This is a genomic window from Psychrobacter sp. PSi21 (genome assembly GCF_054960615.1).
Map to the genome: position 1 here is coordinate 1 of NZ_JBHNYR010000012.1, position 57,671 is coordinate 57,671.

Consider the following 57,671-nt stretch of genomic DNA (forward strand, 5'->3'; position numbering starts at 1 on the left):
ATGTACTATCGTTCATTGTAAAATGAATTGAAGACACGCCCTAGACATCACCTACTTTTACGACAGTTTTACCGAAGTTGTTGCCATTTAGCATGTCAAAGAAGGCTTGCGGCGCGCTGGCCAGACCGTCTGCTTGGTGTTCGATGGTTTTAACCGCGCCTGACTCGACCCAGTTGCTCATGGTGTCTAAAAATTCTGGGAAGCGATCGCCATACTCTTCAAAGATGATAAAGCCTTTTACCGTGAGGCGCTGTTTTAAGATGGTGCCCATCAGTAAGCTCAAGCGGTCTTTGCCATCTGGCAGCTCGGTACTGTTGTACTGTGATACCAAGCCGCAAACGGGAATGCGTGCATGCGCGTTAAGTAAAGGCAGTACCGCGTCAAAGACTTTGCCGCCGACGTTTTCATAATAGATATCGATACCATCGGTGCAAGCGTCTTTGAGCTGCTCGGCAAAATCGTCCGCATGGTGATCGAGGCAGACATCAAAGCCAAGCTCATCGACTGCGTAAGCGCATTTTTGCGCGCCGCCTGCCACGCCAACCACACGTAGGCCTTTTTGCTTACCCACTTGTCCGACCGTAGCACCAACAGGGCCAGTAGCCGCTGCGACTACTAAGGTCTCGCCTGCTTGCGGCTTACCGATATCGGTCAAGCCCATATAACCAGTGAAACCAGGCATACCCAATACCCCAAGACCATAGGATGGGTTGGACATGTTTTTATCCAGTTTTAGTACCCCTTCGCCATCACTGACGCTATAGTCTTGCCATCCTGATTGTGAAACCACAAGATCACCAGCGGCAAAATCAGCTACATTGGAGTCGACCACCTGCGCTACCGTACCGCCCATCATCACATCACCAACTTCTAAGGGGTCAGCGTAGCTTTTGGCGTCACTCATACGTCCGCGCATGTATGGATCGAGCGACAGATAAACCGTGCGCAGTAGCATTTGGTTGTCACCAATGGTGGGAATCTCGCTGGTGGTCAGCTCAAAGTTGTCCGCGCTTGGTGCGCCGTGCGGGCGGCTGGCCAGTTTGATTTGGCGATTGTATTGTTCATTTTGTTCTTGTTCAAAACTTAATGTATCAAAGCTCATGGTCGTGCTCCTTATTATTATTGGCTCGTACTATTATTGATTCGTATGATGAGTCGGGCGTAGCAGTCAAACGCCGAGATATAAACCGCAGCGCTGACACCAAGCGCCTTATACCGCGCGTTGTAAAATACGACGCGAGACGGTTAAATCATTACTACCATGCTCGCCCAGCGCGACCATTTCATGCGCTTCTAACTGCTTGACGATAGGGTCGATGGCGCTTTCATTAAGATCGGCATCTTGCAAGCTGATAGGCAAGCCAAGCTCGCGGAAGAAGTTTTCGGTATACACAATGGCGGTTTCGATGACGGTGTCATCATCCATATCCGTGTCAGTGATGTTCCAAACGTTGCGAGCATACTGTAGCAGCTTGTCTTTTTTACTGTCTTTAAGCTCACGCATGACCGATGGCAAGAGGATGGTCAAGGTGCGGGCATGGTCGATGCTGTGCAGTGAGGTCAGCTCGTGACCAATCATGTGCGTGGTCCAGTCTTGCGGTACGCCAGTCCCGATCAGGCCATTTAGCGCCATGGTCGCTGTCCACATGATGTTTTTGCGGGTTTCTAAGTTGTCTGGGTCTTGCTTGACCACCAAACCTTCATCAATAAGGATTTTCAAAAGGCTTTCAGCAAACGCATCTTGTACTTTGGCATTGACAGGGTAAGTCAGGTATTGCTCAACCACGTGTACAAAGGCATCGGCAACGCCATTCATCACCTGACGCTCAGGTAAGGTCAATGTTTTGGCAGGATCAAGAATAGAAAACTTAGGAAACGCCAGTTGGCTACGGAACGGCAGTTTTGCTTGACGCTCACTGTAGTTGATGACGCCGCCTGAGTTCATCTCAGAGCCTGTTGCAGGAATGGTAAGCACCGCACCCAAGTCAAGGGCGCTGTCGATGTTACTGCAATAGCTGGTCAAGGCATCCCACGCTTGCTGGCGTGATACGGTGCCGTCATCTTCGGTCAATGACGATACCAGCGCTACAAATTTGCTGCCATCAATGACAGAGCCGCCGCCCACAGCCAATAAAAAATCAATATCGTGTTCATTGACCATATCGGCCGCTTTGAGCAGGGTAGTAAACTCTGGGTTTGGCTCAATACCGCCAAACTCAAAGACCGTACGTGAGCCGTTTTCTGCCAGTGCGTCTTTGACTTCATCAAGCGTGCCAGTACGCTGTGCTGAGCCGCCGCCATAAGTGATCAGGACGCGAGCGTCTGTAGGTACTAACTCAGACAGCTGCTTGATCTGGCCTTCACCAAAAACGATACGGACAGGGTTGTAATATTGGAAGTTATTCATAACATCCTAATTTTTTTAAACAAAAAATATAGCGGGTACAGGATCATGTCAAATGATGATCAGGTAGCTGGTCGCCGCTGTGATAGTGCGCATTGTACATCAATTAGACCAGTCGTCTAGTGATTTTTACAAAACTGTCGTATAAGCACTAACAATGGGAGATGGTCTGTGAAAGGTTAAACAATCATAAACAGTGTGAGCTGCTTACTGACAAGGATAGGTATAGACAGGGCAGCACGCTGCGTAGATGGCTGTCAGCCTTGCAGAAAGGCTGGTTGCTGCCAATGCGGCATATCTACGTGTTTATTGATACACGAGTAGATGCGCGCTGTGATCAACGTCCCAGCTGCGTGGTGGTCATTTGCCAAACTTCTGCCAATGGCGTGTTGGTCTGGCTAAACTTTGCCACCAAGCTGGCCCCCAGCCATGCAAAATACCAGCGCTTGGCGATACTCTCAGCGGCAATATTGTCTTGCGACGGGATAGAGTTGTCCGCCCAGCCTGCTTTGATCTGCTTTGCCAGCCAGCCGATGATTTGCTGATAGCCTGCGTCCAAGGCTTTGCGCATCGGCTCAGAAATATCAGCGACCTCCGCACTCAATTTGACAACCAAGCATTTATCATAGTCGCAGCCGTTTTGCTGGGTGTCATACCAGCTTTGAAAGTAATTATAAATCTTTTGCTGCGCGCTGATATCTAGTATTTCTAGTGCTTGCAGGCGTGCTTTATATTGCTCAAAGTATCGACTGAGAATGGCTTCTCCAAAGGCTTCTTTTGACGCAAAGTAATGATAAAAAGACCCTTTAGGCACCCCTGCGGTATCTAATATCTGTTTGATACCCACCGCAGTAAAGCCCTTTTGCGAGATCAGCTGTGAGGCAACGGCTAAAAGATGCGCCTTGGTATCTAACGGTATTTTGGCTTGAGGTGCAGGCATGGAAGTCATGTTCTCCTAAAATAAATGTGATGGGCAGTTGACGCAATGTAGACCAAGTCTGCTGTTGAAAAAGCAGCGTCAAGGCCGCCCCTATGGACTTGTACTGCGCCAAATATAGAACGCCATTCTACAAGCGTTACGTTTTTTCAACAATGTTTATTGATAAAGCGTTCTGATTCAATCACTAGCTACGTTACCATTAGACCAGTCGTCTATCAAGGCATGGCTAGTGATGCCATAGCGAGCAACACAAACCAAGTACAGTTGCACCAGACTGATCACAACTATCAATAACAAAGTAGATAATATAAGGATAATGATGACAACACAGCAGAATAACAGCGCATATACCAATATGGCCTATCGTGATTTTGACCTGCAATATATCGCAGGCAAGTGGCAGCAAGGTCAAGATGATAGCGTCAATACCGATACCAATCCTTATGATGGAGAGACGCTCGTCAAGATTCAACAAGCCACGGATAAACAGCTTGACGAGGCCTACCAAGCGGCCACCGCAGCGCAGCAAGACTGGGCACAACAAACGCCAGCCGCGCGTGCTGCCGTGTTGTACAAAGCCGTTACCATCTTAGATCAGCGCCAAGATGAAATCGTCGATTGGTTGATTAAAGAGTCGGGTAGTACGCGTATCAAAGCGATGGCTGAGTTTAGCAATGCCCGTGCCATCACCCTTGAGTCTGCGAGCTTTCCAAACCGAGTCCATGGTGAGATCCGCCCCTCAAACACGGCTGGAAAAGAAAACTACATCTATCGTGAGCCGCTGGGTGTCATCGCCGTTATCAGCCCATGGAACTTCCCGCTACATCTGACCCAACGCTCAATTGCTCCTGCATTGGCGCTTGGTAACGCCGTTGTACTCAAGCCTGCCAGCGATACTCCTGTGACAGGCGGACTACTGCTCGCCAAAGTATTTGAAGAAGCAGGGCTACCACAAGGACTGCTAAACGTCGTGGTCGGCTCAGGTAGCGAGATTGGCGATGCCATCGTTACGCATGATATTCCAAGTCTGGTCTCGTTTACAGGGTCAACGTCCGTCGGTCAACATATCGGTGAGCTGGCAAATGGTGGCGACTACATCAAGCAAGTGGCACTAGAGCTGGGTGGTAACAGTCCTTTCGTAGTGCTCAAAGATGCCGACATTGAGCAAGCGGTGAAAGCCGCCGTCTTTGGCAAGTTTTTACATCAAGGTCAGATCTGTATTGCTATTAACCGTATCATCGTCGAAGATGAGGTTTATGATGCGTTTGTAGAGCGTTTTCTAGCGCATGTCAAAATGCTGAACGTCGGTGATCCTAGCAAGAAAGACACTGCCGTTGGCCCCATCATCAACGAAAAACAAGTCAAATCTCTAAAAGATAAAATCCAAACAGCTCAAGAAGAAGGGGCTAACATGATTTTGAGTGGTGATATTAATGACCAAGTGGTGCCACCGCATATCTTTACAGAGGTCACGCGTGAGATGGATTTATCGCGTAACGAAGTCTTTGGGCCATTGGTGGGTATCATTCGCGCCGCTGATGAAGCAGAGGTACTGTCTATCGCAAACGATTCTATGTATGGTCTGTCCAGTGCTGTCTTTACCAGTGATATGGCCACAGGCTTACGCTTTGCCCGCGGTATCAAAGCAGGCATGACGCACATCAATGATATCTCGGTCAATGATGAAAGCAATGTCCCATTTGGCGGTGAGAAAAACTCAGGTATTGGCCGTTTTAATGGTGAATGGGTACTAGAAGAGTTCACCAGAACCCATTGGATCTCTGTGCAGAACGTGCCGCGCCAGTATCCATTTTAGAACATATCCTAATCAGTGCCAGTTGTTATTATCATAAAAAAACCGCCCTCATGTGGCGGTTTTTTTTGGGCTGATACTGGGGCGACTGCGCTTTGGTTGTGATCAGTCTTTGTGTTTAAAGCCGAGTAAAGCTTCGATCTCCTCGACGGTCATGTGTCTGACCAATGCTTGCTCCTCTACTGATAAGCGGTTGGTATGCTCTTTGATCATGACGTAGATACCACGTGCCACTTCAGAGGTGGTAGCGTAATACATTTGCGGGGATTCTTGGGTCAGTTGTACCAAAAATTTATTAACCAGTTTGCGTTTGGCGGCGGGGTCGTTTTCTGTGCTCATAGTGATCTCCTGATAATCAATCAGTATAGCGATAAATAATGTCGGCTTGGGCAGTATCTGAGGGCAAATCCTAAGCCTTTATCAAAACCAATACAATGGGCACTCAAGGCCGACTGACAAGTTGTCTTTTTTATTTACTGGTAAGCTTTATGTAATGATTGTTAAGTCCTTGTTATAAGTCATGCCTGTTTCTGGGGTTTGCTCAAGAATTGTGTTACATATGACCGCACTTACCATTAAGGGCGCGTATCGTCAGTGACAAAACGATACCCATACGATAAATCATAACAGAGTAAGCGCCTGCTTATGGTCACTGCTGGTGGCATTGTGCTGTCAGCATGTGCTTTTTTGTTTTTAACTTTTGGACTTGAGGACACTACCGCTTATGAGTAACGGTTCACGCTCTACCATTTTATTGCCGGTCTTTATACCCGCCGCAGTGATTATGCTGCTTTTGGTCATCGGTACGTCGATCAACCCTGATGCCGCAGGAGCTTTGTTCAGTGATGTGCTGAGCTTTACCACGGAGACGTTCGGCTGGTTTTATATGCTGGCAGTGGCGCTATTTTTGCTGTTTATTATTGTGCTGGCATTTTCGTCTTATGGCAATATCAAGCTGGGTCCTGATCATGGAGATGCAGAATACGGCTTTCTAGAATGGTTTGCCATGCTGTTCTCTGCAGGTTACGGCATTGCCTTATTGTTTTATGGAGTTGCCGAGCCCGTCATGCATTTTTCCAGTCCGCCCATGTCAGATCCGCAGACGATCGCGGCGGCAAAAGAGGCGATGCAGATTGCTTATTTTCACTGGGGTTTTCATATCTGGGCAATTTATGGCGTGGTGGGCTTATCTTTAGCCTATTTTGCGTTTCGTCATGGTTTGCCACTCTCGATACGCTCGACACTATATCCGATCATCGGTGATAAGATTCATGGTCCGATCGGACATACGGTCGATGTGTTTGCGATATTGGGTACGATGTTTGGTATTGCCACCAGTCTTGGCTTGTCGGTATCACAGATTAATGCCGGTCTAAATTATCTGTTGCCTGATATGATTCCGATGAACACGATGGTACAGGTCATTGCTATTGCACTGGTGACTGCTGCTGCCTTGGTATCAGTATTAGCAGGGATGGATAAAGGTGTAAAACGCTTGTCTATCTTAAATATGGTATTGGCCACCGCGCTGATGGTGTTTGTCTTTATTGTGGGCCCGACCATTTTTATCTTAAATGCCTTTATGGAAAATACAGGCAGTTATTTGGGTAATATTGTTGAGCGTACCTTTAGCTTGCAGGCGTATGAAAGTAGCGATTGGATCGGTAGCTGGACGCTGTTTATCTTTGCGTGGACGATTGCGTGGGCGCCGTTTGTCGGTCTGTTTATTGCCAAAATCAGCCGTGGTCGTACCATCCGTGAGTTTGTATTGGGTGTGATGCTGGTACCAACATTCTTTACTTTCTTTTGGTTTTCGGTATTTGGGGACACCGCACTACATATGATCATGGTTGATGGTTATAACTCACTCATCAATGATGTACAGAACAATCAAGCGATCGCCTTGTTTAAGCTGCTAGAGAGACTGCCGTTTACTGAATTTGTGTCTTCATTGACTATCTTATTGATCATCACGTTTTTTGTGACCTCATCGGATTCTGGCTCGTTGGTGATCGATTCACTTGCTGCTGGCGGTCGTAGTGACACGCCATGGTGGCAGCGCAGTTTTTGGGTAGTGACCGAAGGCGCGGTTGCCGCCGTACTGTTGATCGCAGGTGGCCTAACGGCACTGCAAACCGCCGCTATCGTGAGTGCGCTACCGTTCGCAGTGATTATTCTCATCTCGATGTTTGGTATGTGGCGCGCGCTACGTATTGAGGGGCATCGTGACCAGAGCCTCGATAACAACAATCGCTTGCCGCCGCATCTACTTAAGTCTTCGGCATGGCGTGATCGTATTGATTACATCACCAACCAGCCGACGCGTGATAAGGTGCTCAGCTATATCAAAGAGGTGGTCATGCCGTCTATGGAAGAAGTTTCAGAAAAGTTTTCAGAGACGGGCTGGCTGCCTAAAGTCACTTATGATGATCTCAATAATCGCGCCGTTCTTGAGCTCGGTCGCGGTGAGGATGTTGAATTTTGGTACGAGGTGCGCTTATCCGAGCATGATGCGCCCGATTATTATACTGAAGCGGACGTGGATAAACTGCCACAGGAGCACCATTATCGCGCTGAAGTATACTTGCGCCGCGGTGGTCAAACGTATGACTTATATGGCTATCAATCTGAAGCGGTGATCAATGATATTATCGATCAGTTTGAAAAATATCTACATTTCTTAAATGTCTCGCCAGATAGCCTACCGTGGCGTATGGCGGAGCATGATGAAGACTTGACGCTAGAGCAGGGCAGTGTGTTGGATAAATGAGATATTTACCACACATATAAGACAGACAATGTGAGCAAGTGATTTACGTTAATCGCTTGCAATAAATGCAGTATTGCTTAGAATAACGGCTTGTTTTCCTTGCCATTCAAGCCGTTTTTTTATGTCTATTGATACCACAACGCCCGTACATACGCTGTTGAAACCACTGGATATTGGTGGGTTACAACTTGAAAACCGTTTGATGGTCGCACCCATGGCAGGTGTGACGGACAACCCCTTTCGTAGGTTGTGCAAATCCTTTGGCGCAGGTCATGCCGTCAGTGAAATGATCATCGCTGATACAGCGCTCTATGCACGCAAAAAATCCCTATACCGTGCCAATTTTGATAATGAGATTGCGCCTATCTCTGCCCAAATCGCAGGCGCTGAACCTGATAAATTGGCACAGGCGGCGCGTTATCAGATTGATAATGGCGCGCAGATCATCGACATCAATATGGGTTGTCCTGCCAAAAAGGTCTGTCGCAAGCTGGCAGGTTCAGCACTGCTGCAAGATGAGGACTTGGTGGCACGGCTGCTTGATGCGGCCGTCAATGCGGTTGATGCGCCTGTGACCTTAAAAACGCGATTGGGCTTTGAGAATGGTCGCGAGAATATTTTGAGAGTGGCTAAGCGTGCTGAACAAGCGGGCATTGCTGCCATTGCCATTCATGGGCGTACCCGTGAGGATATGTATACAGGCGAGGCGCGCTACGAGCTCATACGCGAGGTCAAAGACAGCATCAGCATACCTGTGATTGCCAATGGTGATATCGACAGTCCGCAAAAAGCGCAGCATGTTTATGAGATGACAGGCTGCGATGCGGTGATGATTGGACGCGCCGCTCAGGGGCAGCCATGGATATTTCGCGATATCGAGCACTTTTTGCGCACAGGCGAGCTGCTGGATGCGCCAAGCGTCGCTGAGATCAAAGAGATTGTCCTCACGCACTTGCAAGAGCTGTACGGTTTTTATGGTGAATACTCAGGATGCCGTATCGCGCGCAAACACATCGCGTGGTATACGACGGGCATTCCCAACTCGAATGCGTTTCGTCAAGCCATGTACGGTGAGGAGAGCACCGCAGGTCAGTTTGCTGCTGTTGAAACCTTTTTAAACGAACATACTGAGTAACAGCTATCACGTTATAGCTATAGCAGACAATGTTTACTCAACGTGCTTTTGAGGTGAGGTAGGTGGCTGTTTAGCCGCCGCTACTGTTTTTTCCTTATTTTTACTTTGCCATGGAAAGCGGCCTTCCAGCTCCACTTGTAGTGATAGGCTTAAAAAGGTACGGATTAAGACAATCAGTCCGAGCACCAACACGCCACGCAGCGTCGGCTCCGTCACCACGGTAGCCATGATATCAGCGGCAATCAGCACCTCAAGCCCTAACAAAATGGACTTGCCAACGGCTTGTCTGATACTCACATAAGTCTGCTCGGTAAAATGGCCAATGGATGATATGGTTTTATAAAAGGCATACACCAAGCCCAGTACCATAATCATGACGCCAACAAACTCAATGATTTTGGCAATAGAATCAATATAGTGGGTTAAAGTGGCTATCAAAAAAATATCCTCGCTAGTGCGCTGCGGCGCTGATCTTTATGTTCTAGGGCCGCCATTATCGTTGTGTGGTGATGCAAAAAGCCGTTTAAAACATGGTATTGACCCACCAAGTTTATGTATCAGACCTAAGTGCCAAATACCCGCCATAATATCCAAAAAATACCTGCCATAACGATGGCGATAATCAATAGCCGTTTTGCCCAAAAGGGCAGTAGCGGTTTTTTGTAGCCTAGACCATCAAGCTGCTGATTCAGTCCTGTCTTTAAACCATTAAAGTCTTGTACCGCAGGAGTAGTCTTGACACGACTTTTGATTAGGTCGCTGGTATCGCTGTCGGCCTCATGTTCTCGATCAAAGCTTAAGGCTTTGTTAGAAATACCCTGCTTGTTGGCAATGGTGTTAAGCTGCTGTTGCTGTTTGACCTTGAGCTGATTTTCATAAGCATCGATACGGGTTTTGGCCTCTTCCATACTGATGTTTTCATCGTGGGCAAGCGTTTTGATCGCCATCACCAGATTGTTTTTTTCGACCATCATGATGACCGCCTTGGGCAGTTTGGCGCTTTTGTGTTTGGAGCTGGGGTCAGGGTTAAACATGATGATCCTTATGATGAGCAAGAAGCCGTGTCTGGTCGATTTTTTATTATAGCAATTTTATGGGTGTCAAAAGCGCTGCACCATGAATCGTGACAATGTTGATAAGCTTATTAACAAACGACCAAAAAAATACCGCCATCACAATCATGATGGCGGTAGGTTAGCTTGGCAATAGCGTTGCCAGCTTATTGGTCGTTCCAGCGCTGAATGGCTTCATGGATGACTTTTTTGGCTTCTTCTACGTCGCCCCATGACTCAACCACAGTCGTACCTGGTTTTTTCAGGTCTTTGTAATGGTTGAAGTGGTACTCAAGCTGATTGATGATTTGTTTTGGTAGGTCATCAAGGCTGTTGAACGCGTTACCGTTGTTGCGGTCATCCGCAGGTACGACGACGATTTTGTCGTCAACTTCGCCATCATCAACAAACTTCATCACACCGATCACTTTGGCTTTTAAGAAAACGCCAGTGGTCAATGGTTGCTCAGTGATGATCAACAAATCAAGCTCATCGCCGTCTTCGTCAAGTGTTTGTGGGATGAAGCCGTAGTTGCAAGGCTTAGCAAAAATCTGTGGGTCAATACGGTCAAGCTCAAATACTGCCAACTCGCGGTTCCATTCGATTTTGTGGCTGCTGCCAGTTGGGATCTCAACGACTGCGTTGATGATGCCGCCGTCTACGTCGCCTGCGTCTAAAATCTTATTAAAATCGGCCATACAATGCTCCTGTTTGCTTTTGTTATTGAGGGGTGTGTCTAAAAGTAAGTGAGGTGCTGCCGCGTCACTACCAGTGTGCGCAGTGCTTTTGGTCAGCGCCAGTTTATATCGCCTGCGAGTATAGCAAGTTTGTGGCGATTTTTCTCGTTCTGCTTAATTCCAAGCAGGTAAGATATTATGCAAAATACGACTCAATCATAAAAAAAGGGCATAAGGGCGGTAGTGACGCTCTGATGATCTTATTTTTTGGCGGCGATGCGGCGCAGTGCAATGCTGCCAGCATGGCGCTGGGCGATATTGTCAATCAGTCGTGCGCTCACCTCAGCTTGTGGCATTTGACCCAGTGCTGCAAAGTCAGCCAAGCGTAGCATTTGCATGCCTGCATAGCCGCAAGGGTTAATGGCATTAAAGGCGGCTAAGTCGCAATCGACATTGAGCGCGATACCGTGATAGCTAAAGCCGTGTTTGATTTTAAAGCCCAATGAAGCGATTTTGCCTATCATGATGGCTGACTCTGCAGGCTCGGTTGACCCATCAGTATCAGTATCTGCATCAGCAGCTGTGCTGTCAGCATACAGATAGACACCTGGCGCGTCACGGCGGGCATGGGCACGAATGGAGGTTTGTTGCTTGCTTGCAGGATACGCGCTGATTAGCTCATTGGCGACATCCTCTATGGCTTGTTCGGCATGTGATACCAAGTCGCGTACACCCCAGCCCAAGCTGTGCAAATCAAACAGCCAATAGATCACCAGTTGCCCATGACCATGCCACGTGACTTGTCCGCCGCGATCGGTTTTGATAATGGGGGTGTCGGTATGCTGCAAGATATGTTCTTCTTTTCCTGCCTGCCCCAAGGTGTAGACATCGTTATGATCGACGATCCATAGCTCATCAGGGGTACGTGTATGGTGCTCTTTTTTGAGTGCAATACGCTCAAGGGTACGCTGCAGCATTGCCTCGTGCGTGGTGTTGTAATCAGCGGCCACAAAAGTTTTGCTGATCAGCATGTCGCTATTGGTCAATGCGGTATGAGTCGTTGCAGTATTATCTGGCATCTTGTCGTTGTGGTTATGGGCGTGGTCATGGGTGTTGTTATGAGAATGGGTATTTGGCATGGTGATTCGGCTTTTTATAATCAAAGAAGCAAAAAACAGTAACAAACGCCTGAGGTTAGGCATGATGATGCGCGGCGAAACAGGCTGGCGTGGCGATTGATACAGGCTATATACGGCTGCGGCTCAGTGTAGCAGTTTTTTCTGGACGTACCCAGCAGTTAATCAGGGTCAATTCTTTATACACTTGATACGTGCGGACTGCAAACGGCCGCATCATTGTCACGGTACTGCGCATTTTGCGTCACTGAAAGCTACTTTTCATTTAGCAGGCAATCAGCTACATTAAATAATAACTATAAAAGGAATATCCCATGACCGATGACCGTCACAGTCGCCTTACTGAGCCGCATACTGGTGCGGCGCTGCCAGCAGTCAGCACCATACAGACAGACGAACAGCTACAAGCACAATTTTTACGGTTACAAGTCCTCAGTCGCAGCCAGCCTATATTGGATTGGGGCACCCGCGCCGCGCAGCTGGACAATTTAGAGGCCATGCTTAGTGACAATCAAGCCAGCTTTGCAAAAGCCATCAATGCTGACTTTGGTCATCGCAGTGAATCTGAGACTCAGTTTGCCGAGTTGTTCCCCAGTTTTGCGGGCATCAGTCATGCCAAAAAACATGGCAAGGTGTGGATGAAGACCCGCCGCGCCAATATCTCGGCGCTGTACTTGCCTGCCCACAATGAGATTCAGCCGCAGCCGCTAGGTGTGGTTGGTATCATGGTGCCATGGAATTACCCCTTGTATTTGGCGATTGGGCCGATGATTGATGCCTTGACAGCAGGCAATCGTATCATGATCAAAATGAGTGAGGCTGCGCCGCAATTTGCCCAAAGCTTTGCCAAAGCAGTGGCGCATTATTTTTCTGCCGATATGGTCTGTGTGGTGCTGGGTGAGGTTGATATTGCTGAGGCCTTTAGCCGCTTGCCGTTTGATCATCTGTTATATACAGGATCAACAGCGGTCGGCAAAAAGATCATGGCCGCGGCCGCACCCAATTTGACACCGGTTACGCTTGAGCTTGGTGGTAAGTCGCCGGTTATCGTCACTGATAATGTCAATTTAGAAAACGTGGTCAATCGCATCATGATGGGCAAAACGCTAAACGCAGGACAAACCTGTATTGCCCCTGATTATGTGCTGATCCATAGGCAGTATCACCAAGCCTTTATCACCCTTGCTAAGCAGTGGCTACAAAAGCACTATCCGAACATTCATGACAATCCCGACTATTCCTATATCATCAACGATGCCCAGTATCAGCGTGTCCAAGGCTATCTGGCACAGCTGCCTACCGAGCGTATCCATCATATAAGCGCAGCGACTGCTGACGCCAATACACGCTTCATGCCGCCCCTTATTGTTACTGAACCTGAACTCGATAGCGAGGTGATGCAGCACGAGATTTTTGCCCCGATTTTGCCATTGGTACATATTGACAAACTCACTGATGCCATTGAGTTTGTCAATGCGCGACCACGACCACTGGCGCTGTATGTGTTTAGTCAAGATGATCGTTTGGTTGATAGGGTGCGTCACCATACGGTATCAGGCGGTGTTTGTGTCAATGAAGTCATCGTCCATGTGGCACAGCATGATTTGCCCTTTGGCGGCGTGGGTCATTCAGGTATGGGGGCTTACCACGGTAAAGCAGGGTTTGAGCGCTTGAGCCATATGAAGCCTGTGTTCGTCCAGTCAAAAATCAATGGCATGAATCTGCTGTTGCCGCCTTATGGAGAGCTGTTTAGAAAGGCGATGGCATTCCTGTTGAAATAACCGTTATGTCACTACGGCAGTGCTCAAAGAAACGGTGTGTCTCTACATACACAATCAATAACATAAAACCAATCGTTTATGTCCCTGATTAAAGAATAATTCATTGTGCTTATTTGATTATCATCGTAAGATAAGTCTATGATTTTACAAAAAATATAGCAAACAAAAGACGATAATATGCCCATTTATTATTCCATTCTACATCACACACATGAGCAACCGATGATGACAACTCATTTGCCCTATATGTAATACTGATATCTGGTCGCAAAGCTTTTTAAAAAGGAAATAACATGCCAGTAAAACGCCCCAATCCTCATTCAAATCGCTCATTGTCCTCACATTGGATCAAAAATGTCAGCGCTTTTGGCGTGACCAGCGTGTTAAGTGCAGGCCTGTTGCTGGCTTGTGGACAGATGAGTAATGCAGAAGGCAATAAAGCAACCTCCGATAACAACGCTCATAGCGCACAAAGCGACAGCCAAAACAGCGGCGTGACCCGCTCACGTGACATGCTGCCCTCAGACATGTTGGCACAAATGGAAGCCATGCCGCAGCTGACCGACGGTCTAGGAGATAAGGGCGCAGCGGTGATTGATAGCAACAAGCCAACGCTAGTAAAATTTTGGGCCAGCTGGTGTCCGCTGTGTCTGGGTACTTTGGAGGAAACCGAAGACTGGCGCATGGATCCAAAGTTTGCGGGGCTCAATGTGGTGACCGTTGCCAGTCCTGGGCACTTAAATGAAAAAGCTGATGGCGAATTTGCCTCATGGTATCAGGGCGTACAGGCTGATTATCCCAATCTGCCTGTGCTCACTGACCCATCAGGGAAACTGATTGACAAGCTTGGCGTACAAGTGTATCCCAGCTGGGCCATATTGGATAAAAAAGGCAACTTGGTACACTTGGTCAAAGGTAACTTAACCCGTCAGCAAGCGTATGCCCTAGCTGAGAACGCAGACAATGACTTTGCCGATCTTAAAAAAGGCCGCGCCAAACCTGCCAATGCCGAGACACTGGCCAATAACGACAAAATTGAAACCACCAAGCAAAAAGATGGCGTGTATTACAATGCACAAGGTAAGCCAATCAATACCCGCACCATTTATCTGGCAGGCGGCTGTTTTTGGGGTATTGAAGCCTATATGGAGCGTGTAGACGGCGTGGTCGATGCGGTGTCAGGCTATGCCAATGGTGATACAGCCAATCCAAGCTACGAGCAGGTGATTCGCGGTTCAGGTCATGCTGAGACGGTTAAGGTCACTTATGATGCTGATAAGACCGATCTTGACACCATTTTGAAGTATTACTTCCGCGTTATTGACCCAACCAGCCTAAACAAGCAAGGCAATGATCGCGGCGTGCAGTATCGTACTGGTATTTATTATACCGATCCTGCTGATGAGGCAGTGATCGAAGCTGCCATCGCTCAGCAGCAAAGCAAATATGAGCAAAACATCGTGGTCGAGGATCAGCCGCTGGACAACTTCTATTTGGCTGAGATGTATCATCAAGATTATTTGGCCAAAAACCCCAATGGCTATTGTCACGTGGATTTAAGCCTTGCCGATGACCAACCTACAGGCACCAGCACCAAGCTTGCGCCAGCCGATACCGTAGCTGCAACGCTAGCGCCCAAACGCTATGCCAATTTTGATAAAAACGCACTCAAAAACACCTTAACCAAGGCACAATATGACATCACGCAAAACGAGGGAACCGAGCGCGCCTTTAGTCATGAGTACGATCATCTGTTTGCCCCCGGCATCTATGTCGATGTGGTCAGCGGTGAGCCTTTGTTTTTATCGACTGACAAATATGACTCAGGCTGCGGTTGGCCCAGCTTTACCAAGCCCATTGATCCGCAAGTGATTACCGAACACAAGGATACAGCCTTTAACATGGTGCGCACTGAAGTACGCTCACGCGTGGCGGATTCGCACCTAGGCCATGTGTTCCCTGATGGTCCTAAAGATCGCGGTGGCCTGCGTTATTGTATCAATGGCGGCGCGCTACAATTTATTCCTGTGTCAGTGATGCCGCAGTCCGGCTATGCGCCATTGGTCAAGCTGGTGAAATAGCAGTTTTGCTGAACAATGGCTAACCCATAATAATCAAAGACGCTAGGGGATGACCTTGGCGTCTTTTTTGTGCTTTTGGGTATGATGAAGTGGGCTGATACGATCAACCGTTTTACACACGAGCGTTTCAAACAACGGGCGGCAATCGCAGGAGTTTTGCGGTATATCTGTGGCCAGCTCTGCAAAAGCGGACAAACTTCGTTATACTTGACGGCCTATCTATGATATAGCGCTATGATGTCGCGTTTGCGATATTGACTTTTTATTTTTGCATTTAAGGCTGTGACATGACGGTTACCCATGCACCTATCATCACCTCGTTACTTGATAACGATTTGTACAAATTCACCATGCTACAAGCCATGTTGCATCAGTTCCCGCAAACCCATGGCGTGTACCGCTTTCGTTGCCGCAATAATAAAGAGACCGCTTATCCACTGGCGGATATCAAAGAGGCGCTAGAGCAGCAGCTTGACCATTTATGTGAGCTGCGGTTCACGCAAGATGAGTTGGATTATTTGCGCCGTTTGCGCTTTATCCGTTCTGATTTTGTCGATTATCTAGAGCTGTTTAAGCTCAAACGCCGCTTTATCACGGTCAGTAGTGACAGCAAGAACCGTTTGTGTATCGATATCGAAGGGCCGATGATTCAGGCGATGTTTTTTGAGGTGTTTGTACTGGCCATCGTCAATGAGCTGTATTTTAACGCCTTATCTGACCCCAGCGTCCTTGTTGAAGGGCAACAACGCTTAGATGACAAAGTGGCGCTGATGCACGAATATGCCCAGCAGCAAACGGAAGGAAAACCGCCATTTATCGTGGCTGATTTTGGCACGCGTCGCCGCTTTAGCAAAAGCTGGCAGGCCCATGTGGTTGAGACACTCCGCCGCGCTGAGCCGACGATGTTTAGTGGTACATCCAACGTTTATTTGGCCAAGACCTTGAATATTACCCCGATAGGCACGATGGCACACGAATTTATGCAGGCCTTTCAGGCGCTCGATGTTCGGCTGCGTGATTCACAAAAAGCGGCGTTAGAAGCATGGGTACATGAATATCGCGGCGACTTGGGAATCGCGCTAACTGACGTGGTCGGGATGGATGCGTTCTTGCGCGATTTTGATTTGTATTTTGCCAAGCTATTTGATGGTTTGCGCCACGACAGCGGCGACCCGTACGTATGGGGCGACAAAGCTGTGGCACATTATGAGATGCTAAAAATTGATCCAAAAACCAAGATTTTAACTTTTAGTGATGGGCTAGATTTAGAAAAGGCGTGGGAGCTGCACCGCTATTTTAAAGATCGTATTAGAACCAGCTTCGGTATCGGCACCAACTTGACCAATGATATGGGCATCACACCGATTAATATTGTATTAAAATTGGTCGAGTGTAATGGACAGCCAGTGGCTAAGCTATCTGATAGCCCTGGCAAAACCATGATTAACAATGACACGTATTTGGCCTATCTGCGCCAAGTGTTTGAGATTGATAAACCTGAATAAAGCGCATCTGAGTTTAGAGACACGCCCTAGGCCAGTTGGTTAAGACTCGCTGGTGTTTGTTTTTGGCTCATCAGCAAAAGCAGCATCTAATGCTTGTTGCACCGCATTGATACGGGTTTCGCAGACACGGTAAGCGGCGATAGATTCTTCAACCGTGGTCATCAGGTTATCAATGTCAGGCTCATCTTGCTGCTGTAGTTCAGTGGCATTGGTTTTTAAAATATCATAGGCCGCCTTAAAGGTTTTCGGGGCGGCTTTTTTGCGTCTTTTGGGTGTGGTGCTCATGGGGTGTCCTTATGATTCAAGTCATTAATAGGGTTGTCAATAAAATTGTTGAGATCAACGTAATCAATATAAAAATAGAATAAGTCGCGCTGGTTTCTAACTGCTTTCAGCCATCGGTATTTTTTGCACGATAATTTTGCGATACATACCGCCAAAGAGCAGTGGCTTGTCCTCGATGACCACTGTATGGTCTTGATGTTGTTGTATGGCCTCAAAGCTGACGCCAATGTCTGTGCCCAGCAGCCCAATCACGGGTCTGGCGGCGCGTTTTAATACTGACAGCTTGCCGTTTTTGGGTAAAAATTTATCAAAAATGATGATGCGACCATCTGGTTTTAGGACGCGGAGCATTTGCGCAAAACAGGCATCAGCATCAGGAACGACTGACAGAATTAAGCTGGCAACCACAACATCAAAGCGGTTGTCCTCAAAGCTCAACTGCTGCGCGTCCATGGGTAAAAACTGAATATCAGTATGCGCAAATTTTTGCCGTGCTTGATTCAGCATGGCCTCTGAGTAGTCAATAGCGGTGATATTGACCGTCTCATGGTCGATATGTGCCAAGTCGGCACCCGTTCCGACACCGACAAATAAGATGTCTTGCCCTGCCTGCCAGTACTGTTGGCCGTTATTATCGAATAGGGTTTTGCGCGCGGTCAAAAAAGGCCCTGAGTCAAACACCTTGTCATATACAGGCGACCACGCTTTATAGATCAATGCATTCCACGAATTGTTCATGGCCTCTCCATTTTTGCTTGTGATATGTCTGTTAGTAAGACGGTGCTGTATCTAGTGACTCAGTGTCTGTCACACGCGCTTGAATCTGCCCATCTTTTAGCGTGATGGTGATGGTATCTTGATCCGCTGCGTCATGAATGCTACTGATATAGCGCGCATCATTTTGTATCAGCGCATAACCTTGCCGTAGCACACGGGTTGGCTGATGTAATAAAACAATATCGCGCAGATGCGAGGTGTGCTGCTGGGCGCGCCAAATCTGCTGCTGTGCATTTTGCAGGAGTGACTCTTGGTGGTTTTTACTACGAGTCGCGGCGTTTGTGAGCTGCTGAAACGCTAAGGTTTGTGTCTGCGTGTATCGCTCAGTGGTTACTCTGGCGGCTTGTTTTACTTGGCGCTGAGCGCTTTGCTGGATACTGCGCCATGCATAATCACTGTCTTTTTGCAGCGCGGTCAGTAGGCCGATCGTTTGCGATTGTATGTGGCTCAGCTGGCGTGTGCTTTGTTGTTCAGCCGTAGTGAGTTGGCGCTGAGCGGCTTGCTTAATCTGCGCCTGATAGTGTAGCGTCTGCGTGACGAGCTGCGCCAAATGATTCTGTATAGCGGCGATCACCTTTGAGGGCGTATCAAAACTGGTATGCGCCACTTCATCTAGGATGACGCGGTCACGCTCATGACCGATACCGACCCAAACAGGCACAGCCTGCTCAGCCACCAAAGCGGCAAGCTCGTAATCATTGAGATAAGCCAAATCACCGACCGCGCCGCCGCCACGAATAATCACCAACAAGTCAGGCAAGTGCTGATAAGTATCATAAAACTGCTGATGGGCGCCGACGATGGCTTGGCGTATCTCCGCAGGCGCATGGTTGCCCTGAAAGGTGGCATGATGATAATGAAACTGACAAGCACCTGCACGGGCTAGGCGATCTGCGTCGGCTTGAAAGTCGCCAAGACCAGCCGCTTTTTCGGGTGCGATGACCAGCACGTGCTCGATATCAAAGGGCGTCGGTACTTGCTGGTTTAAATGCAATAGCCCTTCGCCTGTTAAGCGGTCGACCATCTGGGCGTATTGCCGTGCTAAGTCTCCTAGCGTATAGCTGGGGTCGATGTCTTCAATGGTGAGTGAAAAGCCATACTGCGCATGAAACCCTGCCGATACTTTCAGCAGGACGGTCAGGTCACGCTCAAGCGCCATCCCCATTGCGCGTTCAAACTTAGCCAATACCCGTGCCGCTTTAAAGCGCCACAGGTTACCGCGGCAGCTGGCGATGACTTTGCCATCGTCGTCTTTTTCTGCCAATTCAAAATAATAGTGACCACCTTTACTAGACAGATTACGGATTTCGGCCTTGACCCAGACACGGTGGTCAAAGGTTTGCTTGATGACCATCTCAACCGCTGACAAATAGTCACTCAGACGCAAAACAGTGTTTTCTAGCGCGTCGTCATCTGCTGCCAGCTCTGCCTCCAACGTAGACAAGTCTTTGGTAGGGGCGGTGGTTTTTGTAGCGTTTAAGGGTGCCAAATTGGGTTTGCGCATGAGAATCGGCCATGTCAAAAAAGCGTAAAAATAAAATATCAGAATAAAATGATTATAGCAGCGCGTAGCCTAAAAGCATGCTATCAAAAAGTAAAGCCAATCGCACTGTGAATAAGATCATGTCACAACGCTATTGGCTTATTGTTATGCAGTGGCAGGTCATGAATCATCATGCAAAAGAAAGTGTACTGCATCATCGTACTGGTGAGTAACCGTATGGCTTTTGAGTGACTCGCTTACTGACAGCGAAAGCTAATGCTGTATTCAAAGTCGTCATCGCGTGACAAGTTGGGCGACCCTGTACCAAAAATAGAGCTAACCACGGCACCGACTTGTCCGACCACACGTCCTGCACGCTCATCTAAGATGCCATTATATGTGAGCTCATCATTGACCACGATCACTTGACGCGAGCGGCAGGTGTTTTTGGCGCTATCAAGGGCATTTTGCTGTGCTTTGACTTTGGTTGAGCCTAACCCTGTGGTTTCATAGATAGCATTGGCACGCTGGATGACAGGGGAAGATGGCGTACTTTGGCAAGCACTTAAGGTCAGTGCGGCGGCAAGGGCAGCGCTCATAGTGGCAGCTTTGGTCATCGTGTGCATAGTCGGTTCCTGTTTGTTGTTCATCGTGTTGATCGTGTTGGGCTTGGTCAATAGTGGCTGAATGAGGGTTATTAAAGACGGCAATAAAGACAGCAGCGGTAACAAACGATTTTGCTCAGTGCTTGCCATCGCGCTAATAAATGTCTAATCAGCGAGTGATATCCGTAAAGCCACATAAGTCTAGTGTTATTGGATTGTCAATCTAACCTACTTATCATCAGAGCGTCTAGGGCGTTATTGTGTGCGGTGTTACGCTCATGTTTCCTGATTTAGACGCCTAAAAAATCAACAATGCCTCATAAAAGAGACGTCAGACACAGCAAATGACTTGAAATATCACCCATATCTAGGATAATTGACCCATCCTTTTTAAATCAGAACCCTTATTATGCCACTTATTCCTGCTCCTGCTGGCGTGCTCGAAGTCGACGCGCTATGGCAAAAAGACGACCCCAATCATCCAGATGTCGACACTGTCGCGCTGCTTTGTCATCCCAATCCTTTATTTGAAGGGACGATGAATAACAAAGTGGTCACCACCATGTACCGCTTTGCCCGCGACAGTGGCATGCATGTGGTGCGTTTTAACTTTCGCGGGGTTGGACAGTCCACAGGAGAGCACGACTATGCGGACGGCGAAGTGATTGATGCCATGACCGTGTTACAATGGATCGCCAGCCAAACCAGTGCCCGCAAAGTATGGCTGGGCGGATTTTCGTTCGGCGGCTACGTGACTGCACGCGCCGCTGAGCAATTGCTGATCTCGCCGCATATCTGGGGTCTTAGTGATTTTGAGATTGATAAGGTCGCCCTCATTGCACCATCGATTGAAAAAAACAATGCTGACGACATTGACTTGCCGATTGATGACACCTTTGAGATTTATGGCAATGCCGATGAAGTCATCGACCCTGCCAGTATGCAGGCCTTTGCTGACAGATTGGGTATTGCGGTGAGTGTTGTCGATGGTGCAGGGCACTTTTTTCACGGCCGTCTGTCTGAGCTTAAGCGCTTACTTGAGCAGCATTCGCTAGGTACAGCTGACTGAGCATGCGTGATCAGTGCGACCAATTTGCACATAAAACCCAAGCCACATGCGTCAATAGACTGACGTCATGTCCACTTTTTATCCAATGATGAGTCATATTATGCCATTATCCCCATTGCAGCGTTACGAAAAAGCCATCAGTACCGATGACTTTACCCGTGACGAGCAGCAGTACCAGGCCATGAGCTACCTTGATGATTTGTATCATCAAATAAACGCAGGCGTCGAACAAAAAAAGGGCTTTTTTAGCTTCTTAAAAGCCAAGCCTGTCGCGCCCAAAGGTTTGTATATGTGGGGAGGCGTTGGTCGTGGCAAGACGTGGATGATGGACATGTTTTATGAGTCTTTGACCAATCCGCGTAAGATGCGCCAGCATTTTCATCATTTTATGAAGCAGGTGCACCACGAGCTAAACAGCATTCAAGGCGAAACCAACCCGCTAGAAAAAGTCGCTGACATCTTTCACAGTAAGGCAGTGGTGATCTGTTTTGATGAGTTTTTTGTCTCAAACGTCTCTGACGCGATGATTCTGGGTGATCTGTTCACCATGCTCTTCGATCGTGGTATCACCTTGGTCGCCACGTCCAATATTCAGCCTTCAGGCTTATATAAAGACGGCTTGCACCGCGACCGTTTTTTGCCTGCGATTGCTGAAGTGGAGCGTCACACCACGGTCATGAATATCGACTCTGGTATTGATTATCGCTTGCGGGTATTGCAGCAAGCCGAGCTGTACAAATCACCACTGACCAAAGCCAATCATCACTGGCTTGCCAACCGCTTTGCCAGCCTGTCCAACAATCTTAAAATCAGTAAGGATCCCATCACGATAAATGGTCGCGAAATTGACATCAACGCTTGCACGGGTACGATGTTATATTGTGACTTTCGCAGCCTTTGTATGCAGCCGCGCTCTGCTGCAGACTTTATTGAGCTGGCCAACCGCTATAGCACGGTATTGGTCGACTCTGTACCTGCGCTGACTGATGAATACCGAGATCCGACGCGCCGTTTTATTTACTTGGTTGATGAGTTTTATGATCGCCGCGTCAAACTGCTGGTACGTGCCGAGCAGTCGATATTAGAGTTGTATCAAGGCGAAAAATTGGCCTTTGAGATTGAGCGAACCCGCTCACGGCTGCTTGAGATGCAGTCAGAAGATTATCTAAAAATACCGCATCGCTTGGATGGCACGGAATAGCCATTCATCGTGATCGGCAGTCAACATCATTCACACTAATAATAAAATAATAAGGAATATCCATGGACACCGCAGACAACAATAATGACCGTCATGACGATAACAGTAATGACTTACCTTCTGTACCTGCCGCGGCTGCGTCAGAAAATACCCAAGTCACCGATGAGCAAATTATTAACTGGATAAAATCCAGACGCAGTATTGGTAACTTGAATATCCCAGCACCGTCGCAAGCGCAAATACGTGCTGCGATCGACTGCGCCGTAACGGCACCTGACCATAAAAAATTGCAGCCATGGCGCTTTATCATCACCGAAGGCAACGCCCGTCACGAGCTGGGCCGTGCTTTTGTGACTGCCGCAGAAGAGCAAGCTCAGCGTGAGGGCGAGGTGCTGTCTGACAAAGCGCGCCAAAAAACCAAAAACATGCCCCTGCGCGCGCCTGTCATCATCACGGTGGTCACGCAGATGCAAGAACACAAAAAAGTGCCGCCATTTGAGCAAATGCTCAGCGCAGGCGCTGCGGTACAAAACCTTATTTTGGCACTCAAAGCCCAAGGATTTAGCACCGTATGGCGTACGGGACTGCTGTGTAATGAGCCTGCAGTGAAGCGCTATTTTGGTGTGGGTGAGGATGATTATGTCACGGCTTTTGTTTATACGGGCAGCAGCCCTTGTGACACCCCAACGCGTAAGCCTATCGATATCGAACCGCTGCTGCGCTTTGAGTCTTAATCACCACACCACCCCATGCGCCATATAATGCTATACCTTTTTATAGCAAACGTATAAGCTGATCAATGACATAAGCTGCACAACACGGATAACTGGATATGACAAGCCCTGATAAAAAAACCGCTGCGACCCCTGCAAAGGACAATGCCAAAGAACCATCTAAGACAGCTACTGGCAAGGCCACAACTAAAAAAAGCGCGGCTGACAAACAAAGTGGACTACTGAGCAGTATTTTGGAGCGTGCCACCAAGTCAGGCATTGGTCGCAGAAAGTTGGATCCGCAGGCAGTAGAAAGCGATGTGACCAAAAACATGACTCAAAAAATGCAAAAAGACCCTGCTAAACTACGCTTGGCCTTTTTGGGCGGTGGCAGCTTTGGTACCGCGATGGCCAACCTTGCCGCACGTAACGGTTGTGATACCACTTTATGGGTACGCAACAAGCGCACAGTCAGATCCATGACCAAGCTGCATATGAACAAAAAATACCTTCCGGGTCATAAGCTCGATGAGCGGTTGAAATACAGCCATGACCTTGAGGCAACGGTGAAAGACAAAGACATTATTTTTGTCGCCGTGCCCAGCTTGGCCTTTCGTGAGACATTAAAGAATATCGCGCCCTTTATCACGGGTCAGTCGATTGTCTCGCTCACTAAGGGGATGGAAAAAGACACTTTTGCCTTGATGAGCGATATCATCAGACAAGAGCTGCCAGAGGTTAATTTTGGTGTCATGTCAGGGCCAAACCTTGCCATCGAAATCATGAAAAACATGCCGTCAGCCACAGTGATCGCCAGTGACTCAGAGCCCCTGCGTCACGCCGTACAGGCCGCGCTGCACAGTGCTTTTTTTCGCGTGTTTGCCAGTGATGATATTCGCGGCGTCGAGCTTGGCGGCGCGCTCAAAAATATTTATGCCATTGCCATGGGGATGGCTGCCGCCTACGATGTGGGCGAAAACACCAAAGCCATGCTCTTAACCCGCGCGCTTGCTGAGATGAGCCGCTTTGGGGTAGAGACGGGTGCCAATCCGCTGACCTTTTTGGGGCTATCAGGTGTCGGTGATTTGTATGCCACCTGTAGCTCAGAGTTAAGCCGCAACTACCGCATTGGTGCGATGCTTGGCCGTGGTATGACGATTGATGCGGCCATCAAAAAATTGGGTCAGACGGCTGAAGGCGTCAACACCATTCAGCAGGTACACGAAAAGGCCAGCAAAGAAGGCATTTATATGCCCATCACCCATGCCCTATATGCGGTCATCTATGAAGACAAGGCGGCGCTTGGTGTGGCACTACACTTGATGGAGGCAGGGTTCCGCAGTGATGTTGAGTTCGTGATGCCGCATGATCACAGCAACGCCGAGCTGACTGCGCAGATGCAGGCAACCAGCTATGATGAAGCGGCAGAAAAAGCAGAAGATTCGACAAAAAAAGTTGCCAAGTCTGCTACACCTGACGCCACATTCGATGATAACAATAATGCTCAAGACCAAAACTTAGAATAAGACACGTCATCATATGACACGGTCAACTTGGTACCTGTGCATACAGAAGACAAACCATAAAGGACGGTTATGAAACTGATATTAATGCGCCACGGACAAGCAGAAGACGAGACGCGCCCTGACAGTGCGCGCCAGCTGACAGACTATGGCAAGCAGCAAGCCGCGCAAACAGCCGAATATCTTGCTGCTCACTATATCCCCGATCATTTTGTAGTCAGCCCCTACGATCGAGCGCAGCAGACCCTCGCGGTATTGCGTGCCGCGCTACCTGAAGGGGAGGTTAGCGTACAAGACAACATCACGCCAGGAGATGATGCACGTACCGCTGTCACCGCCCTGGCGGATATTGAGAGTAACTGCTTGGTGGTGGTGTGTCATATGTCTATCGTGGCGCATATTGCCAGCTTCTTGACAGGTGACTATCCTGAGTCCTTTGCACTTGCCGAAGCGCGCGTGTTTGAGCTGGATTTTATGCTCTCAGCGATGGCAACCGAGGTTGATCGTTTTGTACCCATGCAGCCGCATTGAGACTTATATTTCTCCTTGCCTTGATGGGATAACTGACCCAGTTAGAGATAAGCATGATAGTATGCAGGCAAACCACAGACATGGTATAGACATAGGTATTGGTGGTTGTGATCATCAGTACCCTTTTCATATTTGGCCATAGACAATCGGCATAAGTCATAAGGACGCGTTTGGTGTTATACGTTTGGTTACGCTCACAGCACAGCCCATTAGCTGTGTGGCACACGGATACAAAGCAGTGGCAAGCGGTCGATAGCTGGCAGCAGCTACAGGATATTTATGGCATTCATGGAAAAAAGAGCGTGTGCTTATATTTCCCAAGTAGCCATTTGCTGCAAGTCACCAGTGGCTTAAGTGCTACTCAGCTCAAGCAGCTGGGCAGCAGCGGTAAGCAATATTTATTTGAAGAGCTGTCTATCGCGCCTGCTGATCAGCTGTTGGTGCGCCAAGTTGGACAGGGCAATACGCATCACCTATATGCTTTGGCTCAAGCGGATATTGACGCGTGGCAACAAAGCGCACAGCTGGCAGGACTGAGCGTGCAAGCCTTTTTGCCTGATTTTTTACTGTTGCCCAGCCCAATTGAAAATGAGGGTGCCGATCAGCAAGTGACCTTATATCAAGATGACCAGACCATGCTGATCAGACAATCTGAGCAGCAAGGTCTGGCTGTCAGTTACTTGCCACTGATACTTGAGCGCCTGCCACAACTGACTGAAATCGGCAAGTTACCGGCTATCGACCTGTCTATAGACAACATGATGGACATAGCCGCTGCCGCTCCACTTGCTGCGCTGGCAGATAATGCGACTACTAATGGTATGAATGATGACATGACGGCTATGCTGGCGGCGCGTCAGATAACCTTGACCATGATGTCTGCAACGCCAACCCCCGTTCATACACCTGAGCGGCACGCCCTCAATTTTTTTACCAAAACCACGGACTCGCAGTTGTCGCCTTATTTGCGTGTGGCGATGATGGTTGCGCTTTCAGCATTAGTACTACAGATGGCCACTGACGCGCTGCAAGTCTATCGCTACGAGCAAGCCGCTACTGCCACCCAAAGCGCCATTGCCGCCCAATATGAGTCATGGTTTCCAAATGAGCCGCTAAGCTTGCGCACCAAACTGCAAGTACAGCTACAGCCAAAATTGCGGGTGGACAGTCAAAATGCCAGCCCGCATATGGCGGCTTTGGCAAAGATATCTCCTTTGATCAAACAATCTACGCTCAAAGCGCAAGCACTCACTATCGAGCCATCGGCACTTAGATTTACTTTGATTGCGCCTGATCGTGGCAGTTTGGATCAATTTGCCAGTACGCTTAGCGCCCAAGGCCTTAGCGCCAGCCTAGAGCGAGTCAACAGTGATGATGCAGGTCAGTTTAGCGGGCAGATCAGCGTCAATGTGGCTACTGATAGCGCTACCCAAGCAGCGCCAGCAGCGTCTTAATCTGATGGTTATCAAGGATAAATGATGAAGATATTACAGCGCCGCAGCAAAATGATCAGTCCTGATGCGGTCGATAGCTTATCGGCCAAGGTCAGCGTCTCGCAGCAGCAACTATGGTCGCGTTGGCAATCCCTCCCATCCAGAGATCAGCTGGCACTGGTGATATTGATGGTATTTTTGTTGGTATTGGTGGGTGGTTATGGAGGCTATAGCGTGCACCAAGCGGCTAAAGCCAGCGAGGCCGACTATCAAGAGCAAGTGGCCGATTATTTTTGGTTGCGCGCGCAGGCAGGTAATATGGACAGTAATGCGCTCAGTGCTGCCCAAGATGGCAATGCACCGCCGCCTGCTACCCGCGTCAATAACACACTGAGCAGTGCAGGGGTTACCAATGCGCAAGTGATTGCAACGGGTAATGCGGTACAGTTGAGCTTTACTCATAATAGTCAGGCAATCGCCAGCGCTGCTTTGGGCAAACTTGAGGCGCAAGGTTGGCAGTTCACGCAATTATCCATGCAGCAAGAGGCACTCACCAAAGCCATGCAAGTACGAGCCACCGTCAGCAGGTGATGAGGGAGTTGTTTATCACCCCATCATCGTCATTTATACGCAATGCCGTAACACGATAGACAAGTTGGCGACTAACCTTGGTGTCTTGATACCAAACAGGCCATAAAAGCATACGCTTGAAAAACCTCTTTAGCGTTACCATAAAAAAGTAAACAAAGTAAGACACAAGATTCACCATACATCATGGTATGAATGAGCACAAACGTATAGGAGTAACACGAGCGCATGACAGACAGACAGCTACAAACCCGAGATCGCGGTTTAATGACTTATAATCATGTCACTTATCTGCTCTATGTGGTCAGTTATTTTACTGCAGGCTTACTGTGGATCGTACCGATTATTATGAACTACGCCAAGCGCGGTGATGCTCATAATACATGGCTCGCCACTCATTTTGATTGGCAGATTAAGACCTTTTGGTATGGTATCGTACTGTTCGCAATTGGCGGTATACTGTTGGCGTTTGCTTTTGGCGGTTTGGGTATCAGTATATTTGCAGACAGTGGTAACTTAGCCATCGGTTCGGTATTGCTGGCTGGTTTGGGTATGATGATTATGGTGTTTACCTTTATATGGCATTTGTACCGTATCATCCGCGGTTGGATTGCCCTTGCTGATCAGCGACCAGTGCCGTAATGAGCAAATCAAAGTTAGCGCTGATCGGTCGCCATCTGATCCTGTGTATGAAACTTTGGTCTTCTTTCTGTTAAGCTGATATAATCGCAGCGCTTTAATTTATTCACGCTTTTTTCTCATCAGGGTTTATCGTCATTATGTCCTACGCCTTACTTCGACCTTTTTTATTTAAGATGGACCCTGAGCACGCTCATGATATGACGCTGTCCTTATTGGACAAGGCGAATAAGGCTCATGCTTTGGGCTTGGTATACGGTCAGTCGATGCAGCCAACCGACTGCATGGGGCTACAATTTGCTAACCCTGTAGGCTTAGCAGCGGGTTTGGACAAAAATGGTGAATATATTGACGCGCTTGCCGAGCTTGGTTTTGGTTTTATCGAAGTGGGCACAGTGACCCCTAAGCCGCAAGTGGGCAATGACAAACCGCGATTGTTTCGACTCAAGCAAGCTGATGCTATCATCAATCGCATGGGGTTTAACAACCACGGCGTAGATTATCTGATCGACAATGTTCAGCGCTGCAAATACAAAGGCAATATCGGTATCAATATTGGCAAAAATGCAGCCACGCCTGTCGAAAACGCTGCAGACGACTATGTCTATTGCCTAGAGCGCGTGTATCCGCATGCTTCTTATATCACAGTAAACATCTCCTCACCCAACACCAAAAACCTGCGTGATCTGCAAAGCGGCGATGCCTTAACCCAGCTTTTGGCTGCGATTAAAAACCGTCATAGTCAGCTTGCGACTGAATATGGATTTTACGTACCCTTGGTGCTTAAAGTCGCCCCCGATTTAGAGCCAGTACAAGTCGATTACATCGCTAAGCAACTGCTTGATTTTGAAATTGATGGCCTTATTGCGACCAATACCACCTTAAGCCGCGTTGGTGTTGAAGACTTAGAAGACGGCCAGCAAACAGGTGGTCTGTCAGGTCGTCCAGTCAGTCACATCAGTACCCAAATTTTGCAGCAGTTCTCAGACCAGTTAGAGGACAAAGTCACTTTGATCGGAGTGGGTGGTATTGATAGTGGCGCTAAAGCGGTGAAAAAAATCAAAGCAGGGGCAGACATGGTGCAGTTGTATACAGGGCTGATTTATCGCGGGCCTGGACTGGTGCAGTCTTGTATTCAAGCCATTGGCGGTTATTATGATGCTTTAGACGGTCAGCTTGAATGATCCTATTCACTGATAAGTGTGCCTTTTTGCAATCGATAGCGGAGCGCCAAGTATGAGTGGTCTGGATATGGTTATCGCTGCTGTGGTCTTGATTGGTTTGTGGCGCGGCTTTCAAGTTGGCTTGATCAAAACCGCGGTCGGCCTGATGGGCTGGTTTATTGCCTTGATTGCTGCCACTCAGTTGGCTGGAGATATTGCTCCGCAATTGGCGGGTATCGTTCAAAACTCGGTGCTGCAGATGGCGCTGGCGTTTTTGCTGGTCGTGGTCGTGGTGCTGGCTCTTATGCATATCGTCGCCGCAGTGTTTGCAGGCGTGCTCAAAACCTTAAAGCTGGGCGCAGTAGATAAGCTGGCTGGCGGCGTGTTGGGTGCGGCCAAAAACGTGTTGATGGTACTGGTGATACTCAGTGTGAGCGCGCCGTTATTGGTGCAACTGCCGCAATGGCAAACGTCTGTGCTAGCGCCTGAGCTATTACCATACGCACCGATGGCAAAAACCTTGGCATCCGACATGTTAGGCGTTGCTTGGGAGCAAATAAATCAATCATAGCCCTTGATAGAACAGTCAGCAGCACTATTTAAGCAAAACTGTTTTATGGGTTGTCAAAGCAGTATCTTTATCTTTACAATCGCATATTTTTATTATCATCAAAGATTCGTGTTAGCAAGCGAAGTTGTCAGGTTGTCAATCATGATGCGCAGTTGGCTTATGATAGGCAGCCGTTGTATTACTAATGTATGGTCTAAAATAGGACATAGCTATGTGTGGAGTCGTTGGGGTTGCAGCTCATGAGCCAGTCAACCAAATTCTTTATGATGCCTTAACCATGTTACAACATCGCGGTCAAGATGCGGCAGGTATTGTGACCTTACAAGATGGACGCTTATACCTACGTAAAGAAAACGGCATGGTACGTGATGTGTTTATGACTCGTCACATGCTCAGATTGGTCGGTAAATTTGGTATCGGTCACGTCCGTTATCCGACAGCAGGTACGTCAAGCAGTGCTGAAGCGCAGCCATTTTATGTCAACTCTCCTTACGGCATCACGCTTGCCCATAATGGTAACTTGACCAATGCTGAAAGCTTGGCCAAATCGCTATACCAAGAAGACCGCCGTCACCTAAACACCGATTCAGATTCAGAAGTATTGCTCAATGTGCTGGCGCATGAGATGCAAAACCTCAATAAAACGCACCCAACGGCGAGCGATATCTTCCAAGCGGTATCTGCGGTATATCAGCGTGTCGAAGGCGCTTATGGCGTGGTGGCCTTGATCACAGGTCATGGTCTATTGGCGTTTCGAGATCCAAACGGTATTCGCCCGCTGATCTTTGGTAAGCGCATGTCAGAAAATGGCGGCACCGAATATATGGTCGCCTCAGAGTCAGTTGCTTTGACGGGTTCAGGTTTTAGCATCGTGCGTGATGTCAAACCAGGCGAAGCCATTTTTATCGATCTTGATCATAAGCTGCATACTTACCAGTGTGTTGAGCCAAAAGAATACACGCCGTGCATGTTTGAATATGTGTATTTTGCACGTCCAGATTCTATTATGGACAACATCTCAGTTTATAAATCACGCCTGCGCATGGGTGAAAAGCTGGCTGACAAAATTCTCGCAGAGTGGGGCGAGGATCACGATATTGATGTCGTTATTCCAATTCCAGACACGTCGCGTACCTCAGCGATGGAATTGGCACTAAAAATGAATGTCAAATACCGTGAAGGGTTTATGAAAAACCGTTATATCGGTCGTACCTTCATCATGCCGGGTCAGCAGCAGCGCAAAAAATCGGTACGTCAAAAGCTAAGCGCCGTACCATTAGAGTTCAAAGGCAAAAATGTTTTGCTGGTGGATGATTCTATTGTTCGTGGTACCACATGCCATGAAATCATCCAAATGGCACGTGATGCAGGCGCGAAAAAAGTATTTTTCGCCAGCGCGTCGCCACCGGTCAAATACCCGAACGTTTATGGCATTGACATGCCAGTACGCACCGAGCTGATCGCTTCAGGCCATAGCGTGGAAGAAGTACGTGAAATCATCGGCGCTGATCGCTTGATTTTCCAAGACCTAGATGACTTGGTAGAAGCCGTTAAAGACACCAAGCACAGCCGCGTTGAAGGCTTTGATTGCGCCGTATTCAATGGCTGCTACATCACTGGGCAGATCAACGAAGCGTATCTGGATCAGTTGCAAGAGCAGCGCAATGATACGGCCAAGACTGGTAAAAAAGGCGTACAAGTGGTGTCTGACACACCAGTTGATATGGTTGGCGTCGATGAAGCGTAGCGTTTAAGCACAAACAAAGACAGCATTTACAAAAGGCCAGACTCGCTTATGAGTCTGGTCTTTTTAGGTATGTCACAGAATCAGTTAAGGATTTGCGGTAATAGCCAGAGCAAGCCGTTAATCGCCGCAATGCCAGCCACCATACTGATCAGTAACTGACGACTGATATGATAAATCAATAACACCAATACCAAAGCCCCGCACTGCGCCAGCAGTATATGTAGGGCAGGGTCTTGCCACGCTACGGCTAAAGATAAGTCTTGATATGACAAACTGGTGATGATCAGTAGCGTCAATACTGACAGTGGCAGACTCTCATTTAAGCGATGCAGCCACGGCTTATCCAAAATAGCTCTTGGAATCAAGGCAGGTGAGGCGCGGGTCACAAAAGTCACGGCAGCCATGGCAAACGTGGCGATAATCAAATAACTACTGTCCATGGGTACCTCCAGCTGTTTGTGCGCTTTGCCACCAGCCGCGCGCCATGATCAGCAGCATACAAATGGCAATCGCGACCAGTAGCAGCCAGTTGGTAGTCAACGTAGATGCCACCACCACAGAGACGCAGGCGATAACAATGGGAAAATAGCGCTTGATGCTATTGAACTGCTCATACGCCAAAATCGCAAACAAACAAATCAAGGCAAAATCCAAATGCGGCACCAAATCGCTCAGCGCGGTACCAATCATCCCGCCAACAAGGGTTGCCAGTACCCACCAGCTTTGGTTAAAGAAACTGATCGGCAATATCAGCGCTTGGCGTGCTTGAGTAGGTAAACTGGTCAACACTGAAAAGGTTTCATCAGTTAAGGCAAATAAACAGTAGGTGCGGGCGATTTTATGCTGTGGCAGATACTGTAGCAGCGGCATCGCATAAAAGATATGGCGCAAGTTAATGGCGGCGATGTTGGTGGCGATACTACCAATAGGTAAGCCTGCACTGAGCATGGGCAAGCAGGCATATTGCGCTGCGCCTGCATAGAGTACGATGCTTAACATCATGCTCGCCCATAAGGGTACACCAGCGACTTGTGCCAGCACGCCAAAGGCGATACCAGCGGGCAAGTAGCCCATAGCGACAGGAATGCTTTTTTTAAAGCCCTCGGCCCAGTGTGAGCTTGTTTGTGTCTGCTCATTAGAGTAAGTGTTCACGGTATATCCTGAATGTTTACGATATAAATAGTTATATGCTTATGTTGGGGGATGATCAGAGTATGCCCCTACTTCAAACGTGTATCACTAAATGGGCTAAAAATGGCTAAATCTGTGCCAAATGGCGTCAAATAGCTGATCAATATCTCGATATTGTTTGCGCTATTTTCCTTGTTTGTCTGCGACCTATCTCATTTTTATTACCATTTTTAAAATAGGGATACGCCCTAATGCTGCGGTTGCAGGCGTTCATAAAGCCCTGTTTTTTGTGCACGGTACAAAAAGGCAGCCAAAATAAATAAGCGCAGCAATAACAGTGCCCATACGCTCAGCCAAATGCCAGTGATGTCCCACTGCTGATACAGCACCCAGCTGAGTGGAAAAAAGATCAGCGCCAATATCAGCGCCGCATTGCGAATCACCCGTCCAGCAGTCAGACCAAAGAAGATTCCATCGAGCCAATATGCACCCACGCCAATCAAAGGCAGTAAGATGGCGTAGATTTGATAGCGCGAAGCCAATTCAAAAACAGGAGTGATATTGGTCATCAACTGCAAATACATTGGCATCACCAGCCACCAAATGAGGCTCAGCGCGATGGCCAGTGCATAACTGACGATACCTGTACGCTTGATAATCACGCGAAATCGTATCCAATCGCGGCGGCCTGCGGCTTGGCCACTGAGCGTCTCAGCAGATACGGCGACCCCATCAAGCGCAAAAGCTGAAATACTGAGTACCTGCAATAGTATGGCATTGGCTGCCAGTACCAAGTCACCGCTTTGTGCCGATAAGCGAGTGATCCAAGCAAAACTGACGGTCAAAATGAGCGTGCGAATAAAAATGTCTTTATTTAAAGAAAATAGCCTAAGCATTTTATCTTTAGTAAAGTGCTTAGCGTCGGTGCTAAAAAATGCGACCCATGAGAGCTGCAAATGCTGACGACCAAGCCACAATGCTAAGACCACACCCAGCCAAAAAGCAATGGTTGTACCGAGCGCCACACCCGCCAGACCCATTTGCATGCCGTAAACAAAAAACAAGGTCAGTATGATATTAACGACCGCGATAAAGCCTTGCTGATAAAGCATATAGCGAGTCTTGCCTTGACCTGCAAACCAGCCTATAAAGGCGAAATTCATCAGCTCAGCAATCACGCCCCAAAAACGAACGTCCAAATAGCGCTGCGCAGCGACACTGCTGGCAGGGTTGGCAGATAGTGCTTGCAAACCAAACTCAATCAGCCAAGGCTTTGCCAGTAGCAAGACCAGTCCAATACCAGCGGCGAGCAACAATGCACGCTGCAAAATAGACAACAACGTCTGCGCGGCGGTAGTGATCTGACCATCTTCGCTCATTTTGCCCAGTGCCTGCGCGGACAAACCTGAAGAGGCATACTGCAAAAAATTAAAGCTGACCAGTATCAAGGATAACAGCTGTATCGCAAGACCCATACCCGCAAGTTTGGCCGCATCGTTCATATTACCAACAATAGCCGTATCAATGAGACTTTGTAACGGCATGGCCAGATTGGCCAAAATCACGGGTACTGCGATGGCAATGATGCGGGCATAACGGGTATCAATCGGTGAGGTGGTAGACGTGGAGGCAGGAGCAGACATAATAAATCGCTTAACTGGCAAATAAAAACAAGACCCATTACTCTATCATGTGTTTGGTCAGTTGAGACCACTATTGTTAGGTTATAGGCGCTATTATCAGCAAAAGTAAAAAGATAGGAGTCATAAAAACCAAAAGCACCCAATAGCTGAGTGCTTTTGTTGAAATCTTAACGGTCGATACTGTGCGTATGGCGATGCTAAAGCAGCGACCTGTCAATAGATAACCGTCAAAGGTTATTCTTGCTCATACATCTTAGGGTCATTGAAAGTAACAATTTCTTCTTCAAATTCAGGCTTGACCTTCACCACAAAGTCATCGCGTGATAAACCCATGCTGAGCGGGATAGAGCTTGCGATATACACTGATGAATACGTACCGGCAAGCAAACCAATAAACAGTGCCACAGAGAACCAGTATAGACCATCGCCGCCTAAGAACAACATGGCGAGTACCACCAGTAAGACCGTTGAGATGGTCATAATGGTACGGCGTAGGGTTTCTGTGAGTGACAAATCAATCGTCTGGCGTGGGCTGATACCACGTACACGGCGGAAGTTTTCACGAATGCGGTCATAAACCACGATGGTATCGTTCAATGAATAACCAATCAAGGCCAAGATCGCGGCTAACACCGTTAAGTCAAAAGGAAAACCAAATAGCGCGAACACACCGACGGTGACAATGGTGTCATGGAACAGTGCGACCACAGCGCCCAAAGCAAGTTTGAACTGGAAGCGCAGCGCCACATAGCCCAGCATACACGTTAATGCCAGTGCTAGTGCCATCACTGAGTTGAGGTAAACCTCATTACCAACTTGGCTACCAATGATATTGACGTTGCTGATGTCTGCGTTGTTATTTGGCAGATCAAGGGCTTTGTCGAGTGAGTCGTTTAGCCCGTCAACGTTATCTGACTGCGGTGGCAGACGAACCAGCATGTCTTGGTTGGTACCCAGATACTGCACCACGGCATCATCAAAGCCACTTTTAGCCAAGGCACTGACCACTTCGGTTTGCTCGACAGGCTGCTCATAGGTAACATCCGCTGAGACGCCACCAGTAAAATCAAGCCCTAAGTTGAGACCATTAACGGCGATCGCAATGATGCTGCCAATGATAAGGAAAATAGATAGCAACCCCATTGGTTTTTCTATTTTCATAAATGGGATAATACGTTGATTGCCAATAGCCTTGATGCCGCCCTCCGCTTTAGCAGCGACATCATCAGCATGATCGAACGACTCGTCACTGCCTGTGGCCACTTGCGGAGTCTGTGTGGCTGGGACTTGATCGCTATCTTGCTGGCGCGCACGCTTGGCCGCGTTATTATTGGCTTGGCTGTTGCTACCTTTGCCGTTACGACGTGGTTTACCACGACCACGGCGTCTGTTATTGCCGTCTGAACCGCCACCTGAGCCGTTACGATCAGGCGTATTTTGCTGCTCTGGGGGATTGTTTTGTTCAATCGCCATGTTTTTTCTCCTAGCCGATGCTCAAACGTTTGATAGATTTACGCTTACCGTACGCTATTTGTACCAGCGCGCGCGTCACCAAAATGGCGGTAAACAATGAGCTGACGATACCAATGGCCAAGGTAATGGCAAAGCCTTTGATTGGGCCTGTACCAATTGCAAACAGGATAAACGCAACCAATAACGTGGTGATATTGGCGTCAAAGATACTACTAAAGGCGCGATCAAAACCAGCAACAATCGCAGACTTGGGTCGTACGTCGTTTGCCAGCTCTTCACGTATCCGCTCAAAAATCAGCACGTTGGCATCAACTGCCATACCAATGGTCAGTACAATACCCGCGATACCTGGCAGGGTCAGTGATGAGCCGAGGATCGACATGATTGATACCATGATGATCACGTTGATGGCTAGGGCAATGTTGGCCACCAAACCAAACAGACGATAAAAAATGATCATAAAAATGAAGACGAGTAAGTAACCCACTTGGGTTGAAAATAAGCCTTTATCGATATTTTCTTGACCGAGTGATGGACCAATAGTGCGCTCTTCAACAAAATACATCGGTGCTGCCAGTGCGCCTGAGCGAAGCAGCAGCGCCAGCTCAGCCGATTCTGCATTACTATCAAGACCAGTAATGCGGAACGATGAGCCTAGCACCGCTTGAATATTAGCGCGGTTGATGACTTTAGTTTCTGCATACGGTGTGCGGATCTCTTTAGTCTCGCCTGTCTCAGGATCTTCTTCATAGGTGATTTTTTGCTTGTTTTCAATAAACAATACTGCCATTTGCTGGCCGACTGCAGTACGCGTGGCGTTTTGCATCAGCTTGCCGCCAGCACTGTCTAGCGTGATGTTGACCTCAGGACGGCCACTTTCATCAAGGCTGGTCTGAGCATTGGTGACTTTATCACCCGTCACGATCGCTTGGCGTTCGAGCAGCACAGGTTGACCATCTAGAGATTTGAATGGGAAGGCTTCTGTACCTGCAGGTGGAATGCCGCCCATGTAATCTTCGCTTTCCTCTGCGACCATGCGAAATTCAAGATTGGCCGTACGGCCAAGTACCCGCTTGGCTTCAGCAGTATCTTGTACGCCGGGTAGCTCAACGACGATGCGGTTTGCGCCTTGTGATTGCACCAAGGCTTCAGCAACGCCAAGCTCATTAATGCGGTTACGTAGGGTGGTCAAGTTTTGGTTGACTGCATAACTGTTGAGCTCATCAAGCGTGGCATCGTTGTAGCTTAGGATAAGCGCTGGACCTTGATCATCAATCGATGATTGCAAGTCAAACCTTGTACCCATTGAGCCCTGCAAAATGTTTTGCGCGCGGTTACGGCTATCAGTATCGGCAAAATGTAGCACAATGCCTTGTGTTTCTGTTTTGATACCTTTGACCGCTACTTTTTCGCTGCGCAATTCACGGCGTACATCGCGGCTGGCACTGTTTAGACGCTGCTCAAGTGCCTTGTTCATATCGACTTCTAGTACAAAGCGCACGCCGCCACGTAAGTCCAAGCCCAATTTCATAGGTTTGGCACCAATATCGCGCAACCATTGCGGGGTGGTCTGGGCAAGGTTGAGCGCCACCACATAGTCGTCGCCCAAGTTTTTACGCAGTACAGACTGCGCTTTTAGCTGTTCGACTGAGTTATCAAGGCGAACCAGTGCACTGTTGCCCTCAAACGTACCGTCATGATAGTTGACTCCGGCGTCATCAAGCAGATCTTGAGACTGCGTCAAGATACCTTCAGACAACTGAGTACCAGCAGCGGAACTCGTAATCTGTACCGCAGGTTCATCAGGATAGAGATTGGGCGCAGCATACAGACCAGCGATGATCAGCACGACAGCGATGAGTAAGTATTTCCAAGCGGGATATTGCATAATCACTTCTTAAAGTTGATAAAATACTGGCAACGCAGGCCACAGATTGGCAGATGAGAAGTTAGCGCTTGCAATCAGTCGCTACTGTGAGCATCCGCTATGATAATCGCGCGTAAAACTGATCCGTCATAAAACGATGACAAGGGGTGGAGATAGGGCACTTAGATAGTGCAGTTTGTCATAAGCTCAATGCAAAAAATGACCGCAAATGGATAACGGTCATTTGATTTGGCACAGTTATCGATATGACGCAGATAAAGACGCGTTCTACGTTGCGCTTAAGGCCATAAGCTTTGGGCGCAAACGTACTGACAATTATACGCTTTCGATCGTGCCAGCGGGCAATACTGAAATAACAGCCGCGCGCTGGATTTTGATATCATTGTTTTTATTGAGACTGATGACGGCATAGTCGCCTTCGATTCTTTCAATACGGCCCATCAAGCCACCAGCAAAAATGACTTCATTGCCAACTTTCAATGAGTTGACCATAGCACGGTGCTCTTTGGTACGCTTTGATTGAGGACGAATAACCAAAAAGTAAAAAACGGCAAAGAAGGCAACTGGTAATAGGAGTTGACCGAACTGTTCCATATCTCTCTCTCAATATATGATAGGTAAAAATAAAATTAGACGCATAGTAACAAAAAATCCCACACTTGGTAACTGTTAATCCTAGGTGTGCCATATTTTTCTTATCATGCGCTGCTATTAGCAGATAGATGGGTACAACTGTGTCAGGATTCAATGAATACTCAATTTTATAAGAAGTACTTGAATATAAAGGCAATCAGACACAGATATTACCAGCATCATCAGGCGATTATTTGTCCGGATAATCGCGCTGGTGGGGCACTGCATCTTGTTGTTAAATACTCATATCAATGATAATATCAGACGGTCATATGTATCATCCTATATGGTCGCCTGTAGTGATTCTCTCATTCTCTTTTTTTAATTATTTTAATTAGGTTACCTGACTTGTTACCGACTTTTTTGCTTGCTTCTCGCTTATCTCGTCCGCGCGCTTATCGTAAGGCAGCATCTACCAAACCTCCCCCGACGATGTCCGCGTTTTTGCGCATGAATAAGGCTGGGCGACTAACGGCGCTGCTGTTTTTATTTGCTCCTTATACGGCTTGGGCGGCTGATACCCCCGAAGCCACCACTGCCAATGTGTTGATGCTGATTGGTTTTGTCAGTATGGCGATTGGCTTATCCTTTATCTGCTCAATGGCAGAGTCTGTGCTCCTCAGCATGACCCCCTCTTATATTGCTGATGTGCAAGAGACCAACCCCAAAAAAGCCAAGATGCTCAAGCGTTTAAAGCAAGACAGCGTTGATCAATCTTTGGCCGCTATTTTGACCTTAAATACCATTGCCAACACGTTAGGTTCTATTGGCGCAGGGGCGCAGGCAACCATTGTATTTGGTAGTGCATGGTTTGGCTTATTTTCTGCTTTAATGACCCTTGGTATTTTGACGTTTTCTGAGATCATCCCCAAAACATTAGGTACGGTATATTGGCGTCAGCTCAGTGGGCCCGTGGCCTATTTTGTGCGTTTTGTGATTGTGATTTTATACCCGCTTATTTGGTTATCTGAGCGTTTGACCAAGTTTTTGGTGCGTGGTAAAGAAACGGATGTCTTTAGTCGCCGCGAATTTGCAGCGCTGGCAAGTATTGGTGAAGAGGCGGGGCAGATTGATCCGCTAGAGTCGCGTATCATTCGCAACCTTTTGGCATTTGGCGCTATCAAGGTTGAAGATATCATGACTCCGCGCTCGGTGATGCTTGCCTTTGAGCAAACCAAAACCGTCTCTGAACTCTTGGTCGATCGTCCAAGATTGACGTTTTCGCGCTTGCCTATTTATGATGGTGATCTTGATAACATCACCGGCTTCGTTCTCAAGACGGACATGCTGCTGGCAAAAGTCAATCATGCCATGCATAAGCCGCTCACTCAGTTTCAACGTGAGATCAGTTTTGTGTTCTCAAAAATGAAGTTGTTCGATTTGCTCGATTTGATGCTCAAAAATCGGATTCATATTGCCATTGCGGTTGGTGAGTACGGTGAGGTTAAGGGTCTGGTCACGTTAGAAGACGTGTTTGAAACCCTGCTGGGTCTTGAAATTGTCGACGAAATCGACCGCGTAGAGGACATGCAGGCGCTAGCGCGGCAGATGATGGATAAGCGGGTTGAGCGTTTGGGCATGCGTCTTGATGACGATGAGCATTATGATGACCAAGTAGAGCCAAAAACCTAATACTGGCGTGATGTGACAGGAATGTGGCTATCACGGCGATGCTGTAATAAAAGCACATGCAATAATGACACATGGCGTTACATGACTGTGAGTATTTAATGCTACGCTAGGGTAGATAGGCTGATGTTGCTGCGTTATTATCGGTATCGCATCAATACGGATAACGCGCTAAGTAACAGTCATTTGCCCGACAAAGGCAAATGAGCAAAGACAATAACAACACAGCGTAGAATGGGTGTTTAAAATCCACGTTAAGGATAATTATGAAACGTATTTGTAATAAAAGGTTATTGGCACTGGTATTAAAAGGTGCTACCGCAGGTGCGTTAGTAGCGGCTGTCAGTGCCGTCTCTGTGAGTGCGCAAGCGGCGTCAATGACTGAAGACTTGGTACAAAACTACGCCGATGCCATGAAGTCGGCAGCTAACAGCCAAGACATCAATAAAGTCTCGGCATTGGTGTCTGATGAGGCGCTGATTTCTTTATCCAGAAAAGGCAAATCGACCAGTCTTGATAAAGATGGTTATCTTAAACTGTTACAAAGAAGCTGGAACCAGACTTCAGACTATCAGTACAATATTAGCGTCGATAATGTCGTCACTTCAGGCTCACAAGCCAAGGCCAATGTAAATACGGTTGAACGCTGGGTCAAAGATGGCAAAAATGTGTCGTTTGTTACCTCATCGCGAGTCACCTTGACACTAGCGACAGGCAACGCGGTATTGTTGCGCGCCGTATCCCAAGTTACTATTGATTAGTCAACGCTTGATTAACCAGCGCTGACTCAGGCCGACTGATCTTAAGCGCCTGTTAGCCATATCAGATAGAAACGATCCCTCATCCGACAGATATAGATAAGGATAGTTTTTATCTGCATCGGCCTATTATACTGCCACTCCATTTTATCTCCATACATACCTGCCGTTAGGAAATTGCCATTACCATGTCTACTGTGCTATCAACTTCTCGCTATTTTATTGCTTTGCCATTAACGTTAGCAGTATCAACGCTGCTACTGAGTGCCTGTAGTAATACTTCGGCAGTCAAAAACACCAGCATGACCAACCGTACGCCTGTCATCACCAAACGACCGACCAGCAAGCCGACGACGCCAGCGCGTCAGACCAGCGGCGACGACTATTCGACTGCATATTTGGATGCTGAAAGCTTAGATGAGCTTGCTGACTTGCTCGAAGCGAACGATATGGCCATGGTTGAAGATAATAAGCTGGCCATTCAGCAGTATGGTGACTTGTGGAACCGTTTGCGTGCAGGTTACCGTATGAACGGTGGTCAGCCCATCTATAATCAGCGTATTGAGGGGCAAAAGAGTTGGTTTACCAGCAGGCAAGATTATCTAAACCGTTTGACGGCGCGTGCCAGTCGCTATATTTACCATACAGTGAGAGAGGCTGAACGTCGTAATATCCCGACAGAGCTTGCGTTGTTGCCAGTGATCGAGAGTTCCTATGATCCAAGCGGTACCAGTAGTGCGGCGGCGGCAGGTCTATGGCAATTTATCCCAAGTACAGGCCGTATCTATGGTTTGAACCAGAGCAGCACCTATGATGGTCGCCGTGATGTCATCGAATCAACGCGCGCCGCTTATGACTTCTTAACGGCGTTGCATAATCAATTTGGTAGTTGGGAGCTTGCGCTAGCCGCTTATAACGCAGGTCCAGGCCGTGTGCAAAGAGCCATAGACGCCAATGCTGCGCGCGGTTTGCCAACCGATTTCTGGTCATTGAAACTGCCGACTGAAACGATGAACTATGTCCCTCGTTTCCTAGCGGTCGCTGAGATCGTGGCCAAACCTGAACAGTATGGGGTGTACCTGCCAGCGATTGCCAACCGTCAGCATTTTCGTAGTGTGCCCGTCAACTATGGTGTTAGCTTGTCTGAGGTATCACAGCTTACAGGCGTGTCTTATGACGAATTGGAGCGTCTAAATACCGCATTAACCTCAGGACGAGTAGATTCTTCGGGGCCGCAGCGTATTATTATTCCTAATGATGTCAGCGTTAACGCAGATGCCAAGCTGAGCTTACTGCGCGGTAACGGCACCAGCAACGTAGTGACTGCTGGCGCGGTGCCCAGCAACCAAACTAGCCCCTCAGCCCCCAGTAGCAGTAGTCCAAGTTATAATAGCAAGCCGTATCCCAGCTCATCGTTACCGACGACAGGTCAAGGCTTAGCGGAATACGCTGCTAGTGCTAGCGTTCCGCAGCAAACCACCAGTTATATCAGTCCCAACACCACGCCCAGCAACAGCTCTGTCTACAGTAGTAGCGCACCTGTGCCAAGTGAACCGCCGATCACCAGTCGCGAGACCAGCCGTATCAACGCAGAGCTAAAAGAGAGCAATAGTTTGCCGACCACCTCTGCCCAGATCACTCAAAACAACACCATTATTCAAGAGCCACCGCTCAGTAGAGCAGAGCGTGACTTCATTGCCAAACAAATTCAGACTCAAACTCCTGAAGAAAACGTGGTCAGTGCCATTGATGGTAATATTAAGTTGTCTGCCATCCAAACGCAGCAGTCAATATTAGAAGCCAGTGGTAAAGAGAAAAAGCTCAGCTTTGCCAGTAGTGCCAACACTCGCACCAAACCACAAGGTGATCGCAGCACCTATACAGTAAAACGTGGTGATACCTTATCGAACATCGCAAGCCGAGCAGGTGTGAGCTGGCGTGATATTGCACAGTGGAACCAGATCGACCCTAGTGCCAGCTTATTTGCAGGCAGCACCTTGTATCTCTATAACGCCAAACCCATCGCGCCACTGAGCACTGCCAGTAGCGCGAACAGTTCAAGCAATACGCCAAGCCAACCTGAAAGTTATATTGTGCAATCAGGAGACACGCTCATTGGTACAGCCAACCGCTTTGGTCTGTCAGTGACCCAGCTGGCAACCTATAACAATTTGAGCAGCCGTGCCGATTTGCTCCGTGGCCAAAAACTGTGGTTAGTTCCGGGCAAGGTAAAAGCACCTGCTAGCACCCCTGCAGCGTCAAGTTCAGCATCTAGTAGCAGCAATAGTAGCGACACCAAAACGAAAAACTATAAAGTTCAATCTGGTGATGGTTTGATCGCTTTGGCGCGCCAGTTTAACGTCAGTACGGATACCTTGGCACGCTTAAACGGTATCAGTACAACTGATAATTTATATGTTGGTCAAACGCTCAAAGTGCCTGCAGATGCTGACCTCAGTGCGCCGAGCAGAAGCACTCCGACACGTAGCAGTACATCAAGCAGCTCAGTGGCGACCAGTAAGTATACGGTCAAATCTGGCGATACCTTGATCGGCATTGCCAATCGTCTTGGTATGAGTGCTGCCGAAGTGGCTGCAGTCAATAGCCGCTTTGATGCCAATGCTCGCCTGCAACGTGGCCAGAGTATTAATGTGCCTGCGAGTAAGAGTCAAGTAGATCGTCAGCTTAATAATCAATCGGTCAGCTACAAGATACAATCAGGCGATACGCTAACAGGCGTGGCCAGACGCTACAATATTCCGCTCAGTGACTTGGCTGCTGCAAACGAACTGAATACAAACTCTAATTTGATTTTGGGTCGCAGTATCACGATTCCGGCAGCAGGGAGCAGCGCGAGTACCAGCAGTACGAGTACATCGAGCAGTAATAGTAGCAGTGCCAGTAGCGCCAGCAGTAATGGTAAAGTGCTCAGCAACACCGAAAGCTACAAAGTTCAATCAGGTGATGGCCTCATTATGCTGGCACGTCGTCTTGGCGTCTCAGTTGAAGACTTGGCCGCGACCAATAATATAGCGACCAATGCACAGCTTCAGCGTGGTCAAACCATTAAGGTGCCTAAAGCGACTGTCAGTTATACAGTCGCCTCAGGTGACAGCTTGATTGGTCTGGCTCGCAAGTATGGGGTGTCTACCAAAGCGCTTGCCGATATGAACAATATCGCTGCCGATACCATGCTCCAGCGTGGACAGCGTTTGACCGTACCGAATCGTTAATGGCGTCAGATACGCTGAACCGCCTTCAATACAGACATTTTCGGATGTGACACAAAAAAAGCTGCGCTTAGCTAAGCGCAGCTTTTTTATGGCGTCAGTATGGCTAAGTCGGCTTAGACCATTTGCGTTTTCATGGTTTCCAAATAGCTTCGGATATTGCTGACGTAGTGCATACACTGGGTATAGCGGCTATTGCTGGCTTGATGTTCTGATAGGTAGGCATAAACGTTCGCCCAGCTGTTTTCATCAATATTAGCAGCGGCCAGTTTGCGCTGGATACGCTTAACCGCATTGGGGCCCATATTGTAAGCGGCGAGTGCAAACCAAAGCCGATCGGTCTTTGGCACGTCAGCAAACTCGGTTTTCATCTGTTCCAAATAGCGCGCACCGCCACTGATGCTTTGATTGGGGTCGATACGGTTAGAGATACCCATTGCCTTGGCGGTATTGTTGGTTAGCATCATCAGGCCGCGCACTCCAGTGGGCGATACAGCATTGGCATCAAGGTGCGATTCCTGATAACCCATAGCCACCAGCAGCTCCCAATCATGGTTATACGTTTGTGCTTGTTCTTCAAACGATGCCTGATAATTTGGCAATTCCTTGGTAAGCGTTTCTTTAAAATGCTTCTGGCTATAGGCATCTTTAATAAGGTTTTGATTGTAAAATGCGGCCATTTTTTGCGTGTTGTCGAGCCGAATATTGTCACACAAAAAATAACTGGCTTTTTTTGCCAGTGCGTCATCTGCTTGCTGAAAGCTCCAACTCACTTTAGGGTGCAGGCCATTGCTGGTTAGGCTGCTGTCATAGCCGCAGCTGAGATTGACCGACGCCATATCCATACGGCTTTTAAGTCGCGTGCTGGCAGTAGTCAGCGCCATATCTGCTGCCCCCAGCTCAACCGCGCGCAGTGCATCTGCGGTATTGGCATAAGCCTTTAGCGTGATATCTACTCCGAGCTCGTCCGCATATTGGCGAGCCAAATCAAAGCCAAAACCATGCTGAAAACCGTCGGTAGCAAAATAAGTGCTGTCGCCCGGCACAGCGGCCACAGTCAAATTTTGACGTAGCATGACCTGATCATAAGTAGGTACCAAAGTGTTCATTGTTGTCAGGCTCTCAGCAGGTAATGAGAGCAAGGCAATACTGGATACTTGTATCAAAGCTTTGGTCTTGCCAAAGCGTGATGTAGAAGTAGCAGACGGGTAGTCCATAGCTGGACGTTTTTTGCTTCGGAATAAATAAGAAATACGGCGTTTGGCCCCTCGTGCTAACAATGGTACACGATAAGTAATACGCTGCATGCTGTCTCCTAATGATCGCCATCCTGCCTACAGCCATGACAACCGATATCATGGCGTTATTATCGGCCTGATCCGTGTTGCGTCAAGGTGCGCAAAAACAGCCAATCGTACAAAAATAGCGGCTATCTAACGCAGATAGGGTCATGAAAAAGTTATGAGAATTTGATGATACAAAAGCTTCTGTTACGATAACCTGCAATAATCGCGCCATAATCAATAAAGCACCTTTATCACAAGTACATGGTCACAGACCAAATCATCATTTGCGTATCTGGCAGGCATTGCAAACATCGTCACAACAAACGGTTATCCGTATGTTGCTTGGCGTGAATGACATACCACGCTTAGCGTATAGAAGCTATACTGGCTTATTTGAAGTCTCTGTAATAAGCCAAACTTCGCGCCATAACTGGAGGCTATAGTGGATAAAAAGTTTCATGACAAAACATTTTGTTACCATACTATATAGGGATAAACACCCTATTATTCAAGTTATTTTAATAATAGGGTAATAAAACTTAACAATTGAGTGGTAATGACAGAGGTAGATCGAGGGTTGGGGGCTGTTCAGTGATTAAGGGGGGCTGGTATTTGCTAAGCAGGATTGGCAATATCGACAAAGGTGACTGAGATACCAAAATGTTCAGCAACCTTTTCTCCCAGTTTTTGAATACCGCCGCGCTCAGTGGCATGATGGCCGCAAGCAAAGTAATCAATACCAAGCTCACGGGCGCTGTGCGTGGTGCGCTCAGAAATCTCACCAGAGAGATAAGCGTCACAGCCCATAGCGGCAGCCTGATCGATCATGTCTTGCGCGCCGCCTGTACACAGACCCACACGAGTGATGAGTCTTTGGGGCTGGTTCTCGGTTTTGGCGTCATCGTCTATGTTAGATGCTGCGATATGTAGCGGCGTGCGTCCCAATGCTTGCTCAATGGTATGAGCAAAGTCCTGCGCATTTTGCGGCGCGCAGGTCGCGACATTGCCGACTGGGTGCGCCTCATGCGGATAGAGACCACCTGTGATGGTCAACCCCAACATCTCAGCAAGCGCGGCATTGTTGCCAATCTCTGGATGGGCATCAAGTGGCAAGTGATAAGCGATGAGCGAAATACCATGCTGCATCAGTTTGCGCACGCGTCGACCTTTCATACCGACCAGTGGCTCAGGCTCACCTTTCCAAAAATATCCATGATGAACCATAATGGCATCCGCCTTAGCATCGATCGCCGCATCGATCAGTGCCTCACAAGCGGTCACCCCCGTAACGATATGGGTGATGGGGCGACCACCATCGACTTGTAGCCCATTTGGGCAGTAGTCTTTAAAGGCCGCGCTGGATAAATACTCATCGCAAAATTGGGTCAGGTGCTGAGCCGTTAAGCTGGTATCGCTATTATCAGTGTGCATATGATTCTCTTTATTATTCAAATTCGGCAATCTCATCGAAAGGCACTTTGTTGTGAATGTGCATGGTTGTGAATGTGCATGGATAGGAACGCTTCGGAACGTTAAGTAATGGTGCAAAATATCAAAAGATGATGTCAATCATCATTGTGTCTATCGTAACATAATCTAGCAAAAAGCCCGATAACTTCAATAACTGAAATGGTACACGATGCTTGGTTATTTCGGCGCTAGGGCCGCTATAATAAGGCGTAGCGTCTACTTGAGTGCGCTGTCTTACCATGTATTAGAGCGTTTTCCATCATTTGTATCGAGGTTTTTGTATGTCGTTATTCCCAAATACCAATAAAAAGGCTCCATTTTTGCAGTGGTTACCTTGGCTGTTACTGGTTGCAGTGATTGCCGTATCGGTTTGGGTGTTTGTGAGTATGAAGACCGAGTCAGAGGCCACATGGGAGCCGCCGAGGACGCCGCCCGAGCAAGTGACTGCACCCGTATCGGATACGCCGCCTGCCATCGCGTCATATCATGATGCCGTGGCGCGCGCATCGCAATCGGTGGTCAATATCTATACCACCCAGACCATGTCTGAGCATCCTTATATGGATGACCCCGTATTGCGCCGTTTTTTTGAGTTTCATAATGGCGTACCACAAGATCAGAATCAAGGTGCAACCAACTTGGGCTCAGGTGTTATCGTGTCAGAGGATGGCTATATCGTCACCAATGCTCACGTGGTCGAAAAGGCCGATGAAATTACCGTGGCGCTAAGCGATGGCCGTAAAAGCCGTGCCAAAGTCATCGGTACCGATCCTGATAGTGACTTAGCAGTGATTAAGGTTGATATGACGGGGCTGACGCCACTGGGTTTCCGTGAAGATCCTATCCGCGTGGGCGATTTGGCCTTGGCAATTGGTAACCCGTTTGGGGTGGGTCAGACGGTGACACAAGGCATTATCTCGGCCACAGGTCGTACAGGGCTTGGCGTCAATAAGTTTGAAGACTTTATCCAGACCGATGCGGCGATCAATCCAGGCAACTCAGGCGGTGCGCTGGTCGATGCGCGTGGTGAGCTGGTGGGTATCAACACCGTGATTTTCTCAAAATCTGGCGGCTCAATGGGTATCGGCTTTGCCATTCCAACGGCGCTGGTTGAGCAGGTGATGACAGCCCTTATCAAAGATGGGCGCGTCAGTCGCGGCTGGCTGGGCATTGAGATTCAATCACAGCTGCGCGATCCCACTCGTCTTGAAACGTCAACAGGCGTGGAGGTGATGAACGTTATCCCAGAAGGGCCAGCCGCAAAAAGTGGTTTAAAAATGGGCGATGTCATCTTGAGCATCGATGGTGTCGAAATGACTGATGCCAATACGTTAGTGCAATACGTTGCGCGTAAATCGCCAAATACTGAGCTTGATGCACAGATCCTACGCAATGGCAAAAATGCGCAGGTTAAAATCCTACTCACAGAGCGCCCAGCGCAGGAAGAAGTGGTGGTACCGACCTTGATTGAAGGTGAGCGTTTTGAAGAAGACCCTAACTATCAGGGCGAAGCGCAAGATGTGCCAATGATGTCTGACGAAGAGCGTTTACGCTTACGCGAAGAATTGCTACAACTGTTTGAACGTAATGGCGCACCGCAGCCACAATAATCCAATGGCAATCAGTGCTGAATGGGGGCTATTACACACAGTCAACGCTAAATAATAATGATTTATCATCATGAATACACTCGATTAAACAGTATGGTTGCGTTATCGGATGCACTATATAAATAAAAAGCGCGCTCTATCATCAGAGCGCGCTTTTTATGGCCTATTTGAAAACGATCGCTTTCAAATCACCATTGTCAGTCGAACATCATCTCATGATTGATATGAATAAAGCCTTTAACACGGCAACAGCAAGGTAGTATTTCGTCATCATCAATCATCGCCAATGGTATGCGCGTATACTCCACCTCGTGCGAGCTTGACACACGCTGCACGCGGCAACTGCCACAATAACCCTCGCGGCATTGATAATTGACATCATGTCCAGTACGCAGCAGTCCATCAAGCAGAGTCTCGTCGTCGTGCAAATAAAAGCGCTGTTTACTGGTAATCACCCAAGTCATCATGTCTCCTACGGTACTTATGTTAAAAGGTACGATATCAAATGGTATGGATTAAATACGCCATGCCCGAGTTATAGCTCAAAATCGTCAAAATCGCTGTCTGACAAATCAGAGTCAATCTGACCGACCAAGTACGAGCTAATCTCGGTCTCTTGCGGGGCGACCTGCACATTATCAGACGACAACCACGTATTGATCCACGGGATTGGGTTTGACTTAGAGTGCGGGAACGCGGCTGGCAAGCCCACAGCTTCCATACGCAAGTTGGTGATGTATTCGATGTATTGGCATAGAATGTCTTTGTTCAGACCGATCATCGAGCCATCTTTAAACAAGTAGCCCGCCCAGTCTTTTTCTTGCTCAGCCGCCTTGCGGAAGATTTCGATACTTTCCTCGAAACACTCGCCAGCAATCTCGACCATCTCAGGATCGTCACGACCATTACGCATAAGATTCAGCATATGCTGCGTACCGGTCAAATGCAGCGCTTCGTCACGAGCGATGAGTTTGATAATTTTGGCATTACCTTCCATCAACTTGCGCTCAGCAAACGCAAACGAGCAGGCAAACGACACATAGAAACGAATCGCTTCTAGGACGTTGACCGCCATGATGCACAAGTACATTTGCTTTTTCAGTGATCGTAAATCAACAGTCACTTGCTCGCCATTGATGTTGTGCGTACCCGCACCGTACAAGCTATATAGCTGTGAGTTGCGGTACAGCTCATCATAGTACTGGGCGATATCAGAGGCACGACCTAAGATGTGCTCGTTTTGCATAATGTCGTCAAAGATAATATTTGGATCGTTGACGATATTACGAATGATATGGGTATAGCTGCGTGAGTGAATGGTCTCGCTAAACGACCATGTCTCGATCCACGTCTCGAGCTCAGGGATAGACACCAGCGGCAGCAGCACCACGTTCGGACTACGACCTTGGATCGAGTCGAGTAGGGTCTGGTACTTGAGGTTGCTCAAAAAGATATGCTGCTCGTGCGAGGACAGATTGCTAAAGTCGATACGGTCGCGTGACACATCGACTTCTTCTGGACGCCAAAAGAACGACAGCTGCTTTTCAATCAATTGCTCAAAGATTGGGTGCTTTTGTTGGTCGTAGCGCGCCACATTGACTGGCTGACCAAAGAACATCGGCTCTGTTAGCGCATTGTTTGGCGTTTGCGAAAAAATCGAGTAAGTCATGGGACGGCCTTTATCATTGATATGGTTATTAATTTATAGGGATTTGACTGGATGTGATTATATTATAAAATTTGGACGATAGATTTTTGGGTTAGAGGTTGTCTAGTGATATCTGTGACGACTCTTTACCATCGTTCATATAGGCTTTGAATATCTCGCTCAGCTCACTATCATCGAGCGCTTCTAATTCATCCAGTGCGCTTTTGCGTAGAGTGCTCACATCAGCGTCTTCCGCTGGTTTTTTTGGGTCTTTTTTAGCGGGTTTTGGTGCTGGCCTCTTAGCTGCTTTCGCCACCGCCTTTTTGGTGACGGTTGTCTTTGGTGCTTCGTCCCCCTCTAACTGCTGACGCACCGCTGCAATATCAACCTCGACTTGTACGATATGCGAGCCACCATCGTTTAGGTCTGAAAATACGTTTGGGATAAACAAACCACCGTCTTTGATGATTGCGGTATATTGCACATGACCTCCGTCGTTTTAGTTCTGTCTAGGTTTTAATTATAACAGTAGCCAATCCCGCCTACCGCTTGTATCTATCTTTTCAAATGAGTTTATTTACTCTAAGTGGACATAGGATGTTTTCCAAAATCGTCTAAATAGATATCTATCTTTTCCTTCTTCCAAAACTCAAGATAGATTGTTCCCGTCGTCTCTCTACTAGACCAGTACTCACCATCTAATATAGGTTGATGATTTATAATTGAGAGTATGGCAGTACCAAAATGTGGAGGGCTTCTATGTTTAATATCTGCTTTAGGATCACTTTTATATGAGTACACAACCTTCGTACTTCCTGCTTCTAAATTTAGAATAATTTCGCTCGAAAAACTTTCGCTACACATTTCACCAGTTCTCATTACACAGCTGATGTTTATGAAGGTTTGATTAATAGTTAGTATTGTAGGTATTGCATCTGGCTTTTTTCCTGTATTTGGACATTGCCAATTTGATTTCAAAAGCCCTTTCCAAGTTCCGTTTAAGTTAGGGAATGGAACAAACCAAGGATAAAGCAATTTCCATTTCCAGAACCATTTAACAAACAGACCAGCTATAAATACATCTAATGTTACAACTGTTGGTATTGGTTTTAGATAATCTATAATAGATTTATACTCGATATCTACAAAATAAGATGTCAAAAATATATATATCGTGTATATCGACAATGAAATAATTATTAGAGCCCAAATATAAAGCTTAGTGTTTAAATGTTTCATTGTCTAAACTCTAAAAATTGCCACATTTGTTTTAAGAATAGATTGGCTTTTGATATATTCCATTTTCTTGTGTTATCAAATAAAGGTAGTATATTTGATACTTCTTTCCAGTTTCTGCAGCTCTCATTGAGCGTTGCATTATGAAGGTATATTATAGTTCGTCTTAAGCGCTCAGTAGGGCAGTCAATAACGATAATTTCGTTTGGTAAGTTCCATATCAAACATTCAATCAAGAAGGAGCTAATAACATTATCTACTGGCTGGTTTTCTTTGATCATTTGATGTCTGATACGTTTAACAACTCTAACCAGCCTTTTGTACCTTCTTTGCGTGACCCTGTTCTTTTGCTTTCCATTCTCAATGTGTTGTTTGGGATAGTTAATTACTTCTACATCATTAGTTGAATTAAATCTTATACCTCCTAAAAAAACATCAGGATCAAAACTATTCCTATGTCTATAGTTTCTATACTGAAAAGAAGGTATAGCATCAGCTTCAACTCTATAAGAGTTACTTGAGATCTTTAAAGATTTATTACCAGCTTTAACATCTGAAAACTTACCTCTTAGGGCAATAAGTAGCTCTCGTCTAAAATCCGTAAAGCTGTAATTACCTTTTGTGAACCCATAATTCTCTCTATCGTAACCAATAGGGTAGTTGCTATAGAAAGGTTTTTTTAACATTACACAAACATCTACATCACTATTGGCTCTCACATTAGTATTGTTTGCATAAGAACCTTGAATAAAGACTTCAATATTATTTCGTCTAGATCTTAATAGTTCTGAAGAGTCAATTGCTTCTTTGATCATTCGTATTGCGTTCGAAATACGCTGTTCTTCATTTTCGCTAGCTGGTCGTTCCCAACTTCTTAAAGTTTGCTCTGAAAATCTACTCATAATATGCCTCTGATGAGAATTTAATAAAAGTTCGTAAGAGTAGTTCTATTTAAAGAATTTCTCTTGCGAACCTAAAATTGCAGTGCAATTTTTTAACGGTTCTCAAATCTTACAAGCCCCGCCAGCACAATCATCTTCCATATCCGCTTGGGCATCGTTCGCACCATCACGCGTGTTATGGTAGTACAACGTCTTCACACCCATTTTATAAGCGTTTAGCAAGTCTTTTAGCAATATCTTCATCGGTACACGACCACCTGCATAACGAACAGGATCGTAGTTGGTATTGGCAGAGATGCTTTGATCGACGAATTTTTGCATGATAGCGACCAGCTTTAGGTAACCGTCATTGTTTGGCATTTGCCACAGTAGCTCGTACTGATCTTTTAACTTATCAATCTCAGGCACGACTTGCTTTAAGATGCCATCTTTTGACGCTTTGATAGAGACCAGACCGCGTGGTGGCTCGATACCATTGGTCGCGTTGGCGATCTGACTTGAGGTCTCAGACGGCATCAAGGCGGTTAGGGTAGAGTTGCGTAGACCGTGTTCGGTGATCTCACCGCGTAGCGTTTCCCAATCGAGATGTAGCGGCTCTTGGCAGATATCATCCAAGTTACTTTTGTACGTATCAATTGGCAAGATGCCTTGTGAGTACGTGGTCTCGTTGAACGCAGGGCATGCACCTTGCTCTTTTGCCAATTTGTTTGACGCTTTCAATAGATAGTACTGCAATGCTTCAAACGTCTGATGGGTCAGACCAAGCGCGCTGTCGTCAGAATAGCGTGCGCCATTTTTAGCCAAGTAATACGCATAGTTAATCACGCCCACACCGAGCGTACGGCGACGCATGCTGCCGTTTTCGGCGGCTTTGACGGGATAGTCTTGGTAGTCGAGTAGGGCATCCAGCGCACGGACGATGAGCTCGGCTGGCTCTTCGATGTCGCTGACGTTGTCAACTTTACCCAAGTTGACCGCGGATAGCGTACACAGAGCGATTTCGCCTGTTTCGTCATTGATATTATCGAGTGGCTTGGTTGGTAGGGCGATTTCCATACAGAGGTTTGACTGGCGAATCGGTGCAACCGCTGCATCAAATGGGCTATGGGTGTTGCAATGATCGACGTTTTGGATGTAGATACGACCGGTGCTCGCGCGCTCTTGCATCATCAGGCTGAACAAATCAGCGGCTGGGATTTTGCGACTGCGCACGTTTGGATCGTTTTCGTACTGGGTGTATAGCGCTTCGAACTTGTCTTGATCTTCAAAGAACGCATCATAGAGGCCTGGGGTATCGCCTGGTGAGAATAGCGAGATGTCTTGCCCTTTGATCAGGCGCGTATACATGGTTTTATTCAACTGGACGCCATAATCCATATGACGGACACGGTTGTCTTCGACGCCGCGGTTGTTTTTGAGTACCAGTAATGACTCCACTTCTAAATGCCATAGTGGGTAAAATAGGGTCGCCGCACCGCCACGGACGCCGCCTTGTGAGCAGCATTTTACCGCCGTTTGGAACAGTTTGTAGAAAGGGATACAGCCCGTATGCTGCGCTTCGCCGCCACGGATTGGGCTACCAAGGGCGCGTATGCGGCCTGCATTGATGCCGATACCAGCGCGCTGTGACACGTAGCGTACGATGGCGCTAGTGGTCGCGTTGATAGAGTCTAGGCTGTCACCGCACTCGATCAAGACGCACGAGCTAAACTGACGCGATGGCGTACGCACACCAGACATAATCGGCGTCGGTAGGGAGATTTTGAATTCTGAGGTTGCATCATAGAAGCGTTTGACGAAATCAAGACGATCTGACTTGTCGTATTGGCTAAACAAGCACATACCAACGAGCATATACAAGAACTGCGGGCTCTCATAAACGGTCTTGCTCACGCGATCTTGCACAAGGTATTTACCTGCCATTTGCTCAACAGCGGCATAGGCAAGGTTCATATCACGCCAGTGGTCGATATAGTCATTGAGCTCATCAAATTCTGCTTGGCTGTAGTCAGCAAGGATATGCTCGTCGTACTTGCCAGCGTCAGTGAGTTTTTTGACATGATCATACAGGTGCGGCGGGGTGAATTTGTTGTAAGCAATCTTACGCAGATGGAAGATCGCCAAGCGCGCAGCGAGATACTGATAATCAGGCGTGGTTTCAGAGATTAGATCAGCGGCCGACTTGATAATAGTCTCGTGAATGTCACGAGTCTTGATGCCTTCATAAAACTGGATGTGCGACTTTAGCTCAACTTGTGATACCGACACATTTTCTAAATCGTGCGCAGCCCATGCGATGACCTTATGGATCTTTTCTAGTTTGATTGGTTCTAAACGGCCGTCACGTTTGGTCACTTGGATCTTGTCGATATGCGTCATGTTGCCCTCATACTAAATTGCTGATTTGGAGGCTGCGCAGATGGCTCTGGCAGTCCTTTTTTTATATCGCTATAGACAGATTGGGGTAGGTGGCTACTTTTTTAAAGCAAAAAACTACCCTGCGCTACTGCTATGTGAAAAAAGCAGTAAACACTATATATAGCGTGTGTCGTTGTAAGTAGGCACAATATAGCGGGAAATTTCTGAAAATACTAGATTGATTTTATGCAGATTATATGTTGTAAGATAAGCAAGATGATGGATATTTGACGCAAGGAACGATGGCATAAGGGATAGGCGCGATCGAGCCAAAAAATAAAAAATTGCTAAAAAAAAGGTTGCATTTTTTGGGCTGGCGCGCTCCTAAAATTTTGCGGCAACTGGCAATCAGTGGGCGCAAGATTAAGGGTGGTGATTGTACCCTAGACCATAAAAAATCGCCAGCCATAAGGGTGACGATTATGCTTATATCGATCAGTTTTATGACTTGACTTATAGCACCATACGTACTGTATTAGCATCATCGAGTGCAGCATACAAGTTGTTGACCTGCTCAGCTGATGTCAGATACACGTTAACGCGGGCAGAGTGGAAGCGATTGGTTTTTGAGGGTTTGACTTGAATAGAGGCCAAATCAAAATCAGGGAAATGGCTGCCAAGGATGAGTTTGATCTCATTGAGCAAGGTTTCGTGTTCGCCTTCATGCCCGATGATGCTCATCGGATAGTTCATTGGGAAATCCCAAAGCTCTGGGTTTTGAATATCGGTTTTTTTGCCTTTGATGCCCTGTTTGTTGTTGCTCAATTCAGTCATGTTGACCGATTTTTTATTGGTTGCTTTTGAAGGGGTGTTGTTATTGTTGCTGGTATCTTTTGGATCATCAGTCATGATGGAAACCTCGCTATATGAAACGGTGTGAAAAGTTGAGTCAAAATGTGCACGGGCTAGCGTGCACGGGTTTGCTCAGCGCTATATAGACCATTTATGGTGACACCATCATCATAAGTCAAGTCGCGTATGATGAGCGCACGCCTGAAGATGTGAGTTTTAAGATGCGGGTTTGGGCAGTTGGGCAATGGCATTGTAATAGAGCATAAGCATGGCATTTAAGCGCTGCTTATAGAGCCGCTCAGCATAAAGCAGCTCGACACTTAAACTATCGATCACGCCCAAATAGGCGTCGGTATAGAGTACCAGCTGTGCTCCATCGAGCTTATAAGGCGCTAGGGCAAGCTGTATCTGTTGGGTCAGTGTTTGAATGTACACATTGAAGGTGGCGGTGATGACGCCGACCGAATGAACGGGAGAGTTATAAGCCATGCGTATCAAAAACCGTAACGTAATTGCCTCTTTGTAACGTACCTCTAATGCATGGCAATAGGTTTCGCCTGGACCTGAAAACTCAGCGGTAATATGAAAACATGTTTTGATAAACGCGCATTCTAGCGCCAGCGCATCTTCGAGTAACTCTGCAAATATCGCGTCTTTACTGGCAAAATGCGTATAGATAGAGGCTTTGCGGATACCGACACCCTCTGCAATATCACTGAGCGCCGCGCCCTCGTAGCCATGCGTAGAAAAAACGTCGAAAGCGGCATTAATAATTCGTTGCTTGGCATCTGAACGCGGTTTAGGATGGGACATGATGGCTCTTTGGTTATGTTGTCGAGGTGGCGATATCAGCTTGCACGGCACGGTGTCCCCAATAGGACAGTGCCAAAATAACGGGACCGACCACCCCAAGCAGGATGAGCCAGTACAAGGTATCTATCTCGACCAGCCGCCCAGCGATTGGTGTGGCAATAGAGGATAGTAACATAGGAATGGCACCCAACAAAGCGGCGCTTGAGCCCAAAGCGGTGTGCTGCGTATCCATTGCTATCGCCATCAGGGTCGCCTCCAAAATACCCAGACCGAACAGCCCCAAAGAGATACTGGCAACAATACCAACGAGTCCCAGCGACAGCAGGTAAACCACCAAGCACGCGGCACTGGCGACCATCATCACGACACCGCCAATAACGGCTAAGCGTGACACCGACATTTTTTTGACCAAATGGGCGGTGGAAAACGCCCCGACAATGATACTGACGCTGGTCAAGCCAAACACCAAGCCAAATTGTTTGAGGCTCAGACCGTAGTCGGTTTGATAGACGTAAGAGGAGCCGCCAATATAGGCAAATAAAAAGAAATAGGCGGCAGATAAGGCAAGCAGGTTTAACAAAAAAATCTTGTTTTTGAGGATGCCTATATAAATCGTGGTGACGTTTTTGATGTTTAACTGGATACGCTGTGCGACAGGTAAGGTCTCGCGTAGATTAAGAAACGTATTAAATAGCACCATCGCACTCAGTAATGCCAAAACCAGCATGACCCCACGCCAGCCATAGTATGCACCGACCACACCACCGATGGCTGGGCCGACAATCGGACCTAGTGCCACAATGGTATTTAACAACGCGTAGATGCGCGCGGCGGTCGGCTCTTCGACCATATCACGCACCATACTCATCACCACCACAATCGCCATAGATGCCCCCAGACCTTGAAAAATACGGGCAAAAATCAAGGCTTCGATACTTTGTGACCACATGGCCCACAGTGATGCTGCAATGTAGGCTGTCAATCCTATCAATAGGGGTGTCATGCGACCAATCGCATCTGATATAGGGCCAAATAGCAACTGCCCTAAGCTCATAAAAATCAAAAATACGGTCAAGGTCAGCTGGGTCGTGGCATAGGAGGTATCGAGCTCGATGGCCATCTCTGGCATAGAGGCCAAATACATATCTACCGCGGCAGGGCCTAAGGCTACGATGACGGCGAGAGACGCCACCATTTTTAGGGGAATGTTTGCTTGCATGAGGGTCACCATCACCTATAATAATTAGCTACCGAACGGTAGTTAGTCGTACAGTATCTGTCAGATTAAGGCAATGCTTTTGTGGTGTATTATGGTATTTGGTATGGATTGCTTTTAATCGACGCTATCGATAATGAGCTTAAAGACTATCGATAATAAGCCTAAAGACTATGGCAAATAACCATTGATCGGCGTGATATCAGATGGAATGTCGCTGTCTCCCAATGCCTCTAGCAGATTGATCTCGATAGTGCGTGACAATGCGGTCAG

General features: G+C 47.6%; 51 protein-coding genes (1 of these 51 running past the window's edge). 21 read left to right on the plus strand and 30 right to left on the minus strand.

The features are described 5' to 3' along the window. Positions 1-40 precede the first annotated feature (40 nt). From ACFI32_RS09360 to ACFI32_RS09370, 3 genes are all read right to left on the minus strand, one after another. The gene (locus tag ACFI32_RS09360; protein ID WP_462626289.1) at positions 41-1,102 is read right to left on the minus strand and encodes an NADP-dependent oxidoreductase; all 1,062 of its coding nucleotides are present in this window, start codon (positions 1,100-1,102) and stop codon (positions 41-43) included. 108 nt (positions 1,103-1,210) lie between these two features. Continuing rightward, positions 1,211-2,407: an iron-containing alcohol dehydrogenase gene (locus tag ACFI32_RS09365; protein ID WP_462626291.1), complete on the minus strand. Its 1,197-nt coding sequence runs from the start codon at positions 2,405-2,407 to the stop codon at positions 1,211-1,213. 334 nt (positions 2,408-2,741) lie between these two features. After that, on the minus strand, positions 2,742-3,353 hold the full coding sequence (locus tag ACFI32_RS09370; RefSeq protein WP_462626292.1) for a TetR/AcrR family transcriptional regulator: 612 nt from the start codon (positions 3,351-3,353) through the stop codon (positions 2,742-2,744). Between the two features lie 310 nt (positions 3,354-3,663). Between ACFI32_RS09370 and ACFI32_RS09375 the strand changes: the two genes are divergently transcribed. Further along, complete coding sequence (locus ACFI32_RS09375; protein WP_462626294.1) at positions 3,664-5,160, plus strand: aldehyde dehydrogenase family protein; 1,497 nt, start codon at positions 3,664-3,666, stop codon at positions 5,158-5,160. A 102-nt stretch (positions 5,161-5,262) separates the two neighbouring features. Here the strand turns inward: ACFI32_RS09375 and ACFI32_RS09380 are convergent, their stop codons facing one another. Then, positions 5,263-5,496 carry a hypothetical protein gene (locus ACFI32_RS09380; protein ID WP_462626296.1) on the minus strand — a complete coding sequence of 78 codons (234 nt, stop codon included), beginning with the start codon at positions 5,494-5,496 and terminating at the stop codon, positions 5,263-5,265. A 385-nt stretch (positions 5,497-5,881) separates the two neighbouring features. Here ACFI32_RS09380 and ACFI32_RS09385 point away from each other — a divergent pair, with 385 nt between their 5' ends. Together ACFI32_RS09385 and dusB are read left to right on the plus strand one after the other, a co-directional pair. Next, the gene (locus ACFI32_RS09385) at positions 5,882-7,927 is read left to right on the plus strand and encodes a BCCT family transporter (protein ID WP_462626297.1); all 2,046 of its coding nucleotides are present in this window, start codon (positions 5,882-5,884) and stop codon (positions 7,925-7,927) included. Positions 7,928-8,048: 121 nt separating this feature from the next. Next, positions 8,049-9,062: a tRNA dihydrouridine synthase DusB gene (gene dusB / locus ACFI32_RS09390; RefSeq protein ID WP_462626298.1), complete on the plus strand. Its 1,014-nt coding sequence runs from the start codon at positions 8,049-8,051 to the stop codon at positions 9,060-9,062. A 33-nt stretch (positions 9,063-9,095) separates the two neighbouring features. Here dusB and ACFI32_RS09395 read toward each other — a convergent pair whose 3' ends face one another. The 4 genes from ACFI32_RS09395 to lipB all read right to left on the minus strand — a co-directional run bounded on the left by ACFI32_RS09395 (position 9,096) and on the right by lipB (position 11,870). Beyond that, a complete protein-coding gene (locus ACFI32_RS09395) occupies positions 9,096-9,500 on the minus strand; it encodes a DUF1622 domain-containing protein (protein WP_462626299.1) in 405 nt (134 codons plus the stop codon). Between the two features lie 125 nt (positions 9,501-9,625). Beyond that, positions 9,626-10,096, minus strand: coding sequence for a hypothetical protein (locus ACFI32_RS09400; RefSeq protein WP_462626300.1), 471 nt, complete (start codon positions 10,094-10,096; stop codon positions 9,626-9,628). Positions 10,097-10,281: 185 nt separating this feature from the next. Next, on the minus strand, positions 10,282-10,812 hold the full coding sequence (locus tag ACFI32_RS09405; RefSeq protein ID WP_462626301.1) for an inorganic diphosphatase: 531 nt from the start codon (positions 10,810-10,812) through the stop codon (positions 10,282-10,284). Positions 10,813-11,051: 239 nt separating this feature from the next. Then, positions 11,052-11,870, minus strand: coding sequence for a lipoyl(octanoyl) transferase LipB (gene lipB / locus ACFI32_RS09410; RefSeq protein ID WP_462626406.1), 819 nt, complete (start codon positions 11,868-11,870; stop codon positions 11,052-11,054). A 371-nt stretch (positions 11,871-12,241) separates the two neighbouring features. Here lipB and ACFI32_RS09415 point away from each other — a divergent pair, with 371 nt between their 5' ends. The 3 genes from ACFI32_RS09415 to pncB all read left to right on the plus strand — a co-directional run bounded on the left by ACFI32_RS09415 (position 12,242) and on the right by pncB (position 17,294). Further along, positions 12,242-13,708, plus strand: a complete 1,467-nt coding sequence (locus ACFI32_RS09415; RefSeq protein WP_462626302.1) for a coniferyl aldehyde dehydrogenase — start codon at positions 12,242-12,244, stop codon at positions 13,706-13,708. A 293-nt stretch (positions 13,709-14,001) separates the two neighbouring features. Further along, positions 14,002-15,789, plus strand: coding sequence for a bifunctional peptide-methionine (S)-S-oxide reductase MsrA/peptide-methionine (R)-S-oxide reductase MsrB (gene msrAB, locus ACFI32_RS09420; RefSeq protein WP_462626304.1), 1,788 nt, complete (start codon positions 14,002-14,004; stop codon positions 15,787-15,789). A gap of 287 nt (positions 15,790-16,076) precedes the next feature. Then, positions 16,077-17,294 (plus strand): nicotinate phosphoribosyltransferase, encoded by a 1,218-nt coding sequence (pncB, locus tag ACFI32_RS09425; RefSeq protein ID WP_462626306.1) that lies wholly within the window; start codon positions 16,077-16,079, stop codon positions 17,292-17,294. Positions 17,295-17,333: 39 nt separating this feature from the next. Here the strand turns inward: pncB and xseB are convergent, their stop codons facing one another. From xseB to ACFI32_RS09445, 4 genes are all read right to left on the minus strand, one after another. Further along, positions 17,334-17,579, minus strand: a complete 246-nt coding sequence (xseB, locus tag ACFI32_RS09430) for an exodeoxyribonuclease VII small subunit (RefSeq protein WP_462626307.1) — start codon at positions 17,577-17,579, stop codon at positions 17,334-17,336. A 96-nt stretch (positions 17,580-17,675) separates the two neighbouring features. Further along, positions 17,676-18,317, minus strand: a complete 642-nt coding sequence (locus ACFI32_RS09435; protein WP_462626309.1) for a class I SAM-dependent methyltransferase — start codon at positions 18,315-18,317, stop codon at positions 17,676-17,678. Positions 18,318-18,348: 31 nt separating this feature from the next. Further along, positions 18,349-19,860, minus strand: coding sequence for an exodeoxyribonuclease VII large subunit (gene xseA / locus ACFI32_RS09440; protein ID WP_462626311.1), 1,512 nt, complete (start codon positions 19,858-19,860; stop codon positions 18,349-18,351). A 236-nt stretch (positions 19,861-20,096) separates the two neighbouring features. After that, positions 20,097-20,438, minus strand: coding sequence for a hypothetical protein (locus ACFI32_RS09445; RefSeq protein ID WP_462626407.1), 342 nt, complete (start codon positions 20,436-20,438; stop codon positions 20,097-20,099). A 415-nt stretch (positions 20,439-20,853) separates the two neighbouring features. Between ACFI32_RS09445 and ACFI32_RS09450 the strand changes: the two genes are divergently transcribed. From ACFI32_RS09450 to purF, 11 genes are all read left to right on the plus strand, one after another. After that, on the plus strand, positions 20,854-21,513 hold the full coding sequence (locus ACFI32_RS09450; protein WP_462626313.1) for an alpha/beta hydrolase: 660 nt from the start codon (positions 20,854-20,856) through the stop codon (positions 21,511-21,513). 100 nt (positions 21,514-21,613) lie between these two features. Then, positions 21,614-22,714, plus strand: coding sequence for a cell division protein ZapE (gene zapE / locus ACFI32_RS09455; RefSeq protein WP_462626315.1), 1,101 nt, complete (start codon positions 21,614-21,616; stop codon positions 22,712-22,714). A gap of 62 nt (positions 22,715-22,776) precedes the next feature. Further along, positions 22,777-23,448: a nitroreductase family protein gene (locus ACFI32_RS09460; protein WP_462626316.1), complete on the plus strand. Its 672-nt coding sequence runs from the start codon at positions 22,777-22,779 to the stop codon at positions 23,446-23,448. A gap of 98 nt (positions 23,449-23,546) precedes the next feature. Further along, positions 23,547-24,953, plus strand: a complete 1,407-nt coding sequence (locus ACFI32_RS09465; protein WP_462626317.1) for an NAD(P)H-dependent glycerol-3-phosphate dehydrogenase — start codon at positions 23,547-23,549, stop codon at positions 24,951-24,953. Between the two features lie 69 nt (positions 24,954-25,022). After that, positions 25,023-25,481, plus strand: a complete 459-nt coding sequence (sixA, locus tag ACFI32_RS09470; RefSeq protein ID WP_462626318.1) for a phosphohistidine phosphatase SixA — start codon at positions 25,023-25,025, stop codon at positions 25,479-25,481. A gap of 173 nt (positions 25,482-25,654) precedes the next feature. Then, positions 25,655-26,935, plus strand: coding sequence for a type II secretion system protein GspL (gene gspL / locus ACFI32_RS09475; RefSeq protein WP_462626320.1), 1,281 nt, complete (start codon positions 25,655-25,657; stop codon positions 26,933-26,935). Between the two features lie 24 nt (positions 26,936-26,959). Then, a complete protein-coding gene (gspM, locus tag ACFI32_RS09480; protein ID WP_462626321.1) occupies positions 26,960-27,505 on the plus strand; it encodes a type II secretion system protein GspM in 546 nt (181 codons plus the stop codon). 225 nt (positions 27,506-27,730) lie between these two features. Beyond that, complete coding sequence (locus tag ACFI32_RS09485) at positions 27,731-28,144, plus strand: DUF4870 family protein (protein WP_462626323.1); 414 nt, start codon at positions 27,731-27,733, stop codon at positions 28,142-28,144. Positions 28,145-28,281: 137 nt separating this feature from the next. Beyond that, positions 28,282-29,325, plus strand: a complete 1,044-nt coding sequence (locus ACFI32_RS09490; protein WP_462626325.1) for a quinone-dependent dihydroorotate dehydrogenase — start codon at positions 28,282-28,284, stop codon at positions 29,323-29,325. 52 nt (positions 29,326-29,377) lie between these two features. Further along, the gene (locus ACFI32_RS09495; protein WP_462626327.1) at positions 29,378-29,875 is read left to right on the plus strand and encodes a CvpA family protein; all 498 of its coding nucleotides are present in this window, start codon (positions 29,378-29,380) and stop codon (positions 29,873-29,875) included. A gap of 211 nt (positions 29,876-30,086) precedes the next feature. Beyond that, positions 30,087-31,622 (plus strand): amidophosphoribosyltransferase, encoded by a 1,536-nt coding sequence (gene purF, locus ACFI32_RS09500; RefSeq protein ID WP_462626328.1) that lies wholly within the window; start codon positions 30,087-30,089, stop codon positions 31,620-31,622. 80 nt (positions 31,623-31,702) lie between these two features. On the opposite strand, the gene ACFI32_RS09505 is transcribed toward purF, so the two are convergent. From ACFI32_RS09505 to yajC, 6 genes are all read right to left on the minus strand, one after another. Next, on the minus strand, positions 31,703-32,062 hold the full coding sequence (locus ACFI32_RS09505; protein WP_462626330.1) for an AzlD domain-containing protein: 360 nt from the start codon (positions 32,060-32,062) through the stop codon (positions 31,703-31,705). Further along, positions 32,052-32,774 (minus strand): AzlC family ABC transporter permease, encoded by a 723-nt coding sequence (locus ACFI32_RS09510; protein ID WP_462626332.1) that lies wholly within the window; start codon positions 32,772-32,774, stop codon positions 32,052-32,054. The genes ACFI32_RS09505 and ACFI32_RS09510 overlap by 11 nt, the downstream gene beginning before the upstream one ends. Before the next feature lie 227 nt (positions 32,775-33,001). Beyond that, positions 33,002-34,396, minus strand: a complete 1,395-nt coding sequence (locus ACFI32_RS09515) for an MATE family efflux transporter (RefSeq protein ID WP_462626333.1) — start codon at positions 34,394-34,396, stop codon at positions 33,002-33,004. A 234-nt stretch (positions 34,397-34,630) separates the two neighbouring features. Further along, positions 34,631-35,869, minus strand: coding sequence for a protein translocase subunit SecF (gene secF, locus ACFI32_RS09520; RefSeq protein ID WP_462626335.1), 1,239 nt, complete (start codon positions 35,867-35,869; stop codon positions 34,631-34,633). Between the two features lie 10 nt (positions 35,870-35,879). Beyond that, positions 35,880-37,757: a protein translocase subunit SecD gene (gene secD / locus ACFI32_RS09525; RefSeq protein ID WP_462626337.1), complete on the minus strand. Its 1,878-nt coding sequence runs from the start codon at positions 37,755-37,757 to the stop codon at positions 35,880-35,882. A 315-nt stretch (positions 37,758-38,072) separates the two neighbouring features. Next, a complete protein-coding gene (gene yajC, locus ACFI32_RS09530; protein ID WP_462626339.1) occupies positions 38,073-38,351 on the minus strand; it encodes a preprotein translocase subunit YajC in 279 nt (92 codons plus the stop codon). A 471-nt stretch (positions 38,352-38,822) separates the two neighbouring features. Between yajC and ACFI32_RS09535 the strand changes: the two genes are divergently transcribed. From ACFI32_RS09535 to ACFI32_RS09545, 3 genes are all read left to right on the plus strand, one after another. Beyond that, positions 38,823-40,022, plus strand: a complete 1,200-nt coding sequence (locus ACFI32_RS09535; protein ID WP_462626408.1) for a hemolysin family protein — start codon at positions 38,823-38,825, stop codon at positions 40,020-40,022. A 263-nt stretch (positions 40,023-40,285) separates the two neighbouring features. Continuing rightward, positions 40,286-40,780, plus strand: a complete 495-nt coding sequence (locus ACFI32_RS09540) for a hypothetical protein (protein ID WP_462626341.1) — start codon at positions 40,286-40,288, stop codon at positions 40,778-40,780. A 185-nt stretch (positions 40,781-40,965) separates the two neighbouring features. Beyond that, positions 40,966-44,010 (plus strand): lytic transglycosylase, encoded by a 3,045-nt coding sequence (locus ACFI32_RS09545; protein ID WP_462626343.1) that lies wholly within the window; start codon positions 40,966-40,968, stop codon positions 44,008-44,010. Positions 44,011-44,123: 113 nt separating this feature from the next. Here the strand turns inward: ACFI32_RS09545 and ACFI32_RS09550 are convergent, their stop codons facing one another. Both ACFI32_RS09550 and ACFI32_RS09555 read right to left on the minus strand, forming a co-directional pair. Further along, the gene (locus ACFI32_RS09550) at positions 44,124-45,314 is read right to left on the minus strand and encodes a transglycosylase SLT domain-containing protein (protein WP_462626345.1); all 1,191 of its coding nucleotides are present in this window, start codon (positions 45,312-45,314) and stop codon (positions 44,124-44,126) included. 594 nt (positions 45,315-45,908) lie between these two features. Then, positions 45,909-46,724 (minus strand): Nif3-like dinuclear metal center hexameric protein, encoded by an 816-nt coding sequence (locus ACFI32_RS09555; protein WP_462626347.1) that lies wholly within the window; start codon positions 46,722-46,724, stop codon positions 45,909-45,911. Between the two features lie 320 nt (positions 46,725-47,044). Here ACFI32_RS09555 and ACFI32_RS09560 point away from each other — a divergent pair, with 320 nt between their 5' ends. Further along, positions 47,045-48,373 carry a S1C family serine protease gene (locus ACFI32_RS09560; protein ID WP_462626349.1) on the plus strand — a complete coding sequence of 443 codons (1,329 nt, stop codon included), beginning with the start codon at positions 47,045-47,047 and terminating at the stop codon, positions 48,371-48,373. Between the two features lie 197 nt (positions 48,374-48,570). On the opposite strand, the gene yfaE is transcribed toward ACFI32_RS09560, so the two are convergent. The 10 genes from yfaE to ACFI32_RS09610 all read right to left on the minus strand — a co-directional run. After that, a complete protein-coding gene (gene yfaE, locus ACFI32_RS09565) occupies positions 48,571-48,837 on the minus strand; it encodes a class I ribonucleotide reductase maintenance protein YfaE (RefSeq protein WP_462626351.1) in 267 nt (88 codons plus the stop codon). A gap of 71 nt (positions 48,838-48,908) precedes the next feature. Continuing rightward, positions 48,909-50,042 carry a class Ia ribonucleoside-diphosphate reductase subunit beta gene (gene nrdB, locus ACFI32_RS09570; RefSeq protein WP_462626353.1) on the minus strand — a complete coding sequence of 378 codons (1,134 nt, stop codon included), beginning with the start codon at positions 50,040-50,042 and terminating at the stop codon, positions 48,909-48,911. 91 nt (positions 50,043-50,133) lie between these two features. Beyond that, positions 50,134-50,505: a hypothetical protein gene (locus ACFI32_RS09575; protein WP_462626355.1), complete on the minus strand. Its 372-nt coding sequence runs from the start codon at positions 50,503-50,505 to the stop codon at positions 50,134-50,136. A gap of 98 nt (positions 50,506-50,603) precedes the next feature. Further along, positions 50,604-51,260 (minus strand): Cap15 family cyclic dinucleotide receptor domain-containing protein, encoded by a 657-nt coding sequence (locus ACFI32_RS09580; protein WP_462626357.1) that lies wholly within the window; start codon positions 51,258-51,260, stop codon positions 50,604-50,606. Further along, positions 51,257-52,159, minus strand: a complete 903-nt coding sequence (locus ACFI32_RS09585) for a nucleotidyltransferase domain-containing protein (RefSeq protein ID WP_462626359.1) — start codon at positions 52,157-52,159, stop codon at positions 51,257-51,259. Before ACFI32_RS09585 ends, ACFI32_RS09580 begins: the two co-directional genes overlap by 4 nt. A 102-nt stretch (positions 52,160-52,261) precedes the next feature. Continuing rightward, a complete protein-coding gene (gene nrdA, locus ACFI32_RS09590; protein ID WP_462626361.1) occupies positions 52,262-54,538 on the minus strand; it encodes a class 1a ribonucleoside-diphosphate reductase subunit alpha in 2,277 nt (758 codons plus the stop codon). 492 nt (positions 54,539-55,030) lie between these two features. Beyond that, positions 55,031-55,351, minus strand: a complete 321-nt coding sequence (locus ACFI32_RS09595) for a YbeD family protein (protein ID WP_462626409.1) — start codon at positions 55,349-55,351, stop codon at positions 55,031-55,033. 234 nt (positions 55,352-55,585) lie between these two features. Continuing rightward, positions 55,586-56,182 (minus strand): TetR/AcrR family transcriptional regulator, encoded by a 597-nt coding sequence (locus ACFI32_RS09600; protein ID WP_462626363.1) that lies wholly within the window; start codon positions 56,180-56,182, stop codon positions 55,586-55,588. Between the two features lie 13 nt (positions 56,183-56,195). Further along, positions 56,196-57,401, minus strand: coding sequence for a multidrug effflux MFS transporter (locus ACFI32_RS09605; protein ID WP_462626365.1), 1,206 nt, complete (start codon positions 57,399-57,401; stop codon positions 56,196-56,198). A 168-nt stretch (positions 57,402-57,569) separates the two neighbouring features. After that, positions 57,570-57,671, minus strand: partial view of a bestrophin family protein gene (locus tag ACFI32_RS09610; RefSeq protein WP_462626367.1) — the final stretch only. The gene runs 825 nt beyond the window's last position; 102 of the gene's 927 nt are visible here — the last part of the coding sequence; the start codon falls outside the window, past its right edge; it ends in the stop codon at positions 57,570-57,572.

Coding starts and splice junctions, on each gene's coding strand:
- ACFI32_RS09465 (WP_462626317.1), top strand. CDS start 23,547: ATGACAAGCCCTGATAAAAAAACCGCTGCGACCCCTGCAAAGGACAAT.
- ACFI32_RS09415 (WP_462626302.1), top strand. CDS start 12,242: ATGACCGATGACCGTCACAGTCGCCTTACTGAGCCGCATACTGGTGCG.
- zapE (WP_462626315.1), top strand. CDS start 21,614: ATGCCATTATCCCCATTGCAGCGTTACGAAAAAGCCATCAGTACCGAT.
- ACFI32_RS09560 (WP_462626349.1), top strand. CDS start 47,045: ATGTCGTTATTCCCAAATACCAATAAAAAGGCTCCATTTTTGCAGTGG.
- ACFI32_RS09595 (WP_462626409.1), bottom strand. CDS start 55,351: ATGACTGAATTGAGCAACAACAAACAGGGCATCAAAGGCAAAAAAACC.
- ACFI32_RS09435 (WP_462626309.1), bottom strand. CDS start 18,317: ATGAACAATTCGTGGAATGCATTGATCTATAAAGCGTGGTCGCCTGTA.
- sixA (WP_462626318.1), top strand. CDS start 25,023: ATGAAACTGATATTAATGCGCCACGGACAAGCAGAAGACGAGACGCGC.
- secF (WP_462626335.1), bottom strand. CDS start 35,869: ATGGCGATTGAACAAAACAATCCCCCAGAGCAGCAAAATACGCCTGAT.
- ACFI32_RS09445 (WP_462626407.1), bottom strand. CDS start 20,438: ATGAGCGCTGCCCTTGCCGCCGCACTGACCTTAAGTGCTTGCCAAAGT.
- secD (WP_462626337.1), bottom strand. CDS start 37,757: ATGCAATATCCCGCTTGGAAATACTTACTCATCGCTGTCGTGCTGATC.
- nrdA (WP_462626361.1), bottom strand. CDS start 54,538: ATGACGCATATCGACAAGATCCAAGTGACCAAACGTGACGGCCGTTTA.
- ACFI32_RS09585 (WP_462626359.1), bottom strand. CDS start 52,159: ATGAGTAGATTTTCAGAGCAAACTTTAAGAAGTTGGGAACGACCAGCT.
- msrAB (WP_462626304.1), top strand. CDS start 14,002: ATGCCAGTAAAACGCCCCAATCCTCATTCAAATCGCTCATTGTCCTCA.
- ACFI32_RS09405 (WP_462626301.1), bottom strand. CDS start 10,812: ATGGCCGATTTTAATAAGATTTTAGACGCAGGCGACGTAGACGGCGGC.
- ACFI32_RS09535 (WP_462626408.1), top strand. CDS start 38,823: ATGTCCGCGTTTTTGCGCATGAATAAGGCTGGGCGACTAACGGCGCTG.
- yajC (WP_462626339.1), bottom strand. CDS start 38,351: ATGGAACAGTTCGGTCAACTCCTATTACCAGTTGCCTTCTTTGCCGTT.
- ACFI32_RS09605 (WP_462626365.1), bottom strand. CDS start 57,401: ATGCAAGCAAACATTCCCCTAAAAATGGTGGCGTCTCTCGCCGTCATC.
- dusB (WP_462626298.1), top strand. CDS start 8,049: ATGTCTATTGATACCACAACGCCCGTACATACGCTGTTGAAACCACTG.
- ACFI32_RS09360 (WP_462626289.1), bottom strand. CDS start 1,102: ATGAGCTTTGATACATTAAGTTTTGAACAAGAACAAAATGAACAATAC.
- ACFI32_RS09580 (WP_462626357.1), bottom strand. CDS start 51,260: ATGAAACATTTAAACACTAAGCTTTATATTTGGGCTCTAATAATTATT.
- ACFI32_RS09550 (WP_462626345.1), bottom strand. CDS start 45,314: ATGCAGCGTATTACTTATCGTGTACCATTGTTAGCACGAGGGGCCAAA.
- ACFI32_RS09485 (WP_462626323.1), top strand. CDS start 27,731: ATGACAGACAGACAGCTACAAACCCGAGATCGCGGTTTAATGACTTAT.
- ACFI32_RS09460 (WP_462626316.1), top strand. CDS start 22,777: ATGGACACCGCAGACAACAATAATGACCGTCATGACGATAACAGTAAT.
- ACFI32_RS09545 (WP_462626343.1), top strand. CDS start 40,966: ATGTCTACTGTGCTATCAACTTCTCGCTATTTTATTGCTTTGCCATTA.
- ACFI32_RS09495 (WP_462626327.1), top strand. CDS start 29,378: ATGAGTGGTCTGGATATGGTTATCGCTGCTGTGGTCTTGATTGGTTTG.
- ACFI32_RS09385 (WP_462626297.1), top strand. CDS start 5,882: ATGAGTAACGGTTCACGCTCTACCATTTTATTGCCGGTCTTTATACCC.
- pncB (WP_462626306.1), top strand. CDS start 16,077: ATGACGGTTACCCATGCACCTATCATCACCTCGTTACTTGATAACGAT.
- xseB (WP_462626307.1), bottom strand. CDS start 17,579: ATGAGCACCACACCCAAAAGACGCAAAAAAGCCGCCCCGAAAACCTTT.
- ACFI32_RS09600 (WP_462626363.1), bottom strand. CDS start 56,182: ATGTCCCATCCTAAACCGCGTTCAGATGCCAAGCAACGAATTATTAAT.
- ACFI32_RS09380 (WP_462626296.1), bottom strand. CDS start 5,496: ATGAGCACAGAAAACGACCCCGCCGCCAAACGCAAACTGGTTAATAAA.
- lipB (WP_462626406.1), bottom strand. CDS start 11,870: ATGCCAGATAATACTGCAACGACTCATACCGCATTGACCAATAGCGAC.
- ACFI32_RS09540 (WP_462626341.1), top strand. CDS start 40,286: ATGAAACGTATTTGTAATAAAAGGTTATTGGCACTGGTATTAAAAGGT.
- ACFI32_RS09375 (WP_462626294.1), top strand. CDS start 3,664: ATGACAACACAGCAGAATAACAGCGCATATACCAATATGGCCTATCGT.
- gspM (WP_462626321.1), top strand. CDS start 26,960: ATGAAGATATTACAGCGCCGCAGCAAAATGATCAGTCCTGATGCGGTC.
- ACFI32_RS09450 (WP_462626313.1), top strand. CDS start 20,854: ATGCCACTTATTCCTGCTCCTGCTGGCGTGCTCGAAGTCGACGCGCTA.
- ACFI32_RS09400 (WP_462626300.1), bottom strand. CDS start 10,096: ATGTTTAACCCTGACCCCAGCTCCAAACACAAAAGCGCCAAACTGCCC.
- ACFI32_RS09490 (WP_462626325.1), top strand. CDS start 28,282: ATGTCCTACGCCTTACTTCGACCTTTTTTATTTAAGATGGACCCTGAG.
- yfaE (WP_462626351.1), bottom strand. CDS start 48,837: ATGACTTGGGTGATTACCAGTAAACAGCGCTTTTATTTGCACGACGAC.
- ACFI32_RS09370 (WP_462626292.1), bottom strand. CDS start 3,353: ATGACTTCCATGCCTGCACCTCAAGCCAAAATACCGTTAGATACCAAG.
- ACFI32_RS09515 (WP_462626333.1), bottom strand. CDS start 34,396: ATGTCTGCTCCTGCCTCCACGTCTACCACCTCACCGATTGATACCCGT.
- xseA (WP_462626311.1), bottom strand. CDS start 19,860: ATGCGCAAACCCAATTTGGCACCCTTAAACGCTACAAAAACCACCGCC.
- purF (WP_462626328.1), top strand. CDS start 30,087: ATGTGTGGAGTCGTTGGGGTTGCAGCTCATGAGCCAGTCAACCAAATT.
- ACFI32_RS09505 (WP_462626330.1), bottom strand. CDS start 32,062: ATGGACAGTAGTTATTTGATTATCGCCACGTTTGCCATGGCTGCCGTG.
- ACFI32_RS09555 (WP_462626347.1), bottom strand. CDS start 46,724: ATGCACACTGATAATAGCGATACCAGCTTAACGGCTCAGCACCTGACC.
- nrdB (WP_462626353.1), bottom strand. CDS start 50,042: ATGACTTACTCGATTTTTTCGCAAACGCCAAACAATGCGCTAACAGAG.
- ACFI32_RS09365 (WP_462626291.1), bottom strand. CDS start 2,407: ATGAATAACTTCCAATATTACAACCCTGTCCGTATCGTTTTTGGTGAA.